The 41,344-nt window shown below is 68.5% G+C and carries 37 protein-coding genes, 1 tRNA gene and 1 pseudogene; 14 read left to right on the top strand and 25 right to left on the bottom strand.

The features are described from left to right. Nucleotides 1-103: 103 nt before the first annotated feature. Entirely contained in the window at nt 104-1,867 is a 1,764-nt protein-coding gene (locus PMI01_RS13505; RefSeq protein WP_007669486.1) for a class I adenylate-forming enzyme family protein, read from the bottom strand. A 414-nt stretch (nt 1,868-2,281) separates the two neighbouring features. Here PMI01_RS13505 and PMI01_RS13500 point away from each other — a divergent pair, with 414 nt between their 5' ends. Then, nucleotides 2,282-3,520 carry a serine hydrolase domain-containing protein gene (locus tag PMI01_RS13500; protein ID WP_007669473.1) on the top strand — a complete coding sequence of 413 codons (1,239 nt, stop codon included), beginning with the start codon at nt 2,282-2,284 and terminating at the stop codon, nt 3,518-3,520. Between the two features lie 200 nt (nt 3,521-3,720). Here the strand turns inward: PMI01_RS13500 and PMI01_RS13495 are convergent, their stop codons facing one another. The 6 genes from PMI01_RS13495 to PMI01_RS13470 form a co-directional block, all read right to left on the bottom strand. After that, nucleotides 3,721-6,444: a valine--tRNA ligase gene (locus tag PMI01_RS13495; protein WP_007669463.1), complete on the bottom strand. Its 2,724-nt coding sequence runs from the start codon at nt 6,442-6,444 to the stop codon at nt 3,721-3,723. Nucleotides 6,445-6,592: 148 nt separating this feature from the next. Beyond that, the gene (locus PMI01_RS13490; protein WP_007669460.1) at nt 6,593-7,135 is read right to left on the bottom strand and encodes a pole-organizing protein PopZ; all 543 of its coding nucleotides are present in this window, start codon (nt 7,133-7,135) and stop codon (nt 6,593-6,595) included. A 116-nt stretch (nt 7,136-7,251) separates the two neighbouring features. Continuing rightward, on the bottom strand, nt 7,252-8,757 hold the full coding sequence (locus tag PMI01_RS13485) for a TolC family outer membrane protein (protein WP_369743611.1): 1,506 nt from the start codon (nt 8,755-8,757) through the stop codon (nt 7,252-7,254). Between the two features lie 126 nt (nt 8,758-8,883). Next, a complete protein-coding gene (locus PMI01_RS13480; RefSeq protein WP_007669454.1) occupies nt 8,884-9,456 on the bottom strand; it encodes a protein-L-isoaspartate O-methyltransferase family protein in 573 nt (190 codons plus the stop codon). Between the two features lie 113 nt (nt 9,457-9,569). Then, nucleotides 9,570-10,949, bottom strand: a complete 1,380-nt coding sequence (locus tag PMI01_RS13475; protein ID WP_157223774.1) for a DUF6880 family protein — start codon at nt 10,947-10,949, stop codon at nt 9,570-9,572. 22 nt (nt 10,950-10,971) lie between these two features. Then, nucleotides 10,972-11,490 carry a hypothetical protein gene (locus tag PMI01_RS13470; protein WP_007669450.1) on the bottom strand — a complete coding sequence of 173 codons (519 nt, stop codon included), beginning with the start codon at nt 11,488-11,490 and terminating at the stop codon, nt 10,972-10,974. 149 nt (nt 11,491-11,639) lie between these two features. On the opposite strand from PMI01_RS13470, the gene PMI01_RS13465 reads away from it, so the two are divergent. Next, on the top strand, nt 11,640-12,092 hold the full coding sequence (locus PMI01_RS13465) for an RrF2 family transcriptional regulator (RefSeq protein ID WP_007669447.1): 453 nt from the start codon (nt 11,640-11,642) through the stop codon (nt 12,090-12,092). Continuing rightward, nucleotides 12,082-12,990 carry an NAD(P)/FAD-dependent oxidoreductase gene (locus tag PMI01_RS13460; RefSeq protein ID WP_007669446.1) on the top strand — a complete coding sequence of 303 codons (909 nt, stop codon included), beginning with the start codon at nt 12,082-12,084 and terminating at the stop codon, nt 12,988-12,990. Before PMI01_RS13465 ends, PMI01_RS13460 begins: the two co-directional genes overlap by 11 nt. A 162-nt stretch (nt 12,991-13,152) precedes the next feature. On the opposite strand, the gene PMI01_RS13455 is transcribed toward PMI01_RS13460, so the two are convergent. From PMI01_RS13455 to PMI01_RS13445, 3 genes are all read right to left on the bottom strand, one after another. Continuing rightward, on the bottom strand, nt 13,153-14,667 hold the full coding sequence (locus PMI01_RS13455; RefSeq protein WP_007669444.1) for a tryptophan halogenase family protein: 1,515 nt from the start codon (nt 14,665-14,667) through the stop codon (nt 13,153-13,155). A 43-nt stretch (nt 14,668-14,710) separates the two neighbouring features. Further along, nucleotides 14,711-16,237 (bottom strand): tryptophan halogenase family protein, encoded by a 1,527-nt coding sequence (locus PMI01_RS13450; protein WP_007669441.1) that lies wholly within the window; start codon nt 16,235-16,237, stop codon nt 14,711-14,713. A 131-nt stretch (nt 16,238-16,368) separates the two neighbouring features. Then, nucleotides 16,369-19,416 (bottom strand): TonB-dependent receptor, encoded by a 3,048-nt coding sequence (locus PMI01_RS13445; protein WP_007669437.1) that lies wholly within the window; start codon nt 19,414-19,416, stop codon nt 16,369-16,371. 693 nt (nt 19,417-20,109) lie between these two features. On the opposite strand from PMI01_RS13445, the gene PMI01_RS13440 reads away from it, so the two are divergent. From PMI01_RS13440 to PMI01_RS13425, 4 genes are all read left to right on the top strand, one after another. Beyond that, the gene (locus tag PMI01_RS13440; protein ID WP_007669435.1) at nt 20,110-21,132 is read left to right on the top strand and encodes a LacI family DNA-binding transcriptional regulator; all 1,023 of its coding nucleotides are present in this window, start codon (nt 20,110-20,112) and stop codon (nt 21,130-21,132) included. Between the two features lie 63 nt (nt 21,133-21,195). After that, complete coding sequence (locus PMI01_RS13435; RefSeq protein WP_007669433.1) at nt 21,196-23,448, top strand: beta-glucosidase family protein; 2,253 nt, start codon at nt 21,196-21,198, stop codon at nt 23,446-23,448. Nucleotides 23,449-23,654: 206 nt separating this feature from the next. Beyond that, nucleotides 23,655-23,729: transfer RNA gene (locus PMI01_RS13430), tRNA-Asn, on the top strand. A gap of 130 nt (nt 23,730-23,859) precedes the next feature. After that, nucleotides 23,860-24,507 (top strand): DsbA family oxidoreductase, encoded by a 648-nt coding sequence (locus tag PMI01_RS13425; protein ID WP_007669429.1) that lies wholly within the window; start codon nt 23,860-23,862, stop codon nt 24,505-24,507. Nucleotides 24,508-24,517: 10 nt separating this feature from the next. Here PMI01_RS13425 and PMI01_RS13420 read toward each other — a convergent pair whose 3' ends face one another. Continuing rightward, on the bottom strand, nt 24,518-25,453 hold the full coding sequence (locus PMI01_RS13420; RefSeq protein ID WP_007669426.1) for a DUF808 domain-containing protein: 936 nt from the start codon (nt 25,451-25,453) through the stop codon (nt 24,518-24,520). 222 nt (nt 25,454-25,675) lie between these two features. On the opposite strand from PMI01_RS13420, the gene PMI01_RS13415 reads away from it, so the two are divergent. Both PMI01_RS13415 and PMI01_RS13410 read left to right on the top strand, forming a co-directional pair. Next, nucleotides 25,676-26,752: an alkene reductase gene (locus tag PMI01_RS13415; RefSeq protein WP_007669422.1), complete on the top strand. Its 1,077-nt coding sequence runs from the start codon at nt 25,676-25,678 to the stop codon at nt 26,750-26,752. Between the two features lie 105 nt (nt 26,753-26,857). Continuing rightward, on the top strand, nt 26,858-27,289 hold the full coding sequence (locus PMI01_RS13410; RefSeq protein ID WP_007669419.1) for a hypothetical protein: 432 nt from the start codon (nt 26,858-26,860) through the stop codon (nt 27,287-27,289). Between the two features lie 2 nt (nt 27,290-27,291). On the opposite strand, the gene PMI01_RS13405 is transcribed toward PMI01_RS13410, so the two are convergent. The 4 genes from PMI01_RS13405 to PMI01_RS13390 all read right to left on the bottom strand — a co-directional run bounded on the left by PMI01_RS13405 (nt 27,292) and on the right by PMI01_RS13390 (nt 30,750). Next, entirely contained in the window at nt 27,292-27,729 is a 438-nt protein-coding gene (locus tag PMI01_RS13405) for a VOC family protein (RefSeq protein ID WP_007669416.1), read from the bottom strand. Nucleotides 27,730-27,829: 100 nt separating this feature from the next. After that, nucleotides 27,830-28,012: a hypothetical protein gene (locus PMI01_RS13400; RefSeq protein WP_007669413.1), complete on the bottom strand. Its 183-nt coding sequence runs from the start codon at nt 28,010-28,012 to the stop codon at nt 27,830-27,832. A gap of 66 nt (nt 28,013-28,078) precedes the next feature. Then, on the bottom strand, nt 28,079-30,001 hold the full coding sequence (locus PMI01_RS13395; RefSeq protein ID WP_085954868.1) for an ABCB family ABC transporter ATP-binding protein/permease: 1,923 nt from the start codon (nt 29,999-30,001) through the stop codon (nt 28,079-28,081). Beyond that, nucleotides 29,932-30,750, bottom strand: a complete 819-nt coding sequence (locus PMI01_RS13390; RefSeq protein ID WP_035036144.1) for a hypothetical protein — start codon at nt 30,748-30,750, stop codon at nt 29,932-29,934. Before PMI01_RS13390 ends, PMI01_RS13395 begins: the two co-directional genes overlap by 70 nt. A gap of 115 nt (nt 30,751-30,865) precedes the next feature. Here PMI01_RS13390 and PMI01_RS13385 point away from each other — a divergent pair, with 115 nt between their 5' ends. Both PMI01_RS13385 and PMI01_RS13380 read left to right on the top strand, forming a co-directional pair. Continuing rightward, complete coding sequence (locus PMI01_RS13385) at nt 30,866-31,486, top strand: LOG family protein (RefSeq protein ID WP_007669404.1); 621 nt, start codon at nt 30,866-30,868, stop codon at nt 31,484-31,486. 68 nt (nt 31,487-31,554) lie between these two features. Next, nucleotides 31,555-31,854 carry a CC_3452 family protein gene (locus tag PMI01_RS13380; protein WP_007669401.1) on the top strand — a complete coding sequence of 100 codons (300 nt, stop codon included), beginning with the start codon at nt 31,555-31,557 and terminating at the stop codon, nt 31,852-31,854. Nucleotides 31,855-31,914: 60 nt separating this feature from the next. Here the strand turns inward: PMI01_RS13380 and PMI01_RS27150 are convergent. The 6 genes and pseudogenes from PMI01_RS27150 to PMI01_RS13355 all read right to left on the bottom strand — a co-directional run bounded on the left by PMI01_RS27150 (nt 31,915) and on the right by PMI01_RS13355 (nt 36,798). Further along, nucleotides 31,915-32,056: pseudogene (locus PMI01_RS27150) on the bottom strand (hypothetical protein). A 213-nt stretch (nt 32,057-32,269) separates the two neighbouring features. Continuing rightward, nucleotides 32,270-32,641, bottom strand: a complete 372-nt coding sequence (locus PMI01_RS13375; protein WP_157223773.1) for a hypothetical protein — start codon at nt 32,639-32,641, stop codon at nt 32,270-32,272. A gap of 148 nt (nt 32,642-32,789) precedes the next feature. Further along, nucleotides 32,790-33,935, bottom strand: a complete 1,146-nt coding sequence (locus tag PMI01_RS13370) for an acyl-CoA dehydrogenase family protein (RefSeq protein WP_007669394.1) — start codon at nt 33,933-33,935, stop codon at nt 32,790-32,792. A gap of 208 nt (nt 33,936-34,143) precedes the next feature. Further along, nucleotides 34,144-35,358 (bottom strand): acyl-CoA dehydrogenase family protein, encoded by a 1,215-nt coding sequence (locus PMI01_RS13365; RefSeq protein ID WP_007669392.1) that lies wholly within the window; start codon nt 35,356-35,358, stop codon nt 34,144-34,146. Between the two features lie 146 nt (nt 35,359-35,504). Continuing rightward, on the bottom strand, nt 35,505-36,386 hold the full coding sequence (locus PMI01_RS13360; protein WP_007669389.1) for a nicotinate-nucleotide--dimethylbenzimidazole phosphoribosyltransferase: 882 nt from the start codon (nt 36,384-36,386) through the stop codon (nt 35,505-35,507). 61 nt (nt 36,387-36,447) lie between these two features. After that, the gene (locus PMI01_RS13355; RefSeq protein ID WP_007669387.1) at nt 36,448-36,798 is read right to left on the bottom strand and encodes a hypothetical protein; all 351 of its coding nucleotides are present in this window, start codon (nt 36,796-36,798) and stop codon (nt 36,448-36,450) included. 103 nt (nt 36,799-36,901) lie between these two features. Here PMI01_RS13355 and PMI01_RS13350 point away from each other — a divergent pair, with 103 nt between their 5' ends. Then, entirely contained in the window at nt 36,902-37,132 is a 231-nt protein-coding gene (locus PMI01_RS13350; protein ID WP_007669386.1) for a DUF1289 domain-containing protein, read from the top strand. A 4-nt stretch (nt 37,133-37,136) separates the two neighbouring features. Here the strand turns inward: PMI01_RS13350 and PMI01_RS13345 are convergent, their stop codons facing one another. Then, the gene (locus PMI01_RS13345; RefSeq protein WP_007669384.1) at nt 37,137-37,496 is read right to left on the bottom strand and encodes a hypothetical protein; all 360 of its coding nucleotides are present in this window, start codon (nt 37,494-37,496) and stop codon (nt 37,137-37,139) included. Nucleotides 37,497-37,771: 275 nt separating this feature from the next. Between PMI01_RS13345 and PMI01_RS13340 the strand changes: the two genes are divergently transcribed. After that, nucleotides 37,772-38,272 carry a TIGR02281 family clan AA aspartic protease gene (locus PMI01_RS13340; RefSeq protein WP_007669382.1) on the top strand — a complete coding sequence of 167 codons (501 nt, stop codon included), beginning with the start codon at nt 37,772-37,774 and terminating at the stop codon, nt 38,270-38,272. 8 nt (nt 38,273-38,280) lie between these two features. Here PMI01_RS13340 and dusA read toward each other — a convergent pair whose 3' ends face one another. Both dusA and PMI01_RS27380 read right to left on the bottom strand, forming a co-directional pair. Then, the gene (gene dusA / locus PMI01_RS13335; RefSeq protein ID WP_035036126.1) at nt 38,281-39,297 is read right to left on the bottom strand and encodes a tRNA dihydrouridine(20/20a) synthase DusA; all 1,017 of its coding nucleotides are present in this window, start codon (nt 39,295-39,297) and stop codon (nt 38,281-38,283) included. Then, the gene (locus tag PMI01_RS27380; RefSeq protein ID WP_162136392.1) at nt 39,275-39,529 is read right to left on the bottom strand and encodes a hypothetical protein; all 255 of its coding nucleotides are present in this window, start codon (nt 39,527-39,529) and stop codon (nt 39,275-39,277) included. The genes dusA and PMI01_RS27380 overlap by 23 nt, the downstream gene beginning before the upstream one ends. 125 nt (nt 39,530-39,654) lie before the next feature. Here PMI01_RS27380 and PMI01_RS13330 point away from each other — a divergent pair, with 125 nt between their 5' ends. Beyond that, nucleotides 39,655-40,989, top strand: a complete 1,335-nt coding sequence (locus PMI01_RS13330; protein ID WP_007669373.1) for an alpha-L-fucosidase — start codon at nt 39,655-39,657, stop codon at nt 40,987-40,989. A gap of 73 nt (nt 40,990-41,062) precedes the next feature. On the opposite strand, the gene PMI01_RS13325 is transcribed toward PMI01_RS13330, so the two are convergent. Continuing rightward, the coding region (locus PMI01_RS13325; RefSeq protein WP_007669371.1) for a non-reducing end alpha-L-arabinofuranosidase family hydrolase at nt 41,063-41,344 on the bottom strand (282 nt) is incomplete at its 5' end.

Raw genomic sequence — 41,344 nt, 5'->3', positions numbered from 1 at the left:
CGGCGAAGCCGACGGGTGGGGCCTGCTGACTCATCAAACCCCACCCGACCCCTTCGGGGCCGCCCTCCCCACGAGGGGGAGGGAGAAACGTCGTGGAGGCGGCCTACCCCTCCACGAACACCTTCTTCAGCTCGTTCTTCATGATCTTGCCGTTGGCGTTGCGCGGCAGGGTCTCGGGCCAGAACACCACCTTGACCGGCACCTTGAAGGCGGCCAGGCGGTCGGCGACGAAGGCGCGGAGCTCGGCCTCTGTGGCGGTCGCGCCGGGCTTGAGGGTGACGACGGCGGCCGGTTCCTCGCCCAGGGTCTTGTGCGGAATGCCGACCAGGGCGGCGTCCATGATCGCCGGATGCTCGTAGAGCAGGTTCTCGACCTCGATGCAGTAGATGTTCTCGCCGCCGCGGATCAGCATGTCCTTGGCCCGGTCGATGATGTAACAGAAGCCCTCTTCGTCCAGCCGCGCCAGGTCGCCGGTCTTGACCCAGCCGTCGACGAAGGTCTGGGCGGTGGCTTCCGGCTTGTTCCAGTAGCCCTTCACCACCTGCGGACCCTTGCACCACAGCTCGCCGACCTCGCCGATCGGCAGCTCGCGGTGCGGTTCCTCGACGGTCATGATCTTCAGGTCGGTGACCGGCACGGCGGGGCCGCAGCTGTCGGGACGGTTCTCGTAGTCCTCGGCGGAGTTGCTGGTGGCCGTGGCCGAGGTCTCGGTCATGCCCCAGCCGTTGCCGGCCGACGACTTGGGCCAGATTTCCTTGATCTTGCGGACCAGTTCCGGAGCCGACGGCGCGCCGCCATAGGCGATGGCCTCCAGCGACGACAGGTCGTACTTGTCGCGGTTGGGATGCTCGATGATCTGCCAGGCGATGGTCGGCACCCCGCCCATCTGGGTCAGGCGCTCGTCCTGGATCAGCTGCATGGCCTTGTCGGGATCCCACTTGCGGATCATCGCCAGCTTGGCGCCGGCGAACAGCGACGGGTTCATCACCGCGAAACAGCCGGTGGCGTGGAAGAACGGCACCGAGATCAGCGCGCCCTTCTGCGGCAGGCTGGGGTCGGGCTGCGGCGGAACCTCGCCGCGACGCAGGAAGCTGCGGGCCCCGGCGGCGGCGGCGGCGAAGATGTTGCTGTTGACGTTGCGATGGGTGCCCAGGGCGCCCTTGGGCTTTCCGGTGGTGCCGGAGGTGTAGAAGATCGTCGCGTCGTCTTCCGGGCCCAGTTCCACGGTCGACAGCGGCTTTTCGTCCAGCGTGATCCAGTCGTTGGGACAGCCGATCACCTTCTCCATCCGCTTGACGTAGGGATGGGCGATCTCTTCCTTCGAACGGCTGACATAGACCAGCTTCAGGTCGGGGCAGTTGTCGAAGTGCTCGGTCAGGCGCTCGAAGCGCTCGACGTCCATGATCGCCACCGAGGCGCCGGAATCGACCAGGCCGTATTCCAGCTCCTGCCCAGTCCACCAGGCGTTCAGCGGGGTGAGGATCGCGCCCAGCGACAGGCCGGCATAGAAGGCCACCGGCCATTCGGGCAGGTTGCGCATGATCAGGGCGACCCGGTCACCCTTCTTGACGCCCGAGGCTTCCAGCTCGGCGGCGAACACCGTCACGGCGCGGTAGAAGGCCTCGAAGCTGACCCGCTCGTCCTCGTGGACCAGGAAGATCTTCTCGCCGTGGGCGCGGCCCACCAGCAGGGTGTCGCGCAGGGTCGGCGGGCAGTTCTTCCAGACCCGGGTCTTGACGCCCCGGATGTCGATTTCTTCCATTTCGCCGGGCGTGCCGGGCTGGGTGATCAGGGCGTAGGCCTGTTTCACCGACATGGCGGGCCACGGAACGGCGGCGGGGGCAGGCGCTGCGGCGGCCTGGGTCATCGTTACTCTCCCGGTGTTGTGGTCGCGCCTCGTTGGACGAGCGCGTTCAAGGCTGAGAAAGCACAGGCGGCGACGGGATGCAAACGTCCGTTCGAACGTAAGGGAACGTTGTTTAGTTAGGGGGTAGGAATTGATCGATTGGGGTAACAAGGTTCGGCGGAATGGAGGGTTTGTCTCGGCGTGGCGGCGCCGTGGCTCGCGCCCTTGCCCCCTCCGGGCCTGCGGCCCTCCTCCCCCATAGGGGGAAGAGTTTAAGGCGCGAGGCTCCGCCCCCTATGGGGGCGGACAGGCCGCGAAGCGGCCAGGTGGGGGCAAGTGGGTGTGATCTCACCTCGTCCACTGGGCTTGTCCCGAGCCCCAGGATCATCCTACTTCTGCGCCAACGAATGTCGGGTTCCAGAGCGAGGGATTGTCATGCGCCTATGGGTCACCAGCCTCGCCGCGGTCGCCAGCCTGACCCTGGCGGCTCCCGGCGCCGGAGCCGCGCCGCCCACCCCGCCCGCGAGGATCGCCGTCGCGCCCGACGCGGCCCTGGCGGCCCGGGTCGACAAGGTCATCGACAGCGCCATCGCCGACCACCGCCTAGTCGGGACCGTCGTGCTGGTCGCCCGAGACGGCAAGCTGGTCTATCACCGCGCGGCCGGCCTGGCCGATCGCGAGGCCGGACGGCCGATGGGCGAGGACGCGGTCTTCCGCTTCTCCTCGGTCACCAAGCCGTTCGTCACGGCCGCCGCCATGCGCCTGGTCGAGGAGGGCAAGCTGCACCTGGACGATCCGGTGACGAAATGGCTGCCGGACTTCCAACCCAGGCTGGCCGACGGGACCCAGCCGGTCATCACCGTGCGGCAACTGCTGAACCACACCAGCGGCCTGACCTACGGCCTGGCCGAACCGCCCTCGCACCCCTACCACGCGCTGGGGGTGTCGGACGGCATCGACCTGTCGGGGATCACGCTCGACGAGAACCTGCGCCGCCTGGGCAAGGCGCCGCTGAGCTTTCCGCCCGGTTCGGCCTGGCGCTATTCGCTGGCCATCGACGTGCTGGGCGGGGTGATGGAGAAGGCGACCGGCCAGACCCTGCCCCAGGTGCTCGCCCAGGCCGTCACCACGCCGCTGGGCCTGGCCGACACCGGCTTCGTGGCCCGCGACCCCGCTCGCCTGACGGCGGCCTATGTCAACGCCCAGCCCGCCCCGACGCGGATGACCGACAACCTGGACGTCTCGCTGGGCGCCACCGCCGTGCGCTTCGCCCCCAGCCGCGCCACCGACCCCACCGCCTTCCCTTCCGGCGGCGCGGGCATGGTCGGCACGGCGGGTGACGTGCTGGCCTTTCTGGAAGCCTTGCGCCAGGGCGGCGCGCCGATCCTCAAGCCCGCCACGGTCGCGCAGATGATGCAGGATCAGGTCGGCGTCCAGGCGGCGACGCAGGGCCCCGGCTGGGGGTTCGGCTACGGTTGGGCGGTGCTGGACGACCCCGCCGTCGCCAAGACGCCCCAGGCGGCCGGCACGATCGCCTGGGGCGGCGTCTACGGCCACAACTGGTTCGTCGACCCCAAGAGCGGGCTCACCGTGGTGCTGATGACCAACACGGCGTTCGAGGGCATGAACGGGGCCTTTACCGTGCAACTGCGGGACGCGGTCTACGGGCGGTGAGGATTGGGAACTAGAGAGCCCAGCGATCCGCCCAGGCGTCGTCCTTCCCCTTCATGGGGAGGGTGGCCCCGAAGGGGTCGGGTGGGGCTTGCTGACTCAAGGCGCCCTGCACCGGCCCCCACCCGTCGGCTTCGCCGCCACCCTCCCCACAAGGGGGAGGGACGATGCAGAAGGACACGGGGAGAGGGTGTATCGCCCCCCTACCCCACTGCCGCCAGCCGCGCCAGGGCCGCTTCCAGCTTGGCCTTCGCCGCTTCGGCGTCGGCCAGGCGTTCGCGATTTTCCTCGACCACCTCTTCCTTGGCCCGGGCCAGGAAGTCGGGATTGTTCAGCTTCTTGGCCGTCTTCTCGATCTCGCCGACATGGCCGGCGATCTCCTTGGCCAGCCGCGCCTTCTCGGCGGTCAGGTCGATGAACTCGGCGATGGCCAGGGCCCCGGTCGCCTCGCCCAGCACGAAGGGCACGGCGCCGGCCGGGGCCGCCTCGGCCTCGCGGGCGCTGTCCAGGCGGGCCAGGGTCAGCAGCAGGTCGCGGTGACGGATCAGGCGGGCCTTGGTCTCGGCGTTGGCCCCGATCACGGTCAGCGGCGGCTTGGCGCCCGGCGGGACGTTCATCTCGGCGCGCACGGAACGGATCTCACCGACGGTGTCGACCAGCCAGCCGATCTCGGCCTCGGCCTCGGGGTCGATCCAGCTCTGCGGCAGCTCGGGCCAGCGCTCGACGATCAGCATGCCGTCGCGGGGCGCGCCGAACTCGGCGGTCTTGTCCCACAGCTCCTCGGTGATGAACGGCATCACCGGGTGCAGCAGCTTGAGGATCACGTCCAGCGCCCAGGCGGCGGTGGCCCGGGTCTCGGCCTTGGCGGCGGCGTCGTCGCCGTTGAGGATCGGCTTGGCCAGCTCCAGGTACCAGTCGCAGAACACGTTCCAGATGAAGCGGTACAGCGCGGTGGCGGCGGCGTCGAACGACGGCTCCTCCAGGGCCCGCGTCACCTCGGCGGCGGTCTTCACCGTCTCACCGCGGATCCACTTGTTGATCGGTTGCTGCACGGTGGAGGGATCGAAGCCCTCGACGCGGACGCACTCGTTCATCTGGGCGAAGCGCGAGGCGTTCCACAGCTTGGTGCCGAAGTTGCGGTAGCCCTCGATGCGTTGCTTGGACAGCTTGATGTCGCGGGCCTGGCCCGACATCGCCGTCATGGTGAAGCGCACCGCGTCGCAGCCCAGTTCGTCGATCAGGACCAGCGGGTCCATCACGTTACCCTTGGACTTGCTCATCTTGGCGCCCTTCTCATCACGGACGAGGGCGTTGATGAACACCTGCTTGAACGGGACTTCGCCCATGAAGTGGATGCCCATCATCATCATCCGGGCCACCCAGAAGAAGATGATGTCGAAGCCGGTGACCAGGGTGCTGGTCGGGTAGAACCTGGCGAGGTCGGAGGTCTTCTCCGGCCAGCCCAGGGTCGAGAACGGCCACAGGGCCGAGCTGAACCAGGTGTCGAGGACGTCCTCGTCGCGCCTCAGGATCGGGGCCTCGTCGCCATAGTGCAGGATGGCGGCGGCCAGGGCCTCCTCCTCGGTCTCCTCGACGAAGATGTGGCCGTCCGGACCGAACCAGGCCGGGATGCGATGGCCCCACCACAGCTGGCGCGAGACGCACCAGGGCTCGATGTTGCGCAGCCATTCGAAATAGGTCTTTTCCCAGTGGCGGGGCTCGAAGACGGTCGCGCCCTCCTCCACCGCCTTCAGGGCCGGCTGGGCCAGGGTCTTGGCGTCGACGTACCACTGATCGGTCAGGTAGGGCTCGATGACCACGCCCGAGCGGTCGCCGTGCGGGACCATGTGGCGGGTCTTCTCGATTTCCTTCAGCCAGCCCTCGTCCTCGGCGCGGGCGACGACCAGCTTGCGGGCGGCGAAGCGGTCCAGGCCCTGGTACTCGGCCGGGACCTGGTCATTGAGCCGCGCGTCGGGCGTCAGGATGTTGATGGCCGGCAGCCCGTGCCGCTTGCCCACCCCGAAGTCGTTGAAGTCGTGCGCGGGCGTGATCTTCACCGCGCCCGAACCCTTGGTCGGGTCGGCGTAGTCGTCGGCGACGATCGGGATGCGACGGCCGACGATCGGCAGGATCACGGCCTTGCCGACCAGGTCCTTGTAGCGTTCGTCCGACGGATGGACGGCCACGCCGGTGTCGCCCAGCATGGTTTCGGGCCGGGTGGTGGCCACGACGATGAAGTCGCGGGTCTCGAATTCGGTGGCCTTGCCCTCGTCGTCGAAGGCGACCGGGTACTGGAACGTCACGCCGTCGGCCAGCGGATAGGCGAAGTGCCAGTAGTGGCCGTCGGTCTCGCGCTGCTCGACCTCGAGGTCGGAGATGGCGGTCTGGAACTGCGGGTCCCAGTTGACCAGGCGCTTGTCGCGATAGAGCAGGTTCTGCTTGTAGAGCTGGACGAACACCTTGCGGACGGCGGCCGACAGGCCCTCGTCCAGGGTGAAGCGCTCGCGCGACCAGTCGCAGCTGGCGCCCAGGCGGCGCAGCTGGTTGACGATCTCGCCGCCGCTCTCGGCCTTCCACTGCCAGACCTTTTCCACGAAGGCCTCGCGGCCCATCTCGCGGCGGCCGATATTGCCGGCGGCGGCCAGCTGGCGCTCGACCACCATCTGGGTGGCGATGCCCGCGTGATCGGTGCCCGGCAGCCACAGGGCCGACTTGCCGCGCATGCGGTGGAAGCGCGTCAGCACGTCCTGCAGCGTGTTGTTCAGCGCGTGGCCGATGTGCAGGCTGCCCGTGACGTTGGGCGGCGGGATGACGATCGTGAACGACTCGGCGTTCGGGTCCTCGCTCGGCTTGAAGGCCCCGGAGGCCTCCCAGGCGGCGTACAGGCGCGGTTCGACGGATTTGGGATCGAAGGTCTTTTCAAGCATGGCGCTGCGGGTATGCCATCTGCGGCCGCTCGGCGAAACCGTGGGCCTTGGTTCAACAGGGGTTTTGGACGGAAAAAGGCGGTCGCCGGAGCGACCGCCTTCTGATTTTCAGACCGCCATCGCCGCGCGAGCGACCGATGACGGCGAATTATACGCCGCGACCGCGGGCGATGCGGTGGACTTCTTCTTCCACCTTGGTCTCGACGATGCGCGGCAGGTTCTGGTCCAGCCACTCCTTGAGCAGCGGCTTGAGCAGCTCGCGGACCACGTCCTCGAGGGTGCGGCCGTCCTTGGGCATCAGCAGGGCCGAGCTCAGGCTGCCGAAGGCGCTGGCGGCCAGGGTCGAGGCGTGGTCGCCGACCAGGTTCTCGGCGACTTCCTCGCGCGAGAAGGCCGGTTGAGACGGCGCTTCGAACACGGGCGGCGGCGGGGGCGGCGCGGGTTCCGGCTCGGGCTCGGGTTCCGGCGAATAGACGTCGATGTCGCCCATCGATTCCACCGGCGCGGGCGGCTCGATCGGATCGGTCAGTTCCAGGACGTCGTCCTCGACCTCGGGCTCCTCGGCGACGGGCGCGGCTTCCGGCTCGGGAGCCGGCGCGGCCTCCGCGGGCGCGTCATCTTCCGAGATGATGCGTCGGATGGAGGCGAGGATCTCCTCCATCGTCGGTTCTTGTGAGCTCTGGTCGGACATGTGCGGGCCGTCTCGAAGGGGTACGAATCCTGTGAGCGCTCACCGAGCGCCCGGAGCGATGGTGCAGACTTGCGCGCCTTAAGCAAGCTCAAGCGTCGTGGGCGCGCCGATTCGCCCTACCTGGCGGTGGCGACGGTCTCGCCCTGGACCTTGGTCGAAGGGGCCCCCAGCTTGTCGACGCCGTGCAGCACCGGCTCCCACGGCACCCAGCCGACCGCGTGGTTGACCTTGTCGTAGGACTTGACCGGATCGTAGCGCTCGACGTCCGGCGCCAGGTTGGCGACGTTCAGCGCGCCCATGGCCTGCAGCACGCTGGCGCTGGCCACGTATTCGTCGCGACGGGCGACGACCAGGGCCACCTCGGCGTTGGCCAGTTCGAGCTGGGCGTTGAGCACGTCCAGGGTGGTGCGCAGGCCGACCTGCTGCTCCTGGCGCACGCCCTCGAAGGCGATCTTGGTGGCGCGGACCTGCTCCTCGTTGGAGATCAGGTTGGCGCGCGAGGCCAGCAGGTTGTTCCAGGCGGTGGAGATCTGCTGCAGGGCGGCGCGCTTGGCGCCCTCGACGGCGATGCGGGCGGCGTTTTCCTGCTCGATGGCGGCGCGGATCTGCGAGCTGGTCAGGCCGCCGGTGAAGATCGGCACCGAAGCGGTGATCGTGCCGGTGAGCGAGCGGCTGAAATCGTTGAACTGTTCGCCCGCCCCGTTGCTGCGTCCGGCGTCGAACTCATAGCCCGCGCGGGCCGAAACGGTCGGGCGACGGGCGGCCCTGGCCGCGGCCACCCGGGCCGCCGCGGCCTGTTCGGCGTAGCGGGCCGACTGGATCGACGGGTTGTTCTGGTCGACCAGGTCGAAGGCCTGTTCGACACTGGTGGGCAGCAGGGCCTTCAGCGAGGGCTCGGGCGCCAGGTCGGTCGGGTTCTGGCCGACCACGGCGGCGTAGGCGGCGCGGCTGGCGGCCAGCAGGGCCTGGGACGACGACAGGCTGGCGCGGGCGGCGGCCAGGCGGGCCTCGGACTGGGCCACGTCGGTGCGGGTGATCTCGCCGACCTCGAAGCGGGCGTTGGATTCCTCCAGCTGGCGGCTCAGGACGTTGACGTTCTCCTGGGCGATGCGCAGGCGCTCCTGGTCGCGGCGAACGTCGACATAGGTCTGGATGACGTTGCCCAGCACCGACTGCTCGACGCTGCGAAGGTCCTCGCGGCCGGCCAGGACGTTGGCCTCGGCGGCGGTCAGGTTGGCGGAGGCCCGGCCGCCCGTATAGAGCGTCTGCGACAGGGACAGGCCGGCGCCGCTGCCGGCGCTGGTGTTGGTGTCGCGGGTGCTGGTGACCCTGCCGAGGATGTCCCGGGTGACCACCGGGTCGGCCAGGTGGGTATCGGAGCCGCTGACGCTGACCGAGCCGTTGAGCGCGGGCCGGAAGGCCGTCTTGGCCTGCACCACGCCTTCGTCGGTGGCGCGCTGGTTGGCGCGCTGGGCTTGCAGGCTGGGATTGGTCTGATAGGCCAGGGCCAAGGCGTCCGTCAGGGTCTCGGCCTGGGCGGTCGAAACCAGGCCCATCATCAGGCCCATGCTGCAAGCGGCGGCCAACAATCCGGCCCGACGGCTATTCGACATCAAGTTCATCCCCAAGAAACCCACAACACGCGACGCCCGCGACCTATATGATCGGCTGTAAGGCGTGAGGCCAGAGCCCGCTAGTTAAGCTTTTTTCACGCGGACGTTGCGCGGATATTTCTGGACCGGAAGCGACTAGAAGGCAAAGCCTGGTTCAACGGAGAAGCCCGCCAGCAGCGGCGGGGTGGCGTCGAAAACGGCGCGGCGGCCGACGCCGTCCTCGGCATGGACATAGATCACGGCCCGGCCCACCGGCCCGTCGCGCTCGACCACGCCCAGCCGGCCGCCGACCGCAAGGGCCTTGGTCCAGCTCGCCGGAGCGCGCGGCACGGCGCCTTCGCAGATGATCACGTCGTAGTTGGCGCCCGGCACGACGGTCAGGTCGTCGCCGTCCAGACGGGTGACGGCCAGGCCCATCTTCTCCAGCACGGCCGCGGCGTAGGGCGCGGCGATGGCCAGGGCCTTGTCGCCCTCGCGGGGCCGCAGGTTCTGCAGCAGCTTGCCCACCTCGCGCGGGCGCAGCAGCCAGCGGCCGGGGGCGTATTCGACGTCGGCGTCGGCATAGGCCAGATAGGCCTTGCCGGCCGGCACACAGGCCTCGCGCGCCACGACGCGCAGGGCGTCCTGCAAGGGAAGGTCGGTGACGTCGGCCGTGCGGATCTGGCTTTCGACCATGTTGAGGCGCGCGGCGGCGAAATCGGAGCTCATGGAATCCCTCGAAGGGCTGGACTTTCAAGCCGCTTATAGGTCCGCCGCTCCCGTCTAGGCAATCGAGGCTTTTTACTACCGTGGCCTTAGGATGGCGCCCTGCCCCGCCAGCCTCACCACCGCCGAAACCCCGCCACGCGCGCCGCGAAGGCTTCGGCGTCCTCGTGGCCGCCCCAGTCGGCGATGGCCGGGGCCAGGGAGGCGGCCTCCAGCAATTGCCGCTGGGCGTCCTTATAGCGGGTGGTGCGGGCGTAGCGGGCCGTGTCGAGGATCAGCGCCCGCAGCAGCAGGGTCGCGGCCAGCGGATGGCGACCCTCGATCGCCCGGGCGGCGGGCTCCAGCAGTTCGGGACGGTCGCCGTCCAGCTCGCCCGACCGGCGTAGCGTCAGGCGGGCGGCGCGGTCCCAGGCGGGCCACTGGACCAGGAAGTCCAGGGCGGCGTGCAGGTCGTGGAAGTCCTCGGCATGGGCCAGGGCGCGGTCCTCGGCCTCGACGTCGTCGAAATCGGGCAGGCGCTTGAGGTAGTCGCGCAGCCGCTCCGTCGACAGGCCGCGCTCGAAGCCGGCCCAGCGCATGTCCTGGGCCAGGTCGCCCTGCCCGCGCGCCTCCAGCACGTCGATATAGGCCTCTTCCCAGTCGAGGGCCCCAGGGCCCGGCAAGCTGGGCCGGCCCAAAACCGCCCCGACCAGTTGCACGAACGAGCCTGGGGTCGAGCGGTCGAGCGCCGCCAGCGCCTCGTCCAGCCGACCCGCCGCCATCAGCCGGCGAGCGATCTGGGCTCCGATCGGCGGCAGCACCGCCTGGGAGTCGGTGAACTGGGCGATGTAGCCGTCGACGTCACCCTGGGCGTCGGCCAGCACCTGGATCGCCGCCTTCAGCGTGGCGCTGACCCGCCGCTGCGAGGCCATGGCGGTCTCGATCCGGGCCCGAAGCGCGGCCAGGGCGATGGCGTTGAGGGCCGGCAGGGCGTTCTGCAGCACCCGCGTCGACAGCCCCGCCCGGCCGCTCAGCAGCAGGTCGAACAACTGGTCGGCGACGATCCGGGGATCGGACTTGGCCAGGGGCGCGATGGCGGCCACGTCAGCGACGGCGGCCTGGAACACCGCCTCGACCTCGCCCTTGGCGTCCTGGGTGCGGGTGAACACCCCCTCGGCCAGGTCGATGAAGCCGATCATCAGCGGCAAGGCCAGGGCCGGGTCCAGGGCGGTCAGGCGGCCGGCGATCAGGACACGGATCATGTCGAGCTCGCGCACGAACTCCTTGTGCTTGCGCCAGTGCACCCGGGCTCGGCTGTCGGCGACGGAGTCGATGCGCTTGGCCAGTTCGGCGACTAGGTCGCCCGGCCCGACCTCGCCCGCCAGTTCCAGCCGCAGCCGGCGCTTGATCTGGGCGTGGCCCTCGGCGACGTCGATCAGCAGTTCGGCCAGCCGCTCGGCGCCCAGGGCGGCCAGGTTCGCCGTCGTCAGGGTCTTGCGCGATCCCGTACGCTTCACCGTCGCCAGCGGAGTTCTCCCGTCACGCGTCCAACCGCCCGCCCAGGCGAGTCGCCAGGTCCGGAAGCGCATCCTCTAGCACGGCGGCATAGGCCAAGGCTGCATGGGGCGCGGCGGCGCCGTGCAGCCGCCTGAAGGCGTCCTCGACCACCATGGCCTGCTGTTCGAGGTTCAGGGCGGCGAACCGGGCCTCGCCGTCCAGGTCGTAGGCATAGGCGGCGGGGCCGTCGCCGGCCCGCAGCTTGGCCAGCAGCAGGTTCAGGCCGCGCTGGGCCTGCCAGACATGGACCAGCTCGTGGACGAACACCGCCTGCTCGGCCACAGGCACCTCCGGCGCCGCGAAGTCTGGCCGCATCGCGCGGGCCGGCCAGACGATCAACCCGCCGCTGGCCGCGAAGGCGCGGCTCCAGAACGGGATGGCCAGCACGCGCACCCGCCCGGCGTCGAGGCCGGCGCCGAACACCTGCGCGGCCAGGTCGCGCTCGCCTTGCGTGAGGCGTCGCCAGCGGCCGGGTCGCGAGGTTTCGGGGCGCGCACGCATCGGTGGACAAACGCCAGTCGTTTCAAGGGCTCCGCCTGAAACGCGGAGAGGCTCGGGCAGTATGGCGCGGCGCCACGCCGACCGCCATCGCCGTCCGTCTCGCGGCGCTCCTCTTGAAACGCCCGTCATCACGTAACAAATATAATTACATGAAACGAGACAGCCGCCTTTCCGTCGCCCTCCATGTGCTGCTGCACATGGCCCAGCAGGACGACCAGCCCGTCACCTCCGAGCAGATGGCCGCCTGGGCCATGACCAATCCGGTCGTCATCCGCCGCACCTTCGCCGGCCTGCGCGAGGCCGGGATCGTCGCCTCGACCAAGGGCCACGGCGGCGGCTGGCGACTGGGCCGGGCGACCGCCGCCATCAGCCTGGCGCAGATCCAGGACGCCCTGGGCGAACCGCTGATCGCCCTGGGCAAGGCCGAGGAGAGCCCCGGCTGCGCCGTCGAGCAGGCCGTCAACGCCGCGCTGGACGACGCCGTGGCGCAGGCACGCGACCTTCTGAACCGCAAGCTGGCGACGATCACCCTGGCCGACCTGGCCGCCGACGTCGGCCCGATGCGACACCCATCCACCGAGGACCAAGACCATGTTGTTTGACGCCATCGTCATCGGCGGAAGTTTCGCCGGCCTGTCGGCCGCCCTGCAGTTGGCCCGCGCCCGCCGGCGCGTGCTGGTCATCGACGCCGGCCTGCCCCGCAACCGCTTCGCCGACGCCGCGCACGGATTCCTGGGCCAGGACGGCAAGGCGCCCGCCGCCATCATCCGCGAGGCGATGTGCCAGCTGACGGCCTATCCCACGGTCGAGGTCCTGCGCGGCGAGGCCCTGACGGCCGTGGCCGGCCCCGCCGGCTTCACCGTCACGGTGTCCGACGGCCGGTCGGTGCGGGCCCGTCGCCTAGTCCTGGCCACCGGCGTCACCGACACCCTGCCCGACGTGCCCGGCCTGAAGGAACGCTGGGGCGCCACCGTGCTGCATTGCCCCTACTGCCACGGCTACGAGGTGCGCGACCGGCCGCTCGGCGTGCTGGCCAACCATCCGATGGCCGCCCACCAGGCCGCCATGATCCCCGACTGGGGCCCGACCACCCTGTTCACCCAGGGCCGCTTCGAGCCGGACGCCGAGCAGTTGGCCGTGCTGGCCGCGCGCGGCGTGACCATCGAGCGCGAACCGGTGGTGGCCCTGCTCGGCGACGCGCCGGAGCTCGACGCCGTGCGTCTGGCCGACGGCCGCGTCGTCACGATCAACGCCCTGTTCGTCGCGCCCTCGACCCGGATGACCAGCCCGCTGGCCGAGCAGTTGGGCTGCGCCTTCGACGACGGCATGCTGGGCCCGGTGATCCGGGTCGACGACGGGAAGGCGACGACGGTCCCCGGCGTCTACGCGGCCGGCGACGCGGCCCGGGCCATGCACAACGCCACCCTGGCTTCGGCCGACGGCGTCCTGGCGGGCGTCGGGGCGCACCAGTCGCTGATGCGGGAGGTGGTCGCGGCTTAGGGCCCAGGGCATCGCGGCCTCAACCACAGTTGTCATCCCGGAAGCTTCGCTGAGGCTGTCCGGGACCCATGGGCCGGCGCAATGCGGTGGCCCTGGGTCCCGGCCCTTCGCTTCGCTACGGCCGGGATGACAACCGTTGGGGAGCTAAACTGAAGTCACGTTCTAGGCGCTGCGCTTCAACGGCTCCGCCGGGCAGTGCTCGCGCAGGAAGTCCTCGTGGTTGGGCAGGGTTGCGACGAACTCGGCCAGCATGGGGGCGGACTTGTCGAGCATGTTGTTGATCACGCTGAGCGGGATGCGGTCGACCAGCTGCTGGTAGCGCTGGGGCCGAATGCCCATGCCTTCCATCACCGACTGCCAGCTGGGAGCGCGGAACATGTCGTCCACCCCGTCGCGCAGCACGGCGCTGGCCTTGAACAGGGCGATCCGCTGCTGGAGGCTCTCCGGCAGCTCGACCTTCTGGTATTCGCGCCAGAACGGCGTGTCGTCGCGCTGGGTGGTGGCGTAGTGCAGCACCACGAAGTCGCGGATCTCCTCGTAGTCCACCGTCATGCGGCGGTTGTACTCGGCCGCCAGGGTCGGGTCGGCGTCCATGTCCGGGAAGAACCGCAGCAGGTAGTCCATGCCCTTGTAGATCAGGTGCAGGGCGGTGGATTCCAGCGGTTCGATGAAGCCGCCGGCCAGGCCGATGGCCACGCAGTTCTTGACCCACAGCCGCTCGCGCATGCCGGTCTTGAAATGCACGACCCACGGGTCGCGCAGCACCTCGCCCTCGGTCTGGCTCAGCAGGGTGGCGGTGGCCTCGTCGTCGCTGAGATACTTGCTGGAATAGACGTAGCCGTTGCCGGCCCGGTGCTGGAGCGGAATGCGCCAGCGCCAGCCGAAATCCTGGGCCTGGGCCAGGGTGTAGGGATGGGGCGGGCTGATGTTCTCGGTCTGGGTGGCGACGGCGCGGTCGCACAGCAGCACGTCCGACCAGTCGCGGAACGGCTCGCCCAGGGTCTTGCCGATCAGCAGGGAGCGGAAGCCCGAGCAGTCGATGAAGAAGTCGCCGGCCACCTCGCGGCCGTCCTTCATGATCACCTTCTCGACGCCGCCGTCGGCACGAAGGGCCACGTCGGTGACGATGCCCTCGGTGCGCTTGACGTTCCGCGCCTCGGCGAACTTGCGCAGGTAGAGAGCCACCAGCCGGGCGTCGATGTGCAGGGCGTAGTTGGCGTTGGCGATCATCGTGCGCTGCGCCTTGCCCGGCAGCATGAACTTGCCGGTGTCGGCCATCACCGTGGCCGGGGCGAAGTCCTGCAAGCCCGAGGGATGGCCGTTCTGCTTGGCCCGCAGCCAGCACTGGTAGAACTCGTTGACCTCCAGCGGCCCGCCGATCTGGCCGAACGGGTGGTAGTAGACCTCGTCCTTCTTGCGCCAGTTCTCGAAGCGGATGGCCAGCTTGAAGGCGGCCTGGGTCTGCTGGATGAAGTCCTGCTCGTCGATGCCCAGGGTGCGGATCAGCTGCAGGAACGGCGGGATGGTCGACTCGCCGACACCGATGGTGCCGATCTCCTCTGACTCGATCAGCTCGACCTGGGTCGGGCCGTTCTGGAAGTAGTGGCTGAGCATGGCGGCGCAGATCCAGCCTGCCGAGCCGCCGCCGACGATCACGATCTTGTTCAGGTGAGCCATGTGACGTTCCGGTTTCCCGGTTCCCAGAAAATCTTGCTTTGAGTTACTCGGCGGCCACGGGCTGAGGCCGCGCGTACCGTTCGATGAAGTCGCCATGGGGGGGCGTCGCCGCCACGACCTCGGCCACCGCGCGCCGCATCTCCGCCAGGGCGCCCGACAGCTGCCCCGCGTCGAGACCGTCGACGCTGAGATCGTAGGTCTCCGGCAGCATGTCGAAGCCGGCATAAATCGCCAGCCAGCTGGGCTGCGAAAACATCTCCCAGCGATAGCGGATGAAGTGGCCCTGGGCCTTCCACAGGTCGATCTTCTTCTGCAGCGTGTCGGGGATGCTCATCTCCCGGCAGTGGGTCCAGAAGCCGGTCGGGTCATCGGTTCGCCGGTTGGCCTTGTAGTGCAGGATGATGAAGTCGCGGACGCGCTCGAACTCCAGCCGCGACATCTCGTTGAACTCGTCGACGACGCAGGGGTCGAAATCGCGGCTGGGGAACAGCAGCTTGATCTTCTCGATGCCGGTCTCGATCAGGGCGATGCTGGTGCTCTCCAGCGGCTCCAGGAAGCCCGAGGCCAAGCCCAGGGCGATGCAGTTCTTGTTCCAGGCCTTGAGGCGGCGACCGGGGTTGAAGGTGATCTTGCGCGGCTCGTGCAGCAGGCGCTCGTCCAGCGAACCGACCAGCACCGCCCTCGCCTCGTCGTCGGTGGCGTGGCGGCTGGAATAGACGTAGCCGTTGCCGTAGCGGTGCTGCAGCGGGATGCGCCATTGCCAGCCGGCCGGACGGGCGGTGACGTCGGTATAGGGCGGCGGATCGCCCTTCCCTTCGCTCTGCACCGCCAGGGCCCGGTCGCACAGCAGCCAGTGGCTCCAGTCCTCGTAGCCGGTGTGCAGGGCCTCCTCGATCAGCAGGCCGCGGAAACCCGAGCAGTCGATGAACAGGTCGCCGGTCACGGTCGCGCCGGTGTCGAGGTCGATAGACTCGATGAAGCCGTCCTCGCCGCGCAGGTTGACCTTGGTGATCCTGGCGTCGATGCGGCGCACCCCGCCCTGCTCGGCCACCTGGCGCATCAGCTTGGCGAACAGGCTGGCGTCGAAATGCAGGGCCCAGTCGAAGATCGACAGCGACGAGGGCGGATTGCGCGACGGGGTGGTGAACTTGCCGGCCGCGGCCAGGCTGGCCCCCAGCGAATAGTCGCCGACCGGAACCTGTTCGCCCAGGGCGCGCAGCCGCATCCAGTAGTGATGGAAGGCCACGCCGTTCAGGTCCTGGCCGTACAGGCCGAACGGATGGACGAAGGACGAGCCCGGCTTCAGCCAGTCGTTGAAGCGGATGCCCAGCTTGCAGGTGCCGCCGGTGGCCCGCAGCACGTCGATGTCGGACAGGCCCAGGGCCTGGTAGAAGCGGCGGATGGTCGGGATCGTCGCCTCGCCCACCCCGATTGTTCCGATCTCGGAGGACTCGACCAGGGTGATGCTGATCGGCGCGCTCCCGAAGTGACGCTTCAGGCTCGCGGCCGCCATCCAGCCCGCCGTGCCGCCGCCGACGATGACGATGTCGCGGATGCGGTTGTCCTGCATGGTCGTCGCTCCCGTCACGCTTCCTCGAAGCTCTCCGGCTTCTTGATGTTGATGCTATCCGCCCCGGGAAGAAAAAGAAGCCGCTGTGACAGGGGTCACAGCGGCCCGCAGGGAGGTTGGACGCTAGATCGCTACCACTTGGCGCGGATGCCGAGGGTGTAGCGGGGTTCGAACTCGTTCTGCTTGATGTACTGGGTCGAGCCCTTGGCGAACCGGGCGTAGTAGTCCTCGATCTCGCCCGTGACGTTGGAGCCGTTGACGTACACCGTGATGTTGTCGCGAACGTTGTAGCTGACGTTCACGTCCACATAGCCGGTGGATCCCTGGTAGATCGGGATGTTGTTGCTCATGACTTCAGACAGACGCGCGGTCCGATAGTTGTAGGCGACGCGGGCCTGCAGCTTGTCGTCCTGGTACCAGCCGATCAGGTTGTACTGGTGCTTGGAGTTGTCGACGAACGGCAGCCTGGTTCCGTCCAGGCCGATCCGCGACTCGTGGCTGGGCGAGTAGGTGTAGTTGGTGTCGACGCCGAAGTTCGAGAAGAAGCCGGCGTCGGGGAACACGTCGCTGACCGCGATCTTGGCGCCCACTTCCAGGCCCTTGACCGAACCGGCGTCGCCCTGAACCGGCAGGGTGACATTGACCGGGTTGCTGAGCGAACCGTCGCCGTTGGTGAACCGGCCCGTGGTCGTGCCGTTGGTGACGAAGCTGTCGATCTTCAGCTTGAAGGCCGACAGGTTCAGCATGCTGGCGGCGCCGAAGTAGTATTCGATCGCGCCGTCGAAGTTGGTCGACCGCCAGGGATCCAGGTTCGGGTTGCCCGAGGAGCTGGCGCCGGTGACGCAACGCACGCCCGGCTTCACCGCCCCGCAGTCGGCGGTGAAGATGCTGAGGCCGCCGCCATAGTTGCTCAGATCCAGCGGCTGCATCGTCTTGCTGTAGGCGAAACGCAGCTTCAGGTGATCGTTGACGTCGTAGACCGCGTTCAGCGACGGCAGCCAGTCGGTGTACTTGCGCCGGCTGACGGTGTCGCCGACGTCGGCGTTGGTGTCGCCATAGGCCAGAGTGTCGCCGGTGTTGTTCTGCTTGACCAGCAGTTCGGTCTGGATGACCCGCAGGCCGAAGTTGCCCGACAGGGCGCCGGCCTCGAAGCTCGCCGCGCCGAAGGCGCTTTGTTCCTTCAGGTCGACATCGTAGGTCTGGCCCGGGACCTGAACGCGGACGGCGCCGCCGAACACCTTCTCCTGGAACGACTTCACGTCGTCGAAGTCGCGCGGATCGATGGCCCAGAAGTTGGGCATGCCCGAGGTGATGCCGCCCAGGTCGTCGACCAGCACGACGTTGTTGTAGGTCGACAGCTTGGTCGGGCGGTTGACCGTATAGGGCTGGAACTCCAGGACGCCGGTGATCGGGTTGGGCACCATTTCGCCCGCCGAGCACTGGGTGTTGTCCATCGCCACGTCGATGGCCTTCCACTGCGCCAGGCAGCCGCCGGCCGGAACCGGCGTGCCGTTCTTCTGCACCGCGCCGGGCGTGCCGGCGTAGAACGCCGAGAACAGGTGGAACTGCTCGACGCTGATCGAACGGTCGCTCTGGCGGACGCCGGCGTCGACCTTGGTGATGAAGCCCAGGAACTTGTCGTCGAACTTGTAGTGGCCGTCGGCGCGGAACACGTTCATGTCCGAGTCGACTTCGTTGTTGCCCTCCGACGAGAAGGCCCCGATCGCGTAGCTGTCCTTGTTGGCCATGTAGTCGCGCAGGGTCTTGCCCGCGCCCAGGCCGCCCGAGATCGGGGTGTCGAAGCCGCTCCACACCGGGTGATTGCCGCTGATGTTGTAGTGCAGCTGCGGGTTCTGGCCGTAACCGGCCGGGTTGGGATTGAGGTAGCAGCCGCCGGCGCTGCCGACGACGGGGTTGGTGCGCTGCGCGGCCGGGTACTGGCTGCAGATCGCGGTCGGATAGAACGGGCCGCGCGTGCGGTCCTGGGCGTTGCGGAACAGGTTGAAGCGGCCCGGCGCGTACTGCCAGTTGCTCAGGTCGCCCTGGGCCTGGCCGTTCATGCTGAGCTTGTTGCCGTCGGCGCGGATGGCCCGCACCTCGCTCGTGAACTTGCCGCCGTTGTCGTACTTCAGTTCCAGGTTGTAGTTCTTGGATTCCGACTTGGTGACGCGGTTGACGGTGAACGAATTGATCCACCAGGCGTCGATGTCGTACTCGTCGACGGCCCGCCAGTTGCCGACCCCGGCCGGGGTCGAGACCGTGGGCTTGGTCCAGACGCCGAAGGCGCCGCCGTCCCAGCGGTTGGAGATGTTGATGCCGACGGCGCGGTTGTACTCGTCGAGCTTGGCGTAGAAGCCTTCGGCCAGCAGGGTGAAGCCCTCGCCGAGATCGGCTTCGAAGGCGACGTTGATCCCCACGCGCTTGCGCTCGACGACCCGGTTGAAGCTTTCATAGCCGTGGGGCGAGATGAAGTTGGTCGGCGCGCTGCCGCCCCAGTCGTTGTTGCCCGACAGGCCGACCGTGCCGGAATAGTTGTTGCCCAGGTTGGACTTGCTGGCCGCGCCCGAGACCATCAGGCCGACGCGTTCGTTGCGCCAGCTGGCCACGCCGTTGAACAGGTAGTCGTTTTCCTTGGTGCGCTCGCCGCGCTGGCCTTCGGCCCCGGCGGCCAGGGTGAAGCCCTCGGCCATCTGGAACGGACGCCGCGTGCGCAGGTCGATGGTGCCGGAAATGCCCGACAGCGCGTTGAGCGGGTTGGTCGACTTGTAGACCAGCACCTGGTTCATCAGTTGCGACGGCACGTCCAGCAGGTTCGGCTGGGCCTCGCCCATGTTGCCGGCGCTCAGATACTGCTCGCCGTTCAACAGGGTGATGACCTGCTTGAGGCCACGGATGTTGACGGTCTTGCCCTCGCCGGCGTCGCGCTGGATCTGCACGCCCGAAATGCGTTGCAGCGCATCGACGATGGTGACGTCCGGCAGCTTGCCGATGTCTTCCGACGAAATGGCGTCGACGATCGACGCCTCCCGCCGCTTGACGTCGACCGAGCGGATCTGCGAGCCGCGGATACCGGTGACGACGACTTCCTCGACCTGCGAGGGCCCGTCGGGCGCGGACTGCGCCCAGGCGCCGGTGGTCAGCGCCATGGACGACGCGCCCGCCAGCAGCGCCAGGGTCATCCCCCTCGCCAACGCGGACTGGTTTCGTGGATTGGACAAGATCTTCGCTCCCCAAACGTTCTTATGGCCGTTCTCGACCCCCGCCGATTTCGGTGAGGGCTGCTGCTCCGCCTGCCGCTGAAAGGGTCCCCGGCCTGCCCGGCGAGCCCTCGCGTCCAAGTGAAGTTCTTCCGGCGACCCCTGCGTCACGAGACGCACACGCTGGCTCACGCCCTCCCCAGCCGTGACGCACGATCGGTAAATGTCCTGTCCGTGTCAACCAAAATGTCAACGTTGTCATTTTGCAGCCGACAGGCCCGCTACTGCCGTCGCCACAAGGGTTTGCGTGCTGTCCGACGGCCAGTCGGAACGAAGACGGATTCAATATCTTATTGATTTAATGGATATAATTTTCGAACAAATACCACATCGACGCCTTGTGACGATCTGGTCGCGACGTGACGGCAAGCGCTTTCACTGGCGCATGGCCGGAGCCAGGAGGCGCGCCGAATATCCTTTTGGTATCGGGAATTGCCGCGAGGAAATGTCCAAACTTGTCCTGCAATGTCTCAGACAATGTCCTTCTTGGACAAATTTTGTCCACACGCATGACATCGTTGTCGCGCTGGGCTATGGCTTCGTTCCAAGGGGCGGCGGCGGTTCGGGCGATCGAGCCCGGCGCGGTGCAATTCGGACCTGGGTGTGACGACGTAGATGGCGACGATCCATGATGTGGCGCTGCGGGCGGGGGTGTCGCCCAAGACCGTCTCGCGCGTTCTGAACGACCACGAGAGCGTCACCGCCAAGACCCGCGAACGGGTGCGCGGCGCCATGCTGGCCCTGGACTATCACCCCAACGCGGTGGCGCGCGGGCTGCGCTCGCACAGCGCGCCGGCCGTCGGCATCCTGATGGGCGACCCCAGCGGCGGCTACCAGACCCGCATCCACCACGCCCTGATGGTCGCCTGCCTCGAGAACGGCCGCCACCTCACCGCCGAGCTGGTCGAGGGCGACATGGCCGGCTGGCAGGAGCGGATCCGCGCCTTCGTCACCGACGGCGGCATCCGCGAAATGGTGCTGCTGCCGCCGGAATGCGATTTCGCCCCGCTCAAGACGCTGCTGCGCGAGCACGACGTGCGCTGCGTGCTGATCTCGCCGACCAGCCCCGACTCGCACTCGCCCAGCATCGTCATGGACGACCGCGCCGCGGCCCGCGAAGTGGTCGAGCACCTGTTCAGCCTGGGCCACGAGCGAATCGGCCACATCGCCGGCCATCCGGACCACGCCGCCAGCACCCTGCGCCGCAACGGCTTCAACGAAGCCTACGCCGCGGCCGGCAAGCCGCGCCCCGACCCGGCCCTGATCGTGCCGGGCGACTTCACCTTCAAGGGCGGCCTGGTCGGGGCCCAGGCACTGCTGGACATGGAAAACCCACCCACCGCGATCTTCGCGGCCAATGACGACATGGCCGCCGCCACCTGCATGGAGGCCCAGCGCCGCGGCCTGAAGCTGCCCGACGACCTGTCGGTGGTGGGTTTCGACGACGCGCCGATCGCCGCGGCGATCTGGCCGTCGCTGACCACCATCCGCCAGCCCTTCGACCAGATGACCCGCCGGGCCATCACCGCCCTCGGCGCCTGGAACGCCAATGAGGCGCTGGGCAAGGCGTCGGCGACGATCCTCACCAAGCACAGCCTGGTGATCCGCGAATCCACCGGCCCGGTCCGGGCCGGCTAGAGCCAACACCCAATCCGCGCCGGCGAGCCTTCGCCCGGCGCCAACACCATGAGGGAGGTTACCATGAACCGACAGACCTGGCGGGGCCTGACCCTGGCCCTGATGCTCGGCGGGTCCGCCGGCGCCCTGGCCCCCGCCGCATGCGCGCAACCCGCGGCGACAGCCCCGGCCGCCAAGCCGTGGCTGGACCCCAAGCTCGACGCCGACACCCGCGCCGACCTGGCGGTCAAGGCCATGATCCAGGACGAGAAGCTGACCGTCATCTTCGGCTATTTCGGCGCCGACATGGGCGACAAGTACAAGCGCATTCCCGAGGCCCTGCCCGGCTCGGCCGGCTATGTGAAGGGCATCCCGCGCCTGGGCATTCCCGAACAGTTCCAGACCGACGCCGGCGTCGGCGTGGCCACCCAGGGCGGCGAGCCCAACAAGCGCGAGCGCACCGCCCTGCCCTCCGGCATGGCCACCACCGCCACCTGGAACCCTGACCTGGCCTTCACGGGCGGCGCGATGATCGGTTCGGAAGCCCGCGACTCGGGCTTCAACGTCATGCTGGCCGGCGGGGTGAACCTGGTCCGCGAGCCGCGCAACGGCCGCAACTTCGAATATGGCGGCGAAGACCCGCTGCTGGCTGGCCTGATGGTCGGGGCCCAGATCCGCGGCATCCAATCCAACGCCATCGTCTCGACGATCAAGCACTACGCCCTGAACAACCAGGAGAACGGCCGCTTCGTGCTCAACGCCAGGATCGGCGAGGCCGAGGCCCGGACGTCGGACCTGCTGGCCTTCCAGTTCGCCATCGAGGACTCCGACCCGCACTCGGTGATGTGCGCCTACAACCGCATCAACGGCGACTACGCCTGCGAGAACGACTTCCTGCTCAACAAGGTGCTCAAGCAGGACTGGGGCTACAAGAACTACGTGATGTCCGACTGGGGCGCGGTCCATTCCAGCGCCAAGGCCGTCAACGCCGGCCTCGACCAGGAATCGGCCGGCCAGGCCTTCGACAAGCAGACCTTCTTCCGGGGCCCGCTGAAGGACGCCCTGGCCAAGGGCGAGGTCTCCCAGGCCCGTCTCGACGACATGGTCCGCCGCATCCTGCGCGGCCTGTTCGCCAGCGGCGTGGTCGAGAAGCCGGTCAAGATCGCCGCCATCGACTACGCGGCCCACGGCAAGATCACCCGCGCCGACGCCGAGGAAGGCATCGTCCTCCTGAAGAACGACAAGGGCCTCCTTCCCTTGGTCTCCAAGGCCAGGAAGATCGCCATCATCGGCGGCCACGCCGACGTCGGCGTGCTGTCGGGCGGCGGCTCCTCGCAGGTCTATCCGATCGGCGGCCGCGCGGTGACCGGCGAAGGCCCGGCCGCCTGGCCCGGCCCGATGATCTACTTCCCCTCCTCGCCCCTGAAGGCGCTGAAGGCCCGCCTGCCGGGCGCCGACATCCAGTATGCCGACGGCAAGGACCTGGCCGCCGCGGCCAAGCTGGCGGCCGCCAGCGACGTCGTCCTGGTGTTCGCCAACCAGTGGAACGGCGAGTCCTTCGACAGCCCCTTGACCTTGGAGCACGACCAGGACGCCCTGATCGACGCCGTCGCCGGCGCCAACGCCAGGACCGTGGTGGTGCTGCAGACCGGCGGCCCGATCCTGATGCCCTGGCTGTCCAAGGTGGGCGGCGTGGTCGAGGCCTGGTATCCCGGCTCGGAAGGCGGCGAGGCCATCGCTCGCGTGCTGACCGGCGAGGTCGACGCCTCGGGCCGCCTGCCCGTCACCTTCCCCGCCTCCCTGGCGCAGCTGCCGCGCCCGGTGCTGGACGGCGATCCCAAGACGCCCGACGCCCTGTTCGAGGTCGACTATACGATCGAGGGCGCGGCGGTCGGCTACAAGTGGTTCGACAAGAAGGGCCACCAGCCGCTGTTCGCCTTCGGCCACGGCCTGTCCTACACGACCTTCGCCTACGGCAACCTCAAGGCCACGACGGCCAATGGCGTCGTCACCGTCAGCTTCGACGTCAAGAACACCGGCGCGCGGGCCGGCAAGGCCGTGCCGCAGGTCTATGTCTCGCCCAAGGCGGGCGGCTGGGAAGCGCCGCAACGCCTGGCCGGCTTCAAGAAGCTCGACCTGGCCCCGGGCGCGACCACTAGCGTCCGCCTGACCGTCGATCCACGCCTGCTGGCCGTGTGGGACGCCCAGGCCCACGGCTGGTCGGTGGCGGCCGGCGACTACACGGTCACCCTGGGCGCCTCGTCGCGCGATCCGGTCGCCAAGGCCGATGTCGCCGTGGCCGCCCAGGCCCTGCCCGTCGGCCTGGCCAAGCGTTGAGCGCACAATTGGCGCCATTTCGTCGCAGGGAAAATTAAGGTCTGATTAACCATAAAAGACCAGTTTCAGCCGGTCTTCCTTGAAGACACCCCACCATCACTGACTTTCCACAGCCCGGCCAAAAGCCGGGCTGTTTTTTTGTCCGAATGCGCTTGCACCGAGTCACGGGGGCGGCTATCACCCGGCCTCTTCCTGAGGCGACCTGTTCCGCGGTAGCTCAGTGGTAGAGCAGCCGGCTGTTAACCGGCTGGTCGTAGGTTCGAATCCTACCCGCGGAGCCACCTCTCAGACTTGCGAACTTCGGGACCCGAAGTTCGCAGTTCTGGGCTCGCCGGGATCGATCAGCGACCACCCCCTGAATTCTCCACATCGCTCCCTATATGTCGGATCTCCTCTCGACCGGACTCCGCCATGACCAAGCCTCTGAAGATCGACTTCGTCTCCGACGTCTCCTGCCCCTGGTGCATCGTTGGCCTGGGCGGCCTGGAACAGGCCCTCGAACGGGTCGGCGACCTGGTCGAGGCGGAGATCCATTTCCAGCCCTTCGAGCTCAACCCCAACATGCCGCCCGAAGGCCAGAACATCGTCGAGCACGTCGCCGAGAAATACGGCGCGACGCCGCAGCAGTCGGCGTCCAACCGCAAGGCCATCCACGAGCGCGCGGCGGCCGTGGGCTTCACGATGACCACCAACGAGAACAGCCGAATCTACAACACCTTCGACGCCCACCGCCTGCTGCACTGGGCCGGGATCGTCGGCGGCCAACCGGCGCTGAAGCGCGCGCTGTTCGACGCCTATTTCACCGACGGGCTCAGCCCGGCCGACCATGACGTCCTGGTCGCCGTCGCGGAGAAGGCCGGCCTCGACGGGGCCGCCGCGCGGCGGGTGCTGTCCTCCGGCCAGTACGCCCAGGAGGTTCGCGACGCCGAACGCGCCTGGCAGGCGGCGGGCATCAACTCGGTGCCGGCCGTGGTGATCAACGACCGCTACCTGATCTCGGGCGGCCAGCCGGCCGAGTATTTCGAGCAGGCTCTGCGCAAGATCGCCGCCGAGGCCTAGCGGCTCGGCCTCAGTGGGCCTTGCGGCGCGGGATCAGGTGGACGACGGCGACGATCGCGCCGCCGACGATGAAGCCGACCACGGCCGACCCCGCCGCCATGGCCATCCAGCCGGTCACGACGCCGACGCCCGGGGCGCCGGCCGCCCAGTGCGACGCGCCCTCGACCAGGTGCGGCACGGTGTTCAGGCCGAAATGCTCCAGGCCGTGGACGATGATCCCGCCGCCGACCCACAGCATGGCCGCCGTGCCGATCACCGTCAGCGCCTCCATCGTCACCGGCATGGCGCGCACCAGCCCCCGGCCCAGGCCGCGCACCAGTCGCGTCCGCCGCTGGGCCAGGTGCAGGCCGATGTCGTCCATCTTCACGATCAGGCCGACGACGCCATAGACGGCGATGGTCAGCAGCACCCCGACCAGGGCCAGAGATCCGGCCTGGATGGCCAGGGGGCGGTCGGCGACATCGGCCAGGGCGATGGCCATGATCTCGCCCGACAGGATCAGGTCGGTCCGGATGGCCCCGGCCACCTTCTGGGCCTCGAGATCCTTGCTGCTCAGGGCCAGTTCCTCGATCTCCTCCCCCGGCTCGTGCGGGCTGAAGGCCTCGATGATCTTCTCCGTGGCCTCGAAGCAGAGATAGGCCCCGCCCAGCATCAGGATCGGCGTCACGGCCCAGGGGGCGAAGGCGCTGAGCAGCAGCGCGCCCGGCAGCAGGAACAGCAGCTTGTTGCGGAACGAGCCGACCGCGATCTTCCAGACGATCGGCAGTTCGCGGTCGGGCGTGAAGCCCATGGCGTAGCCGGGCGTTACGGCGGCGTCGTCGACCACCACCCCGACCGCCTTGGTCCCCGCCTTGCCGGCCGCCCCGGCCACGTCGTCCAGCGAAGCGGCGGCGAGCTTGGTGATGCCGGCGATGTCGTCGAGCAGGGCGGCAAGGCCGGAGGGCATGGGCGTTCTCTGTGGCGCGTGGAGGAGGGTCCTGTCGCGAATAGACCGGACCACGCGCCTTGGTCGAGCCTTGATCCGCCCTTCAAGGGGCGGCCCCTTCAGATTCCCTGGGTCAGCCGTCAGAATAAAATCAGTTCCTGTGGCAGTTGCGATAAGGCCGCGACGCTCCAGATAAGCGAGACGCCGGCGTGGTCGTCGGCCAATCCTTCAGGGACCGCTTTCATGCCCACACTGTTCGACCCGCTTCGCCTCGGCGACCTGGACCTGCCCAACCGCGTGGTGATGGCCCCGCTGACCCGTCTTCGGGCCGGCGACAGCCAGATCCCCAACGCCCTGATGGCCGAGTACTACGCCCAGCGCGCCTCGGCCGGCCTGCTGATCACCGAGGGCGTGCCGGTCTCGCCGCAAGGCGTCGGCTACCAGGGCGTCCCCGGCATCTGGTCGCGGGAACAGGTCGAAGGCTGGAAGCTGGTCACCAAGGCCGTGCACGACAAGGGCGGCCGGATCTTCATGCAGATCTGGCACGTGGGCCGGATCTCCGACCCGTCGTTCCACAATGGCCAGGCGCCGGTCGGCCCCAGCGCCCTCCCCGCCAACGGCCACGTCAGCCTGTTGCGCCCCGAACGCCCCTACCCCACCCCGCGCGCCTTGAGCACCGAGGAGGTGGCCGGCGTGGTCGAGTCCTTCCGCGTCGCCGCCCAGAACGCCAAGGACGCCGGCTTCGACGGCGTCGAACTGCACGGCGCCAACGGCTACCTGCTCGACCAGTTCCTGCAGGACGGCTCCAACCAGCGCACCGACCAGTACGGCGGTTCGATCGAGAACCGCGCCCGGCTGATGCTGGAGGCCGCCGACGCCGCGATCTCGGTCTTCGGTCCGGGCCGCGTGGGCATGCACCTGGCGCCGCGCGCCGATGGCCATTCGATGGGCGACAGCGACCTGGCCGGCACCTTCGGCCATGTGGCCCGTGAACTGGGCAAGCGCGGGATCGCCTTCCTCTGCGCCCGCGAATACCACGGCCCCGACAGCCTGGGCGTCGACCTGCGGGCCGCGTTCGGGGGCGTCTACATCGCCAACGAGAAGTTCACCGGCGAGACCGCCCAGGCGGCCCTCGACACCGGGGCGGCCGACGCCGTGGCCTTCGGCAAGGCGTTCATCGCCAATCCCGACCTGGTCGAGCGCCTTCGCGCCGGCGCGGCGCTCAACGACCCCGATCCCACCACCTTCTATGGCGGCGGAGCCAAGGGCTATGTCGACTATCCCGCCCTGAAGACGCTCGAGGCCGTCGCCGCGGAATAGCCGGAACCGCTCCGGGCGCGGCATTTCCGCCCGTGTCTGTATCCGCTGCGCCATTTGCCGCGTTGGGTCTTCACCCCGCGCCGCGCAGCGGATACAGGCTTAACCATGAGCGAGAGCAACCATCACTGGAAGACCGTCCTGCAGCGGGGCGTCGCGGCCCTGGACTTCCAGATCACCAGCCCTCCCAACGCCTCGCCGACCATGATCGCCGAGCCGGCGCCCCAGAAGCGAGCCCTGCCGGTGATGGTGTTCCACGCGGTGGCCGCCGCCGCGGTGGTGGACAGCTGGGTGGCCGGCGGCGAAGGCGAGGTGCTGATCGACCGGCCGGCCATCCTGGCCCGCCAGCGGCTGCTGAGCGCCAAGGCCGCCGAGCCGCCGGGCAGCACGCCGTCGCCGTTCTCGACGGGCTACGCGACCGCCTACAAGCTGGAACTGGCCCGCCTGGTGTGGCTGGCGATCATCGACCACCCGTCCCGCCGGCTGGAGGCCCTGGCCGCCGTCTACGCGCCGCCCGAACCGCGCGTCAAACTGGTCTAGCCCTACCAGGCGCCCGTATTCGGCATCGAGGCCCAAGGCTCGGCGGCGTCCAGGTTGCCGTCCTGCAGCAGTTCCACCGAGATGTTGTCGGGCGAGCGGACGAAGGCCATGTGGCCGTCGCGCGGCGGGCGGTTGATCGTCACGCCCATGTCCATCAGCCGCTGGCAGGTCTCGTAGATGTCGTCGACCCGATAGGCCAGGTGGCCGAAGTTGCGGCCGCCGTCATAGTCCTCGGGATCCCAGTTGTAGGTCAGCTCGACCAGCGGCGCCTTACGCTCCTTGGCCAGCTCGACGTCTTCCGGGGCGGCCAGGAACACCAGGGTGAAGCGACCCTTGTCGTTCTCCATCCGGTACATCTCGGTCAGGCCCAGGCCTTCGCAATAGAACCGCAGCGAGGCGTCGAGGTCCTTCACGCGAACCATGGTGTGCAGATAGCGCAAGGGGCTGCTCCTGATCTCGAACGGGGGCCTGGCTTCGAGGATACAGCGGGCGCGCCCCCTCCCGCAGCCCACAATTGTCGCCGGAGCGGTCCGCCAGGCGCTATTTCGCCGTCGGCGCGGCCTCGCCCTGCAGAACGCGCCGCGCCCGCTCCACGGCCTCCAGAAGATTGCCCAGGGCCAGGCTCTCGGGACTGTCGGCGCGATAGATCTCGCGCAGGGCCGGCACGCGGTCCTGGCAGGCGGCCATCGCGTCCAGGGCCTGATCGATCTTTCGCGTCAACATGACAATAACCGCCGTTTCAGTTCTAGTTTTGTTCTAGCCCGACGGCCGCGTGAGTCAACGTCCGCCCTACTCGGCCGCCACCGGTTTCTCCCGAGTCTGCCGCCGCCACAACGCCGCGTATTCGCCGGCGGCTTCCAGCAGGATGGCATGGGTCCCGCGCTCCACCACCTTGCCGCGACGCAGGACGACGATCTCGTCGGCGTCGGCGATGGTCGACAGGCGGTGGGCGACGACCAGGGTGGTGCGGCCGGCCCGGGCCTTGCGCAGGGTGGCCTGGATGGCGGCCTCGGTGCGGCTGTCCAGGGCGCTGGTGGCCTCGTCGAGGATCAGCACCCGGGGATCGGCCAGCAGGGCGCGGGCGATGCCCACTCGCTGGCGCTCGCCGCCCGACAGCTTCAGCCCGCGCTCGCCGACCTTGGTGTCCATGCCCTCGGGCAGGTTGCGGATGAACTCGCCCAGTTCGGCGGCCTCGGCGGCGGCCCAGACGTCGGTCTCGGAGGCCTCGGGGCGGGCGAAGGCGATGTTGGCCATCAGGCTGTCGTTGAACAGCGCCACGTCCTGCGGCACCAGGGCCACGGCCCGGCGCAAGGACGCCTGCTTCAGGGCCTTCAGGTCATGGCCGTCCAGGGTGACGCGGCCACCCTGCGGATCGATCATCCGCAGCGCCAGGCGCACCAGGGTGGTCTTGCCCGCCCCCGACGGTCCGACGATCGCCACCGTCGTGCCGGGCTCGGCCGAGAAGGTGACGTTCTGCAGGCCCTCGGAGCGCGCGCCATGGCGGAACCACACCGCCTCGAACGACACCGCCCCGCCCCGCCGGTCGGCGGGCGGCGGCAGGTCGATGGCGTCCTCCGCGTCGGCGACGTCGGGCTGCGCGCGGCGCAGTTCCAGCATGGCTTCCATGTCGATGAACGACTGGCGGATCTCGCGATAGGCGAAGCCCAGGATGTTGAGCGGTCCGTAGAGGTTGACCAGGATCAGCACGGCGGCGGTGACGTCGCCGGGGCCGATGCGGCCGCCGGCCGCCTCGCTGCCGGCCAGAATCGCCATCACGCCCAGGCCCAGGCTCATCACCGCCGACTGGACGACGTTGAGCAGGGTCAGCGAATTGGTCGACCGGATATTGGCCTCGCCATAGGTGCGCAGGGCGCGCTCGTAGCCGCCCACGGCCCGGTCCTCGGCCCCGAAGGCCTTGACCGTCTCGTAGTTCAGCAGGGCGTCCACGGCCCGGCCGGCGGCCTCGGCGTCGGCCTCGTTCATCACCCGCCGGTGGCCGATCCGCCAGTCGGAGATCGCGAAGGTCAACACGCCGTAGATCACCACGGTGACGATGGCGGTCAGGGCGAAGCGCCAGTCATAGGCCTTGGCCAGCACCACGGCGGCCATCAGCAGCTCGACGGCGGTGGGGGCGATGTTGAACACCAGGCCGCGCAGCAGGAAGTCCATCGACCGCGCGCCGCGATCGATGATCCGCGACAGCGAGCCGGTGCGCTTGGTCTGGTGGAAGTCGATCGACAGCGACAGGGCGTGGGCGAAGGTCTCGACCGCCGCCCGGGTCTGGGCGGCCTGGGCCACCGGGGTGAACACCGCGTCGCGGGCCTGGGGGGCGGCGGCGGCGATGAAGCGGATCAGGGCCCAGCCGGCCGCCAGCCCCGCGAAGGCGTAGCTGACCTGGACCGCGGCGCTGTGCCCCGCCCCCAGTTCGTTGACGGCCTTGCCCAGCAGCAGCGGCGCGATCACGCCCAGGAACTTGCCGACGAAGGTGAAGGCCAGGGCCAGGCTCACCCGCCAGTGCAGGCCGGGCGCCTTGGAGCGCATCACCAGGCGCGCCAGGTCGGCCAGGGCCTTCCAGCCGTCGGGCTTGACCTCGGGGGCCGACACCGCGCCGGCGACGGGCGCGCCGCGCGGCGCCATGCCCCTCACTGGGCGCCTTCCAGCAATTGCGTGGTCTGGACGCCGCCGCCCGGCGTCATCCAGTCGATCCGCCAGCCCAGCGGCGTCAGGGTCGAGCGCGCCGGCCCTCCCGAGGGCGGCTGCGGCGGGACCACTTCGAGGACGATCTGCTGCTCGCCGCCCTCGCCGGACACCTGGATGACCCGCGGGCCAGCCTCCAGGGCCTGGCTCAGCGACACGGTGAACCGGCCGGCGGCGTCGGTCTTGCTCTCGCCGCGCGTGGCGCGATCGACGCGCACGCCCAGGCCGGCGCCGGGCGCGGCGACGCCGGAGATCACCCCGCCGCCGCTGCGGTCATAGTCGATGGCCAGCATCCTGGGCGACGCCGAGCCCGGCGCCATCACCTCGGCGCCCGCCCCGGCCCGCAGCATCACGGCGTTGCCGCTGGGCGTGACCATCAGATAGCCCTGGGCCTGCACGGTGCGCCCTTCCAGGGTCATCGACAGGCCGTAGAGCCGCGGTTCGGCGGCCAGCGGGACCACCAGCCGCCAGCGGCCGGCCGCGTCGGCCTTGCCCAGCAGGGCCTCGCCGGTCGGCGCGCCCAGCCTCACGCTGGCCAGGGGCGCGGCTTCGCCCGACAGCGCCACGGCGTCGCCCCGGCGCTCGGTCGACAGGACGCGGGGCGGCTTCAGATAGCCGGCGTGGGGCGCGGCCTGCCCGGTATTGGCCGGAGCGACGTCAGGCCGCCAGCCCTCTTCGTCGCGATCACAGCCCGCAAGCGCCAGCGCGGCGATCACGGCGAAAGCCGAGGCCGACTTGAAACCGATCTTGCGAATCCTGATCATGGCGTATCCAACGGCCGCCGACGCCCCGGCGGCCCATTCCTGGGTGTTCACGTGCGGCGCGCTGACCTTGTCCACAAGGACCGGCGCGCTGTTTATTTTTCTGGAGTGGACGACGATGCCCGACCTGTCCAGCGGCCAAGGCGCTTCCCTGACCTCGGTCTGCGTCTACTGCGGTTCGTCCAACGCGGCCGACCCGGCGTTCCTGGAGGCCGCCTTCGAGATCGGCGCCGATTTCGCCAGGGCGGGGCTGAAGCTGGTCTATGGCGGCGGCGGCGTGGGCCTGATGGGCGCCACCGCCCGCGGAGCCCACGCGGCCGGCGGCGCGGTGCTGGGCATCATCCCGGATTTCCTGCGCGACCGCGAGCAGCCGTTCGACGACGTCGAGACCGTGATCGTCACCTCGATGCACGAGCGCAAGATGCTGATGTTCGAGCGCTCCGACGCCTTCGTCGTGCTGCCCGGCGGCATCGGCACGCTGGAGGAGATCATCGAGCTGCTGTCCTGGCGACGCCTGGACCTGCACCGCAAGCCCATCGTCTTCCACAATCCCCGCGGCTTCTGGGACCCTCTGTTCGCGCTTCTTCAGCACACCATCGACGAGGGTCTGACCCCATCCGTCCTGGCCGACTATTGGCGGTCCGTCGAAAAGGCCGGCGACATAACGCCCACCCTCCTTTCCTGGAGCGTAAAAAACGGGCAAACGGACGTTTCAGACGTGGTTCGCCTGTTGACTTAGTTGCAAAAAGAAACGAACCTAGGGTTGGGCCGCCCTCCCATTGCCGGCCTGGGGATAAGGAAACAACCATGCGTATCTTTGTCGCCGCGCTTGTCGCGGCTTCCGCCATGTCGACCGCCGCCCTGGCCGCCGAAGGCGCTGTCATCAAGCTGCAGGCTCCGGCCAAGGTCCCGACCCTGATCCAGGACGGCGCCGCCTGGCGCTGCACCGGCGACGTCTGCGCCGCGCCCCAGGTCAAGGCCCTGCCGATCGGCCGCGCCTGCCGCAAGGTCGCCGCCGAACTGGGCGCCATCGTTTCGTTCAACTATCGCGGCGCCGAACTCGACGCCGCCGGCGTCACCGACTGCAACACCGCCGCCAAGTCGTAGGCGCGGCCGACATTCAGGCGAAGACCAGGGGCGGTCCGCACGGCGGGCCGCCCCTTTTTCTTACTTGCGCTTCGAGCCCTTCGACGGCTCCGCCACCGGCGGCTTGGGCGTCTGCCTTCCACCGACCAGCATCCCGCCGAGCAAGGCGAAGGACAGCATGGCGTGGTTCATCTTCGATACGTTCATTGGCGGCGTCTCCCAGACAGGCCGTTGGACCAGGAGACGCGCGCGGCTTACAGGGGCTCACCCTCCTAGTCGTCAGCGCGTCATGGCAAAGCATGCGCCAGAGCTTGCCAAACGCAAGAAAATAATCCGAACACGGATGAAATCAGCCCACGGATGAATGCCTCGAAGGCCTTGTTTCCGCGCTCGACGGCCACGCTTCGCGCACGGACGAAATGCGCCCGGCCAAGACCTAGTGGATCGTCTGGCTGGCCTCGACGGTCTCGCCGCCCTCGGGCTTGCCGGCCGCGCCGATGATCGCCGCCGCCGCGCGCAGCATCGCCGGGTCGATGCGTCCGGCGTCGCAACCGACCAGCTCGGCCGCCAGTTCCGGCAGGTCGGCGCACAGCCGCAGCTGGCCCGCGATCCGTTGCAGGACAAGGCCTTCCTCGAGGTCGGGGTCGTTGGCGACCACCCCGACCACCAGCGACAGCGCGATCTCCAGGCGCTCGGCCTTGGCCTTGGCCTCGCGCACCTGTTCCAGCAGCAGCTGAGCGCTGGCGTCCATCGCACCCAGGGTTTCGGCGAGCGGCTGGGCGGTCTTGGCGAGGCGGAAATCGGTCACGGCGCGGTCCACGGGTTGTCCTGCCGTGTTGAACGGTCGCCGTCTGGTCGGCGGGGCGGGGAAAACGTCGAACCTCAAAAGAAAAACCGCCCGCGACGGCGTGTCGCGGGCGGCTTCGACTTCAATCGGCGGTTGTCCGTAGGCGGTTTTACGCCGCTTTGCCGAACGACAGGCCTTCGTAGCGCTTCAGATGGTGGTCGACCGAGCCGAACAGGCCCTCGATGATCGAGGCGCGCTTGAAATAGTGGCCGATCGCCAGTTCGTCGGTCATGCCCATGCCGCCATGGATCTGGATGGCGTTCTGGCCGACGAACTTGCAGGCCCGGCCGATGCGGACCTTGGCGGCCGAGACGGCCTTGGCGCGCTCGGCGTCGCTCTCGTCCAGCTTGATGGTGGCCATGTAGGTCATCGACACGGCCTGCTCGACCTCGATGAACATGTCGACCATGCGGTGTTGCAGCACCTGGAAGTTGCTGATCGCGGTGCCGAACTGCTTGCGCTGCTTGGCGTAGTCCAGGGTGCCCTCGTGCAGCTTGCGCAGCACGCCCACGGCCTCGGCGCCGACGGCGGCGGTCGCCTCGTCGATCACCTTGTTAACCAGCGGCAGGCCGTTGCCTTCCTGGCCGATCAGGGCGTCGGCCGGGATCGAGACGTTCTCGAAATAGACCTCCGAGGCGCGGCCGCCGTCGACGGTGGGATAGTCGCGGGTGACGATGCCCGGCAGGGTCTTGTCGACCAGGAACACCGAGACGCCGCCGGCGTCGCGCTGGGCGCCGCCGGTGCGGGCGGTGACCACCAGGTGGCTGGCGAACGGCGCGCCGACCACCACGGCCTTGTGGCCGTTGAGCACGTAGCCCGCGCCATCCTTCTTCGCCGTGGTCTTCAGGTCCTGCCAGGTGTAGCGGGCCTGCGGTTCGGCATAGGCGAAGGCGATCGTGGTCGTGCCGGCGATGATGCCCTCGATGACCGAGGTCGCGCCGGCGTAGCCGGAATGCTTCATGAAGCCGCCGCCGATCACCACCGTGCCCAGATAGGGCTCGATGACCAGCGCCTTACCGAACTCTTCCATGATGATCATGTTGTCGATCGCGCCGCCGCCCAGACCGCCCAGCTCCTCGCTGAACGAGGCGCCCAGGATGCCCAGTTCCTCGGCGAAGGCCTGCCAGTAGTCGGCGCGCCAGCCGCTCTCGGAGGCGACGATCTTGCGGCGGGTCTCGAAGTCGTACTTGTCCTGCAGGAAGCTCGCGACCGTGTCGCGAACCATCGACTGTTCTTCGGTGAAGTTGAAGTCCATCCCTAGGTCTCCGGATCTTGTTCTTCGGCGCTGCGCCGCTTGCTTGTTTCGTGTCCTTCTCCCCTTGCGGGAGAAGGTGGCGTCCGAAGGACGTCGGATGAGGGGTCGCACCGGCTTGTCGGCCCAGGCTGCTCGCGGCGGACCGCGCCTTCAACCCCTCATCCGTCGCTTCGCGACACCTTCTCCCGCAAGGGGAGAAGGAAGAGGATCAGAGCCCCAGCACCATCTTGGCGATGATGTTGCGCTGGATCTCGTTGGAGCCGCCGTAGATCGACGTCTTGCGGACGTTGAAATAGGTCGGCGCCGCGCGATGGGCGAAGTCCGGGCCGATCGGATGGGCGTTGTCGCCGTCCTTCGGGAAGCCGCGGAAATACGGCGCGTCGTAGTGGCCGGCCGCCTCGAGCACCAGTTCGGTGATCCGCTGCTGAATCTCGGTGCCCTTGATCTTCAGCACGCTGGACTCCGGCCCGGGACCCTTGCCGGCCGCCTCGCCCGCCAGGGTGCGCAGCTCGGTATATTCCAGCGCCGTCAGGTCGATCTCCAGGTCGGCGACCTTGCGCTTGAACATCGGGTCGTTGATCAGCGCCGTGCCGTCGTCGCCCAGTTCCTCGGCGGCGATCTGGCGGATGCGCTCGATGCCGCGCTTGGAGCGCGCCACGCCGGCGATGCCCGAACGCTCGTGGGCCAGCAGGAACTTGGCGCAGGTCCAGCCCTTGTTCTCTTCGTAGATGCGGTTCTCGACCGGCACCTTGACGTTCTCGAGCCAGACCTCGTTGACCTCGTGCTCACCGCCCAGGGTGATGATCGGACGCACGGTGACGCCCGGCGACTTCATGTCGATCAGCAGGAACGAGATGCCTTCCTGGATCTTGGCGTTCGGGTCGGTGCGGACCAGGCAGAAGATCCAGTCGCCGTGCTGGGCCAGGGTGGTCCAGGTCTTCTGGCCGTTGACCAGGTAGTATTCCTTGCCGTCGTCGCCGGTGAAGCGCTCGGCCTTGGTCTTCAGGCTGGCTAGGTCGGACCCGGCGCCCGGCTCGGAATAGCCCTGGGCCCACCAGATGTCGCCCGACAGGGTCGGCGGCAGGAAGCGTTCCTTCTGCTCGGGGGTGGCGAAGGTGTAGATCACCGGCCCGACCATGTTGATGCCGAACGGCAGGATCGGCACGCAGTCGGCGCGGGCGGTCTCTTCCGACCAGATGTAGCGCTGCACCGAGGTCCAGCCCGGACCGCCGAACTTCTCCGGCCAGGCCGGGGCGACCCAGCCCTTCTTGGCCAGGACGCGGTGCCAGGACAGGAAGTCCTCCTTCGCCATTTCCTCGCCCTCTTCCTGCTTCTCGCGCAGGCCGGCCGGGTAGTTTTCGGCGATGAAGGCCCGGACTTCGTCGCGGAAGGCGACGTCTTCAGGCGAGAAATCGAGATTCATGGCGGGCTCCCGTAATCGGCCTCTCAAGGGGCCGTCTTTGACTGTCGGGAGTCACAATAGGGTTCGAACGAGCGTTTGGAAAGATGACCTTAGCGTCAACGTAAACGATGGTTAGTTTACGACCTCCGGCAGGCCCGCCGAGCGCCCTACCGAACCTCGCAGGCCAGCCGCACCAGCGCCAGGGCCGTCGCCCCGCCGACGCCTTCCTCTTCCGCGATATCCAGGTCGATCAGCGGCCGCTTGCCCAGCGCGTCGAGCAGGCGGGCATGCCCCTTGGCCGGTCCCACATGGGCGGCCAGGCAGTGGGCGATCAGGGCGGGGTCGAGGGCGTGCAGCACGGCGGCGGCCGCGCAGGCGGCGTAGCCGTCGAGCAGGACGGGGATCTTCTGGACCCGGGCCGCCAGGATCGCGCCGACCAGGGCGGCGGTCTCGCGCCCACCCAGTTCGCGCAGGGCCTGCAACGGGTCGGAGAGGTCGGCCTCGCCGGCGGCGCGGGCCACGGCGGCGGCGACCGGCTCGGGCGCGTCGCTCCAGTCGCCGGCCTCGCCGCCGAACAGGGCCAGGGCGATGGCCGCCACGGCGCGGTCGGCCTCGGCGGCGATGACGCCGGGGATCAGCAGGTCGGGCTGCTTGGCCAGGGCCTCCATGCCGAAGGCCATGGTGGCGGCGCATTCCTTCTCGCTCATCGAGGCCTTGAGGGTGGCGTCGGGCGTCGGGCGGTCGACGGCCAGGTCGAAGGCTTCCAGCCCCGCGCCCTGCGCGCCGGCGATGCGGCAGACATTGGCCCCGCCCGAGGCCACGGCCTCCAGGCGCTCGCGGGCGTAGCCACGCGGTCCCACGCCCTGGCGGGCGCCGGCATAGAGGGCGACGACCGGCCGCAGGACCGCCGGCGGGGTCTTGCCGGTCCAGGCCGTCAGCCACGCCGAAATCTCGGCCAGGCGATCGCCGCCGGTCGTGAAAGCCGGGGGCGCGACAACCGGCGCGTCGGCGGCCAGCTTGCGGATGTCGTCGAAGGGGGAAGCGGTCATGGGCGCGGACTTAAGCCAGCCCGCGCCCGATGCAAAGGGCGTGACGTCGATCGTCGGTCGATCAGGCGCCGGTCGGGTTCTCGATCAAGGTCTTGCAGGCCCCATCCCGCTCGGCGGTCAGCGCCGCCTTGCGGGCCTCGTTGCCGCTGGAGCCTTCCCGCCTGGCGGCCGTCTCCAGGGAATCGGACCGGTCGCGGATACCCGGATCACGGCCCTTGCGTTGAACCTCGACGAACTCCGAGAGCGCCTTGGCGTCAACGGCGCCCAGGTTCTGGGCCCTGGCCAAGCCCAGGCAGCGCGAGGCGCGCAACAGGTCGCCGTCGCTGATGCGCGCGGGCGCGGCGAAGGCGGGAACGGTCGTCGCGCACGCGACGGCCAGCGCCAGGGCGAGAGAGGGTTTCAAGGCCTGCATGGTCCGATCTCCGAAGGAAGGGTTATGGGATGTGAAATCCGATACGGACCCCGTCCCTTCAGGCGGCCCTTGCGCGGCTGGCCCGGAGCGGCGAGATTTACGCATGACTTCGGATCCGATCCCGCGAACCCTGGCCCCTCCCCGCGCCATCGTGACGCCCTGCGTGAAGGTGTGCGCCGTCGATGGACTGACGGGCGTTTGCCTGGGTTGCCGGCGAACCCTTCCGGAGATCGCGGGCTGGTCGCGGCTGAGCGACGAGGAGCGGGCGGCGATCATGGCCGCCCTGCCCCAGCGTCCGGACCCGATGGCCAGCCTGATGGCTGGCCAGGTCTGAAACCTTAGTTGGACGTGTTGACGGCCGCGCCGGTCGCCGCGCCGCTGAGCCAGGCCGAGCAGACGCCCGTGCGTTCGGCCAGCAGCTTTTCCTTCTTGGCGCCGTCGGCCTTGTCGCCTTCCTTCTGGGCGCTGGTGATCTTGTTGTTGGCCGAGACGCGGATCGGCAGCTCACGGTTGCCGGTTTCCTGCTTCAGGAAGGCGTCGATGTTGGCGGTGTCCACCTTGCCCAGGCCTTCGGAAGCAGCCAGACCGCGGCAGCGGGCGGCCTGCAGGAAATCGAAATTGCTGACGGTGGTCGCGGCCTGGGCGGCGCCCGCCAGAGCCGAAACGGCGACGACGGTCGCGACGATGATCTTGTTCATGGCGGTGTTCCCTCGATAGGCACTTACTTGCTGATCTGCAACGTGCCGCAAAAACACGCGGATATTAAGTTACATCGAAGTTATCTTGCACATTACGTGAGTGTAATCTGAGTAGTGGTAAGTATTACACTTTTTTAATTTGCCACTGAGTTACCGTTTCATTAACTGTAAATTTTTGTCGCCCCGTTGATTCACGGGTTGAGAACCCCTTTGCCTCTATTCTCCAGGCAACGGTCGTAGAAACGGCCAGCAGCCTGCAAGGCGGGGTGACTTCGATGCTCAAGTTCGCGACCATCGCGATCGTAGGCGCGCTCTCGGCGGTCGGGGCGGCGAAAGCCGTCGTGTCGCTGGACGATCTGCGCCAACCGGACCTGCGCGGCCCCGCGCCGGCCGCCGCCGTCGCCGACGACGGCGCCGCCCAGATCGTCAAGGGTTCGGACGGTCACTTCTGGGCCGAGGCCAAGGTCGACGGCCGCGCCGTGCGCTTCCTGATCGACACCGGCGCCACCACCGTCGCCCTCAGCCAGACCGACGCCCAGCGCCTGGGGATCGACGTGCGCGGCCTGGACTACAAGTACAAGGTGATCACCGCCTCCGGTCAGACCCGCGCCGCCTCGGTGAAGCTGGCCAGCGTGGCCGTGGCCGGCGCCCAGGTGCGGGACGTCGACGCCATGGTCATCGAAAAGGGCCTGGAGACCTCGCTGCTGGGCATGAGCTATCTGGGCCGGCTGTCCAGCTTCCAGGCCACGCCCAGGGCGCTGATCCTGCGGTCCTAGAGGTCTAGCTAGCTCGCGGCCGCTTCCAGCGTCCGGGCCTCGCGCGCGTCCACCGCCTGGCGGACGGCGGCCAAGGCGCGATCGACCACCTCCAGCCCCGCTCCGGCGGCGACGCCCTCGACGGTGAGGATGCGGCGCCAGGCGCGCGCGCCCGGCATGCCGTGGAACAGGCCCAGCATGTGGCGACCCATGGCGGCCAGATGCACCCCCGCCGCCAGCTGACCGGCCATGTAGGGCTTGTAGAGCTCGACCGCCTCGAAGGCGTCGACGTCGCGCCCCTCGCCGAAGACCAGGCGGTCGACCTGCCCCAGCAGGCCCGGCTCATGATAGGCCGCCCGGCCCAGCATGACGCCGTCGACGTGCTCCAGCTGAACCAGCGAGGCGTCGAGGTCGGGAATCCCGCCGTTGATGACGATGGTCAGGTCCGGCCGCTCGGCCTTCAGGCGATGGACCAGCGGATAGTCCAGCGGCGGCACGTCGCGGTTCTCCTTGGGCGACAGCCCCTTCAGCCAGGCCTTGCGGGCATGGACCACGAAGCTGGTGACCCCCGCCTTGGCCGACAGGTCGACCAGTTCGAACAGGCTGTGCTCCGCATCCTGGTCGTCGACGCCGATCCGGCACTTGACCGTCACCGGAACGGACACCGCCGCCGCCATGGCCGCCATGCAATCGGCCACCAGGGCCGGCTCGCGCATCAGGCAGGCCCCGAACCGTCCGCTCTGCACGCGGTCGGACGGACAGCCGACGTTCAGGTTGATCTCGTCATAGCCGAAGTCCTCGCCGATCCTCGCCGCGGCGGCCAGATCGGCGGGCTCCGAGCCGCCCAGTTGCAGCGCCACCGGATGCTGGCCAACGTCGAAGCCCAGCAGCTTCTCGCGATCGCCGTTCAGCACCGCCCCGCTGGTCACCATCTCCGAATACAGCAGCGCCTTGCGCGACAGCACCCGGTGCAACGACCGGCAATGCCGGTCGCTCCAGTCCATCATAGGGGCAACGGATAGCCTATGAGATTGAAATTGCTTCATTTTTAACTAAATTCAAAGCTCTAGAACGTCCTTTGTGCGCCTTAGTACGACGCGGCAGGATCAATTCAAAGCAACCGCTTGTCGTCGAGGGCGGATCTTTCCAGACAACGGCAGATCGGTCGGAACGGCCTTCCGGCGCGCCTGCCGCTATCCGGACGTCGAGGACCTTCACTTCCACGATCCGCGCCATGAAGCCACAAACAGGCTGTTCGAAGCGGGCTTCGATATCCACGAAGCAGCGCAAGGGGGAAAGGCAATGGCCCGGCCAAGCCCCTTCCAAATTCATATTTGAAATATTATTCACTATTGAAAATATCTCGCCCTCGCTTAGCGTGCCCGCGAAAGCGGAGGGAACTCGTGTTTGATCGTCGCCATCTGTTGCTTGGGGCCGCCGCCGCCGCCTTCGCGCCATCCGCGCCGAACGCCCAGACCCTGACCGACGAGCAGCGGTCGGCGCTGAAGACCTCGAGTTCCGACCCGACCCTGGCGCCGGACCTGCTGCTGCCCGAAAAGGACATGGCGTGGTGGCGCGACGCCAAGTTCGGCGTCTTCGTCCACTGGGGCCTCTACGCCATTCCGGCCCGGGGCGAGTGGTACATGAACAATGAGAAGGTCTCGCCGGAGGCCTACGCCCAGCTCGCCCAGGAATTCCACCCCCAGCACTATGATCCGGTCAGCTGGGCCAAGTTGGCGAAAACCGCCGGCGCCCGCTACATGGTGCTGACGGCGCGCCACCACGACGGCTTCGCCCTGTGGGACAGCCCGGCCAGCCATGGCCATTTCGACGCGATGCATTCGGCGGCGCATCGCGACCTGGTCGCCCCTTTCGTGACCGCCGTCCGCGGACAAGGACTTCGCGTCGGGCTCTACTATTCGCCGCTCGACTGGCGCTTCCCGGGCTATTTCCACCCGAAGGAGCTGCCAGAAAACGCCGCGCTGCTGAAGCGTCAGACCTATGGCCAGGTCGAGGAGCTGATGCGCCGCTACGGCCACATCGACATCCTGTGGTGGGACGGCGGCTGGCTGGCCCACAAGGGCACGGACGCCGACGCCGCCTGGTTCTGGGAACCGGACAAGCTGAACGGCATGGTGCGCAAGTATCAGCCGAAGATCCTCATCAACCCGCGCTCGGGATGGCAGGGCGACTACGAGGAGGAGGAAGGCGGCGCCCCGATCAAGGGTCCGATCCGCGCCCGCCCGTGGGAAAAGACGTTCAGCCTCAACAGCGCCTGGGGCTACATGCCTGAAGATCACGTCATGAGCGCCGACCAGGTCGTGCGCCTGCTGGTCGACGCCGTCGTGCGCAACGGAAACGTCCTCGCCAATGTCGGCCCCGACCGGGACGGCGTCATTCCGCCGAAGCAGACCGAGACGCTGAAGGGCGTCGGGCTTTGGCTGAAGCGCCACGGCCAGGCCGTCTACGGCACCCGCCCGGGACCGCTCCAGCCCGTCGACGGCGTCTATGGCGCGACGACCGCGGGCGACAGCGTCTTCGTCCATATCGTCGGCTGGCCCGCGGACGAACTGTCGCTGCCGCCCTTGCCCAGAAAGGTCGTGGGCGCCAGGAATCTGTCGGGCGAGGTCGTCAGGTGGACCGCCACCCCCGATGGCCACACCCTGTCCGTGCCTCCGTCATCACGCGGACCAGCCGTCACCGTGATCGAACTGCGGCTGGCGCCAGATGCGGCATAGATATCGCCTTCCGACATTCGGCCCCATCGCGGCCGCCCGCCTCTCCTGCTCGGCGGAAGCTTGTCGGACGTCGTCACTCGACCGATCGCGGACACATCCGACTGATGGGATTGGGTCCTGTCGCGGTCAGGAGGCCCAGGCGGTAGGGCAGATTGATGTACTCCACACCAGGCGCGTGGGACTCCAGGCCCTGATAGAGGAACCGCAAGGGCTTGCAGGGATCGATCGTCAGTGTCTGGTCGCGCCCGCCGCGCACGAGTTCGCCGTGGGAAACGCCTTCGGACCAGGCCGGCCCGTCGAAAGCGACATTGTCCGCGCCGGCGAAGGAGTCCGAGGCGCTGGCGGCGAGCGGCCG

Source organism: Caulobacter sp. AP07, assembly GCF_000281955.1.
Lineage (GTDB): Bacteria > Pseudomonadota > Alphaproteobacteria > Caulobacterales > Caulobacteraceae > Caulobacter.
This window is presented reverse-complemented; position numbering and strand designations above follow the sequence as displayed.

Excerpts from the sequence above, each read along its gene's own strand:
- PMI01_RS13505 (WP_007669486.1), bottom strand. The coding sequence starts at position 1,867 with ATGACCCAGGCCGCCGCAGCGCCTGCCCCCGCCGCCGTTCCGTGGCCC.
- PMI01_RS13500 (WP_007669473.1), top strand. The coding sequence starts at position 2,282 with ATGCGCCTATGGGTCACCAGCCTCGCCGCGGTCGCCAGCCTGACCCTG.
- PMI01_RS13495 (WP_007669463.1), bottom strand. The coding sequence starts at position 6,444 with ATGCTTGAAAAGACCTTCGATCCCAAATCCGTCGAACCGCGCCTGTAC.
- PMI01_RS13490 (WP_007669460.1), bottom strand. The coding sequence starts at position 7,135 with ATGTCCGACCAGAGCTCACAAGAACCGACGATGGAGGAGATCCTCGCC.
- PMI01_RS13485 (WP_369743611.1), bottom strand. The coding sequence starts at position 8,757 with ATGAACTTGATGTCGAATAGCCGTCGGGCCGGATTGTTGGCCGCCGCT.
- PMI01_RS13480 (WP_007669454.1), bottom strand. The coding sequence starts at position 9,456 with ATGAGCTCCGATTTCGCCGCCGCGCGCCTCAACATGGTCGAAAGCCAG.
- PMI01_RS13470 (WP_007669450.1), bottom strand. The coding sequence starts at position 11,490 with ATGCGTGCGCGCCCCGAAACCTCGCGACCCGGCCGCTGGCGACGCCTC.
- PMI01_RS13465 (WP_007669447.1), top strand. The coding sequence starts at position 11,640 with ATGAAACGAGACAGCCGCCTTTCCGTCGCCCTCCATGTGCTGCTGCAC.
- PMI01_RS13460 (WP_007669446.1), top strand. The coding sequence starts at position 12,082 with ATGTTGTTTGACGCCATCGTCATCGGCGGAAGTTTCGCCGGCCTGTCG.
- PMI01_RS13455 (WP_007669444.1), bottom strand. The coding sequence starts at position 14,667 with ATGGCTCACCTGAACAAGATCGTGATCGTCGGCGGCGGCTCGGCAGGC.
- PMI01_RS13450 (WP_007669441.1), bottom strand. The coding sequence starts at position 16,237 with ATGCAGGACAACCGCATCCGCGACATCGTCATCGTCGGCGGCGGCACG.
- PMI01_RS13445 (WP_007669437.1), bottom strand. The coding sequence starts at position 19,416 with ATGACCCTGGCGCTGCTGGCGGGCGCGTCGTCCATGGCGCTGACCACC.
- PMI01_RS13440 (WP_007669435.1), top strand. The coding sequence starts at position 20,110 with ATGGCGACGATCCATGATGTGGCGCTGCGGGCGGGGGTGTCGCCCAAG.
- PMI01_RS13435 (WP_007669433.1), top strand. The coding sequence starts at position 21,196 with ATGAACCGACAGACCTGGCGGGGCCTGACCCTGGCCCTGATGCTCGGC.
- PMI01_RS13425 (WP_007669429.1), top strand. The coding sequence starts at position 23,860 with ATGACCAAGCCTCTGAAGATCGACTTCGTCTCCGACGTCTCCTGCCCC.
- PMI01_RS13420 (WP_007669426.1), bottom strand. The coding sequence starts at position 25,453 with ATGCCCTCCGGCCTTGCCGCCCTGCTCGACGACATCGCCGGCATCACC.
- PMI01_RS13415 (WP_007669422.1), top strand. The coding sequence starts at position 25,676 with ATGCCCACACTGTTCGACCCGCTTCGCCTCGGCGACCTGGACCTGCCC.
- PMI01_RS13410 (WP_007669419.1), top strand. The coding sequence starts at position 26,858 with ATGAGCGAGAGCAACCATCACTGGAAGACCGTCCTGCAGCGGGGCGTC.
- PMI01_RS13400 (WP_007669413.1), bottom strand. The coding sequence starts at position 28,012 with ATGTTGACGCGAAAGATCGATCAGGCCCTGGACGCGATGGCCGCCTGC.
- PMI01_RS13390 (WP_035036144.1), bottom strand. The coding sequence starts at position 30,750 with ATGATCAGGATTCGCAAGATCGGTTTCAAGTCGGCCTCGGCTTTCGCC.
- PMI01_RS13385 (WP_007669404.1), top strand. The coding sequence starts at position 30,866 with ATGCCCGACCTGTCCAGCGGCCAAGGCGCTTCCCTGACCTCGGTCTGC.
- PMI01_RS13380 (WP_007669401.1), top strand. The coding sequence starts at position 31,555 with ATGCGTATCTTTGTCGCCGCGCTTGTCGCGGCTTCCGCCATGTCGACC.
- PMI01_RS13370 (WP_007669394.1), bottom strand. The coding sequence starts at position 33,935 with ATGGACTTCAACTTCACCGAAGAACAGTCGATGGTTCGCGACACGGTC.
- PMI01_RS13365 (WP_007669392.1), bottom strand. The coding sequence starts at position 35,358 with ATGAATCTCGATTTCTCGCCTGAAGACGTCGCCTTCCGCGACGAAGTC.
- PMI01_RS13360 (WP_007669389.1), bottom strand. The coding sequence starts at position 36,386 with ATGACCGCTTCCCCCTTCGACGACATCCGCAAGCTGGCCGCCGACGCG.
- PMI01_RS13355 (WP_007669387.1), bottom strand. The coding sequence starts at position 36,798 with ATGCAGGCCTTGAAACCCTCTCTCGCCCTGGCGCTGGCCGTCGCGTGC.
- PMI01_RS13350 (WP_007669386.1), top strand. The coding sequence starts at position 36,902 with ATGACTTCGGATCCGATCCCGCGAACCCTGGCCCCTCCCCGCGCCATC.
- PMI01_RS13345 (WP_007669384.1), bottom strand. The coding sequence starts at position 37,496 with ATGAACAAGATCATCGTCGCGACCGTCGTCGCCGTTTCGGCTCTGGCG.
- PMI01_RS13340 (WP_007669382.1), top strand. The coding sequence starts at position 37,772 with ATGCTCAAGTTCGCGACCATCGCGATCGTAGGCGCGCTCTCGGCGGTC.
- dusA (WP_035036126.1), bottom strand. The coding sequence starts at position 39,297 with ATGAAGCAATTTCAATCTCATAGGCTATCCGTTGCCCCTATGATGGAC.